This window comes from Nocardia sp. bgisy118, assembly GCF_057708605.1.
In genome coordinates this window covers 1-57,006 of sequence record NZ_JBYISM010000040.1, presented here as the reverse complement: position 1 = coordinate 57,006, position 57,006 = coordinate 1, and the positions used below count along the sequence as shown (strand labels likewise).

54 protein-coding genes and 3 pseudogenes (1 of these 57 only partly in view) are annotated in these 57,006 nt (G+C 66.1%); 30 read left to right on the top strand and 27 right to left on the bottom strand.

The features are described from left to right. Both AC3EO7_RS34585 and AC3EO7_RS34580 read right to left on the bottom strand, forming a co-directional pair. Positions 1 to 315, bottom strand: partial view of a nuclear transport factor 2 family protein gene (locus AC3EO7_RS34585; RefSeq protein WP_435593498.1) — the 5' portion only. Its footprint begins 108 nt before the window's first position; 315 of the gene's 423 nt are visible here — the first part of the coding sequence; the start codon lies at positions 313 to 315; the stop codon falls past the left edge of the window. 20 nt (positions 316 to 335) lie between these two features. After that, entirely contained in the window at positions 336 to 566 is a 231-nt protein-coding gene (locus tag AC3EO7_RS34580) for a DUF6400 family protein (RefSeq protein WP_431971480.1), read from the bottom strand. Positions 567 to 924: 358 nt separating this feature from the next. Between AC3EO7_RS34580 and AC3EO7_RS34575 the strand changes: the two genes are divergently transcribed. Next, positions 925 to 2,112 carry a L,D-transpeptidase gene (locus AC3EO7_RS34575; RefSeq protein ID WP_431971481.1) on the top strand — a complete coding sequence of 396 codons (1,188 nt, stop codon included), beginning with the start codon at positions 925 to 927 and terminating at the stop codon, positions 2,110 to 2,112. A gap of 333 nt (positions 2,113 to 2,445) precedes the next feature. Here AC3EO7_RS34575 and AC3EO7_RS34570 read toward each other — a convergent pair whose 3' ends face one another. Continuing rightward, complete coding sequence (locus AC3EO7_RS34570; RefSeq protein WP_435593485.1) at positions 2,446 to 2,940, bottom strand: hypothetical protein; 495 nt, start codon at positions 2,938 to 2,940, stop codon at positions 2,446 to 2,448. Positions 2,941 to 3,113: 173 nt separating this feature from the next. Next, positions 3,114 to 3,404, bottom strand: a complete 291-nt coding sequence (locus AC3EO7_RS34565; RefSeq protein ID WP_435593484.1) for a recombinase family protein — start codon at positions 3,402 to 3,404, stop codon at positions 3,114 to 3,116. Positions 3,405 to 3,433: 29 nt separating this feature from the next. On the opposite strand from AC3EO7_RS34565, the gene AC3EO7_RS34560 reads away from it, so the two are divergent. Both AC3EO7_RS34560 and AC3EO7_RS34555 read left to right on the top strand, forming a co-directional pair. Continuing rightward, entirely contained in the window at positions 3,434 to 3,802 is a 369-nt protein-coding gene (locus tag AC3EO7_RS34560; protein WP_435593483.1) for an acyl-CoA dehydrogenase family protein, read from the top strand. A 658-nt stretch (positions 3,803 to 4,460) separates the two neighbouring features. Further along, positions 4,461 to 5,800, top strand: a pseudogene (locus tag AC3EO7_RS34555) (MMPL family transporter); the annotation flags it as partial. Between the two features lie 270 nt (positions 5,801 to 6,070). Here AC3EO7_RS34555 and AC3EO7_RS34550 read toward each other — a convergent pair. Next, complete coding sequence (locus AC3EO7_RS34550; protein ID WP_435593482.1) at positions 6,071 to 7,024, bottom strand: alpha/beta hydrolase; 954 nt, start codon at positions 7,022 to 7,024, stop codon at positions 6,071 to 6,073. 50 nt (positions 7,025 to 7,074) lie between these two features. Here AC3EO7_RS34550 and AC3EO7_RS34545 point away from each other — a divergent pair, with 50 nt between their 5' ends. Continuing rightward, the gene (locus AC3EO7_RS34545; RefSeq protein ID WP_431971483.1) at positions 7,075 to 7,485 is read left to right on the top strand and encodes a MerR family transcriptional regulator; all 411 of its coding nucleotides are present in this window, start codon (positions 7,075 to 7,077) and stop codon (positions 7,483 to 7,485) included. A gap of 82 nt (positions 7,486 to 7,567) precedes the next feature. Here AC3EO7_RS34545 and AC3EO7_RS34540 read toward each other — a convergent pair whose 3' ends face one another. Further along, on the bottom strand, positions 7,568 to 7,864 hold the full coding sequence (locus tag AC3EO7_RS34540) for a chorismate mutase (protein ID WP_431971484.1): 297 nt from the start codon (positions 7,862 to 7,864) through the stop codon (positions 7,568 to 7,570). 125 nt (positions 7,865 to 7,989) lie between these two features. Here AC3EO7_RS34540 and AC3EO7_RS34535 point away from each other — a divergent pair, with 125 nt between their 5' ends. Next, the gene (locus AC3EO7_RS34535) at positions 7,990 to 8,583 is read left to right on the top strand and encodes a hypothetical protein (protein WP_435593481.1); all 594 of its coding nucleotides are present in this window, start codon (positions 7,990 to 7,992) and stop codon (positions 8,581 to 8,583) included. 153 nt (positions 8,584 to 8,736) lie between these two features. On the opposite strand, the gene AC3EO7_RS34530 is transcribed toward AC3EO7_RS34535, so the two are convergent. Continuing rightward, positions 8,737 to 9,705 (bottom strand): extracellular catalytic domain type 1 short-chain-length polyhydroxyalkanoate depolymerase, encoded by a 969-nt coding sequence (locus AC3EO7_RS34530; RefSeq protein WP_435593480.1) that lies wholly within the window; start codon positions 9,703 to 9,705, stop codon positions 8,737 to 8,739. 241 nt (positions 9,706 to 9,946) lie between these two features. Between AC3EO7_RS34530 and AC3EO7_RS34525 the strand changes: the two genes are divergently transcribed. Both AC3EO7_RS34525 and AC3EO7_RS34520 read left to right on the top strand, forming a co-directional pair. Beyond that, complete coding sequence (locus AC3EO7_RS34525) at positions 9,947 to 10,096, top strand: hypothetical protein (protein WP_435593479.1); 150 nt, start codon at positions 9,947 to 9,949, stop codon at positions 10,094 to 10,096. 13 nt (positions 10,097 to 10,109) lie between these two features. Continuing rightward, a complete protein-coding gene (locus tag AC3EO7_RS34520; RefSeq protein ID WP_435593478.1) occupies positions 10,110 to 10,781 on the top strand; it encodes a DUF2267 domain-containing protein in 672 nt (223 codons plus the stop codon). A gap of 179 nt (positions 10,782 to 10,960) precedes the next feature. On the opposite strand, the gene AC3EO7_RS34515 is transcribed toward AC3EO7_RS34520, so the two are convergent. Continuing rightward, positions 10,961 to 11,713, bottom strand: coding sequence for an SDR family NAD(P)-dependent oxidoreductase (locus tag AC3EO7_RS34515; RefSeq protein ID WP_435593477.1), 753 nt, complete (start codon positions 11,711 to 11,713; stop codon positions 10,961 to 10,963). A 143-nt stretch (positions 11,714 to 11,856) separates the two neighbouring features. Here AC3EO7_RS34515 and AC3EO7_RS34510 point away from each other — a divergent pair, with 143 nt between their 5' ends. Beyond that, positions 11,857 to 12,453 (top strand): hypothetical protein, encoded by a 597-nt coding sequence (locus AC3EO7_RS34510; protein WP_435593476.1) that lies wholly within the window; start codon positions 11,857 to 11,859, stop codon positions 12,451 to 12,453. Positions 12,454 to 12,630: 177 nt separating this feature from the next. Here AC3EO7_RS34510 and AC3EO7_RS34505 read toward each other — a convergent pair whose 3' ends face one another. After that, positions 12,631 to 13,011: a hypothetical protein gene (locus tag AC3EO7_RS34505; RefSeq protein WP_431971491.1), complete on the bottom strand. Its 381-nt coding sequence runs from the start codon at positions 13,009 to 13,011 to the stop codon at positions 12,631 to 12,633. Positions 13,012 to 13,337: 326 nt separating this feature from the next. On the opposite strand from AC3EO7_RS34505, the gene AC3EO7_RS34500 reads away from it, so the two are divergent. After that, entirely contained in the window at positions 13,338 to 14,210 is an 873-nt protein-coding gene (locus tag AC3EO7_RS34500) for a universal stress protein (RefSeq protein ID WP_435593475.1), read from the top strand. A 280-nt stretch (positions 14,211 to 14,490) separates the two neighbouring features. Beyond that, complete coding sequence (locus AC3EO7_RS34495; RefSeq protein ID WP_435593474.1) at positions 14,491 to 15,372, top strand: hypothetical protein; 882 nt, start codon at positions 14,491 to 14,493, stop codon at positions 15,370 to 15,372. A 290-nt stretch (positions 15,373 to 15,662) separates the two neighbouring features. Here AC3EO7_RS34495 and AC3EO7_RS34490 read toward each other — a convergent pair. After that, positions 15,663 to 15,992: pseudogene (locus AC3EO7_RS34490) on the bottom strand (MFS transporter); the annotation flags it as partial. A 134-nt stretch (positions 15,993 to 16,126) separates the two neighbouring features. On the opposite strand from AC3EO7_RS34490, the pseudogene AC3EO7_RS34485 reads away from it, so the two are divergent. From AC3EO7_RS34485 to AC3EO7_RS34465, 5 genes and pseudogenes are all read left to right on the top strand, one after another. Further along, positions 16,127 to 16,336, top strand: a pseudogene (locus AC3EO7_RS34485) (helix-turn-helix domain-containing protein); the annotation flags it as partial. 102 nt (positions 16,337 to 16,438) lie between these two features. Beyond that, positions 16,439 to 17,080: a TetR/AcrR family transcriptional regulator gene (locus tag AC3EO7_RS34480; protein WP_435593497.1), complete on the top strand. Its 642-nt coding sequence runs from the start codon at positions 16,439 to 16,441 to the stop codon at positions 17,078 to 17,080. 111 nt (positions 17,081 to 17,191) lie between these two features. Continuing rightward, positions 17,192 to 18,400, top strand: a complete 1,209-nt coding sequence (locus AC3EO7_RS34475; RefSeq protein WP_435593473.1) for an acyl-CoA dehydrogenase family protein — start codon at positions 17,192 to 17,194, stop codon at positions 18,398 to 18,400. Continuing rightward, positions 18,397 to 19,419, top strand: coding sequence for a phosphotransferase family protein (locus tag AC3EO7_RS34470; protein WP_435593472.1), 1,023 nt, complete (start codon positions 18,397 to 18,399; stop codon positions 19,417 to 19,419). Before AC3EO7_RS34475 ends, AC3EO7_RS34470 begins: the two co-directional genes overlap by 4 nt. Before the next feature lie 5 nt (positions 19,420 to 19,424). Then, positions 19,425 to 20,162: an SDR family NAD(P)-dependent oxidoreductase gene (locus tag AC3EO7_RS34465; protein ID WP_435593496.1), complete on the top strand. Its 738-nt coding sequence runs from the start codon at positions 19,425 to 19,427 to the stop codon at positions 20,160 to 20,162. Positions 20,163 to 20,291: 129 nt separating this feature from the next. Here AC3EO7_RS34465 and AC3EO7_RS34460 read toward each other — a convergent pair whose 3' ends face one another. After that, positions 20,292 to 22,127, bottom strand: a complete 1,836-nt coding sequence (locus AC3EO7_RS34460; protein ID WP_435593471.1) for an acyl-CoA dehydrogenase — start codon at positions 22,125 to 22,127, stop codon at positions 20,292 to 20,294. A gap of 248 nt (positions 22,128 to 22,375) precedes the next feature. Between AC3EO7_RS34460 and AC3EO7_RS34455 the strand changes: the two genes are divergently transcribed. Continuing rightward, positions 22,376 to 23,269, top strand: coding sequence for an IS5 family transposase (locus AC3EO7_RS34455; RefSeq protein ID WP_435593470.1), 894 nt, complete (start codon positions 22,376 to 22,378; stop codon positions 23,267 to 23,269). A 100-nt stretch (positions 23,270 to 23,369) separates the two neighbouring features. Here AC3EO7_RS34455 and AC3EO7_RS34450 read toward each other — a convergent pair whose 3' ends face one another. After that, positions 23,370 to 24,632, bottom strand: coding sequence for a TetR/AcrR family transcriptional regulator (locus AC3EO7_RS34450; RefSeq protein ID WP_435593469.1), 1,263 nt, complete (start codon positions 24,630 to 24,632; stop codon positions 23,370 to 23,372). A gap of 122 nt (positions 24,633 to 24,754) precedes the next feature. Next, positions 24,755 to 24,955: a hypothetical protein gene (locus AC3EO7_RS34445; RefSeq protein WP_435593468.1), complete on the bottom strand. Its 201-nt coding sequence runs from the start codon at positions 24,953 to 24,955 to the stop codon at positions 24,755 to 24,757. Between the two features lie 48 nt (positions 24,956 to 25,003). Between AC3EO7_RS34445 and AC3EO7_RS34440 the strand changes: the two genes are divergently transcribed. Further along, on the top strand, positions 25,004 to 25,381 hold the full coding sequence (locus AC3EO7_RS34440; RefSeq protein WP_488186314.1) for a helix-turn-helix domain-containing protein: 378 nt from the start codon (positions 25,004 to 25,006) through the stop codon (positions 25,379 to 25,381). A gap of 81 nt (positions 25,382 to 25,462) precedes the next feature. Next, positions 25,463 to 26,455 (top strand): NAD(P)H-quinone oxidoreductase, encoded by a 993-nt coding sequence (locus AC3EO7_RS34435; protein WP_435593466.1) that lies wholly within the window; start codon positions 25,463 to 25,465, stop codon positions 26,453 to 26,455. A gap of 21 nt (positions 26,456 to 26,476) precedes the next feature. Here AC3EO7_RS34435 and AC3EO7_RS34430 read toward each other — a convergent pair whose 3' ends face one another. Next, positions 26,477 to 27,082: a TetR/AcrR family transcriptional regulator gene (locus AC3EO7_RS34430; protein WP_431971502.1), complete on the bottom strand. Its 606-nt coding sequence runs from the start codon at positions 27,080 to 27,082 to the stop codon at positions 26,477 to 26,479. 314 nt (positions 27,083 to 27,396) lie between these two features. Next, positions 27,397 to 28,338, bottom strand: a complete 942-nt coding sequence (locus tag AC3EO7_RS34425) for an alpha/beta fold hydrolase (protein ID WP_435593465.1) — start codon at positions 28,336 to 28,338, stop codon at positions 27,397 to 27,399. A gap of 272 nt (positions 28,339 to 28,610) precedes the next feature. Here AC3EO7_RS34425 and AC3EO7_RS34420 point away from each other — a divergent pair, with 272 nt between their 5' ends. Further along, a complete protein-coding gene (locus AC3EO7_RS34420) occupies positions 28,611 to 29,303 on the top strand; it encodes a class I SAM-dependent methyltransferase (protein ID WP_431971504.1) in 693 nt (230 codons plus the stop codon). A 162-nt stretch (positions 29,304 to 29,465) separates the two neighbouring features. Here the strand turns inward: AC3EO7_RS34420 and AC3EO7_RS34415 are convergent, their stop codons facing one another. The 3 genes from AC3EO7_RS34415 to AC3EO7_RS34405 form a co-directional block, all read right to left on the bottom strand. Next, positions 29,466 to 30,767 (bottom strand): NAD(P)/FAD-dependent oxidoreductase, encoded by a 1,302-nt coding sequence (locus AC3EO7_RS34415; RefSeq protein ID WP_435593495.1) that lies wholly within the window; start codon positions 30,765 to 30,767, stop codon positions 29,466 to 29,468. 171 nt (positions 30,768 to 30,938) lie between these two features. Then, a complete protein-coding gene (locus tag AC3EO7_RS34410) occupies positions 30,939 to 31,613 on the bottom strand; it encodes a transporter (protein WP_431971505.1) in 675 nt (224 codons plus the stop codon). A gap of 68 nt (positions 31,614 to 31,681) precedes the next feature. Continuing rightward, positions 31,682 to 32,995 (bottom strand): saccharopine dehydrogenase family protein, encoded by a 1,314-nt coding sequence (locus tag AC3EO7_RS34405; protein ID WP_431971506.1) that lies wholly within the window; start codon positions 32,993 to 32,995, stop codon positions 31,682 to 31,684. 134 nt (positions 32,996 to 33,129) lie between these two features. Here AC3EO7_RS34405 and AC3EO7_RS34400 point away from each other — a divergent pair, with 134 nt between their 5' ends. After that, a complete protein-coding gene (locus AC3EO7_RS34400; protein ID WP_431971507.1) occupies positions 33,130 to 33,777 on the top strand; it encodes a TetR/AcrR family transcriptional regulator in 648 nt (215 codons plus the stop codon). A gap of 8 nt (positions 33,778 to 33,785) precedes the next feature. On the opposite strand, the gene AC3EO7_RS34395 is transcribed toward AC3EO7_RS34400, so the two are convergent. Both AC3EO7_RS34395 and AC3EO7_RS34390 read right to left on the bottom strand, forming a co-directional pair. Then, entirely contained in the window at positions 33,786 to 33,929 is a 144-nt protein-coding gene (locus AC3EO7_RS34395) for a hypothetical protein (RefSeq protein WP_488186313.1), read from the bottom strand. A 176-nt stretch (positions 33,930 to 34,105) separates the two neighbouring features. Continuing rightward, complete coding sequence (locus AC3EO7_RS34390; RefSeq protein ID WP_431971508.1) at positions 34,106 to 39,568, bottom strand: ATP-binding protein; 5,463 nt, start codon at positions 39,566 to 39,568, stop codon at positions 34,106 to 34,108. A gap of 423 nt (positions 39,569 to 39,991) precedes the next feature. Between AC3EO7_RS34390 and AC3EO7_RS34385 the strand changes: the two genes are divergently transcribed. Then, positions 39,992 to 40,360: a hypothetical protein gene (locus tag AC3EO7_RS34385; protein WP_435593464.1), complete on the top strand. Its 369-nt coding sequence runs from the start codon at positions 39,992 to 39,994 to the stop codon at positions 40,358 to 40,360. Positions 40,361 to 40,748: 388 nt separating this feature from the next. After that, complete coding sequence (locus tag AC3EO7_RS34380) at positions 40,749 to 41,054, top strand: hypothetical protein (RefSeq protein WP_431971510.1); 306 nt, start codon at positions 40,749 to 40,751, stop codon at positions 41,052 to 41,054. Positions 41,055 to 41,067: 13 nt separating this feature from the next. On the opposite strand, the gene AC3EO7_RS34375 is transcribed toward AC3EO7_RS34380, so the two are convergent. Further along, positions 41,068 to 41,874 (bottom strand): alpha/beta fold hydrolase, encoded by an 807-nt coding sequence (locus tag AC3EO7_RS34375; RefSeq protein WP_431971511.1) that lies wholly within the window; start codon positions 41,872 to 41,874, stop codon positions 41,068 to 41,070. 278 nt (positions 41,875 to 42,152) lie between these two features. Next, positions 42,153 to 42,704, bottom strand: a complete 552-nt coding sequence (locus AC3EO7_RS34370; RefSeq protein ID WP_431971512.1) for a hypothetical protein — start codon at positions 42,702 to 42,704, stop codon at positions 42,153 to 42,155. On the opposite strand from AC3EO7_RS34370, the gene AC3EO7_RS34365 reads away from it, so the two are divergent. From AC3EO7_RS34365 to AC3EO7_RS34355, 3 genes are all read left to right on the top strand, one after another. Then, positions 42,703 to 43,119, top strand: coding sequence for a hypothetical protein (locus AC3EO7_RS34365; protein ID WP_431971513.1), 417 nt, complete (start codon positions 42,703 to 42,705; stop codon positions 43,117 to 43,119). The two genes, AC3EO7_RS34370 and AC3EO7_RS34365, sit on opposite strands and share 2 nt — an antisense overlap. 287 nt (positions 43,120 to 43,406) lie before the next feature. Next, entirely contained in the window at positions 43,407 to 44,318 is a 912-nt protein-coding gene (locus AC3EO7_RS34360) for a class I SAM-dependent methyltransferase (RefSeq protein ID WP_431971514.1), read from the top strand. 246 nt (positions 44,319 to 44,564) lie between these two features. Beyond that, the gene (locus AC3EO7_RS34355; protein ID WP_431971515.1) at positions 44,565 to 45,125 is read left to right on the top strand and encodes a hypothetical protein; all 561 of its coding nucleotides are present in this window, start codon (positions 44,565 to 44,567) and stop codon (positions 45,123 to 45,125) included. On the opposite strand, the gene AC3EO7_RS34350 is transcribed toward AC3EO7_RS34355, so the two are convergent. After that, positions 45,116 to 45,352: a hypothetical protein gene (locus AC3EO7_RS34350; protein WP_431971516.1), complete on the bottom strand. Its 237-nt coding sequence runs from the start codon at positions 45,350 to 45,352 to the stop codon at positions 45,116 to 45,118. The two genes, AC3EO7_RS34355 and AC3EO7_RS34350, sit on opposite strands and share 10 nt — an antisense overlap. A gap of 18 nt (positions 45,353 to 45,370) precedes the next feature. On the opposite strand from AC3EO7_RS34350, the gene AC3EO7_RS34345 reads away from it, so the two are divergent. The 4 genes from AC3EO7_RS34345 to AC3EO7_RS34330 all read left to right on the top strand — a co-directional run bounded on the left by AC3EO7_RS34345 (position 45,371) and on the right by AC3EO7_RS34330 (position 51,227). Next, a complete protein-coding gene (locus AC3EO7_RS34345; RefSeq protein WP_431971517.1) occupies positions 45,371 to 46,027 on the top strand; it encodes a hypothetical protein in 657 nt (218 codons plus the stop codon). Between the two features lie 26 nt (positions 46,028 to 46,053). After that, entirely contained in the window at positions 46,054 to 46,209 is a 156-nt protein-coding gene (locus AC3EO7_RS34340; protein WP_431971518.1) for a hypothetical protein, read from the top strand. Between the two features lie 21 nt (positions 46,210 to 46,230). Next, the gene (locus AC3EO7_RS34335) at positions 46,231 to 48,012 is read left to right on the top strand and encodes an ABC transporter ATP-binding protein (RefSeq protein WP_431971519.1); all 1,782 of its coding nucleotides are present in this window, start codon (positions 46,231 to 46,233) and stop codon (positions 48,010 to 48,012) included. 863 nt (positions 48,013 to 48,875) lie between these two features. Beyond that, complete coding sequence (locus AC3EO7_RS34330) at positions 48,876 to 51,227, top strand: hypothetical protein (RefSeq protein WP_435593463.1); 2,352 nt, start codon at positions 48,876 to 48,878, stop codon at positions 51,225 to 51,227. Between the two features lie 80 nt (positions 51,228 to 51,307). Here the strand turns inward: AC3EO7_RS34330 and AC3EO7_RS34325 are convergent, their stop codons facing one another. Beyond that, the gene (locus tag AC3EO7_RS34325; RefSeq protein ID WP_431971521.1) at positions 51,308 to 52,714 is read right to left on the bottom strand and encodes an MFS transporter; all 1,407 of its coding nucleotides are present in this window, start codon (positions 52,712 to 52,714) and stop codon (positions 51,308 to 51,310) included. 171 nt (positions 52,715 to 52,885) lie between these two features. Next, complete coding sequence (locus AC3EO7_RS34320) at positions 52,886 to 53,590, bottom strand: DUF8020 domain-containing protein (RefSeq protein WP_431971522.1); 705 nt, start codon at positions 53,588 to 53,590, stop codon at positions 52,886 to 52,888. Between the two features lie 728 nt (positions 53,591 to 54,318). Here AC3EO7_RS34320 and AC3EO7_RS34315 point away from each other — a divergent pair. Beyond that, positions 54,319 to 55,668, top strand: coding sequence for an MFS transporter (locus AC3EO7_RS34315; protein ID WP_431971523.1), 1,350 nt, complete (start codon positions 54,319 to 54,321; stop codon positions 55,666 to 55,668). Positions 55,669 to 56,120: 452 nt separating this feature from the next. Here the strand turns inward: AC3EO7_RS34315 and AC3EO7_RS34310 are convergent, their stop codons facing one another. Both AC3EO7_RS34310 and AC3EO7_RS34305 read right to left on the bottom strand, forming a co-directional pair. Then, entirely contained in the window at positions 56,121 to 56,276 is a 156-nt protein-coding gene (locus AC3EO7_RS34310; protein WP_431971524.1) for a hypothetical protein, read from the bottom strand. Positions 56,277 to 56,391: 115 nt separating this feature from the next. Next, positions 56,392 to 56,514 (bottom strand): hypothetical protein, encoded by a 123-nt coding sequence (locus tag AC3EO7_RS34305; RefSeq protein ID WP_431971525.1) that lies wholly within the window; start codon positions 56,512 to 56,514, stop codon positions 56,392 to 56,394. Between the last annotated feature and the right edge of the window lie 492 nt (positions 56,515 to 57,006).

Genomic DNA, 57,006 nt, shown 5'->3' with positions numbered 1-57,006 from the left:
GCCGTAGTGGAAGCCGAGGTGGCCGATGTCGTCGAGCTCCGACGCGGGGCCTGCGGGCCGGAAGACCCAGTCCGGATTTTCGGCACGCAACTCTTCGGCGCGGCATTCGAAATCCTCGCGCCTGCGCACCGGGCGGTCCGATTCATGCCACACCACATCGTCGGTATAGGTCTCGGCGATGGCTGCGGCCCGGCGAGCCGGGTCGGGTTCATCGAAGACGTCGAGAAGGAAGGTACTGCTCGTGCGGACGTGATGATCGTGCTGAGCTGTGTCGGTGACGACGGCGCCGGAGGCGACACGCCGAACACCAGTCAGGTTCGTGCTCGGCGGTGAGATCAGTCGGTGATAAGGCGCGGCGCCCGTTCCGGCAGGATCCCGGCCTGGACGAGTTCCTCGTAGATCCGCTGCTGCTCATCGTCGAGATTGGAGTACAGCATGTCGTACGCCAGCTCTTCCTCGGCGAGCACCGCCACCGGATCCCAGTCGTCACCGAGCGCCGCGACGACGGCGCTGCGCCGTCGGGCCTCGTCCAGCGTGAGGTCGTAAGCAAAATTGTGGTCGGCCATTCGGCATCTCCAACCAGGTTCTTTCCGATAACGAATTGATGACGATGCCCAACCCCACCTCCTCGGTCAATGACCTGCATCACATTCGACGGTCGGACTTCGTCACATTTGATGCCCGCGCACGGGCTGGACCAGGGAGTAAATGCGTCCACATAATCGCCACGACACGTTCCCCCTGAAGTCGGGCACAGCGACGCTTTGACCGTCTTGTCCGAAAATTCCGATCAATCGCGGAACGGTGTCGGTTGTGCGACGGATCGGTGGAGATACCGCTCGTTGCCATCTCCGCCCGCGCGTAGCTGTCACATGCTTGCGGACAGAGGTCGGCCCTGCTGCACCCAGCGAAGGGAGATACGCGGTGGCATTGGGACGTCGTCGGCTGTTGATCGGCTTCGCCGGTGCGGGTGGCCTCACCCTGGCCGGATGCGGGCGGCTCGACCCCGCGCCCCCCAAACCCGCCACGATCCGATTCGATCCTCCACCTGGTACCCACGACGTCGATGCGCGCAGCCCCGGCACGGTCACGGTCACCGACGGGACACTGCGGTCGGTCGAATGGATCGACGAAACGGGCAGATCACTGCCCGGCGCCCCGGCACCCGATCATCGAACCTGGACCAGCGCCGAACCACTCGGCTACGGACACACCTACACCGCCAGAGCCGTGGCGCAAGGCGAAGCCGGCGACGTCACCGCGACGACGACCTGCACCACGGTGCGACCGCAACAACTCCTCGACGTCTCCCTGCGCTCCGCCAATCTCGTCGAGCTGGCCGAAAACGACACCTACGGAGTGGGTTTCGTGCTCGTCGCCCATTTCGACGAACCCGTCGACCGGGCCGCCGCGGAACGCCATCTGAAGGTCACCACCCAGCCCGCCGTCACCGGTGCCTGGTACTGGCTCGACGATCACAACGCACACTGGAGGCCCGAGCGCTATCACGCGCCGGGAACCAGAATCACGATCGAGGCCGAACTCTTCGGACGCGCGCTCGGTGACGGCCGCTACGGTCTGCGCGACCAACGGGTGTCGGTGATCATCGGCCCCGCGCACGTCGCGATCGCCGACGACGACACCAAACAGATCGAGGTCTTCGACAACGGAAACCTGGTGCGCACCATGCCCACATCGATGGGCAAGGGCGGCTCCACCGTCGTCGGTGGCAGATACCTGTCGTTCTGGACCCGCCCCGGCATCTACACCGTGCTCGACCGGAACAACCCGGTGATCATGGACTCGTCCAGCTACGGCCTGCCGACCAACTCCGGCGGCTACCGCACGAGCATCAACAACGCGGTCCGCATCAGCCACGACGGAATCTTCGTGCACGAACTGGCCGCAACCATGTGGGCCCAAGGCAACACCAACGTCTCACACGGCTGCCTGAACCTCTCCCCCAACGACGCCGCATGGTTCTACGACTTCGTCGTCCCCGGCGACGTCGTCGAGGTCCGCAACACCGGCGGCGACCCCCTCGACATCTGGCAGAACGGCGATTGGGGCATCCCCTGGGCCGACTGGCTTCGCGGCGGCACCCCCGCATGACGCGAATGCGAGAGGCCGGAGGATGACCTCCACACGAGTGGCCAACAACACCAGCGACTCGATCGTCAGGGGCGAAGAGTTCGTCCCTGGCTTGCGCAGCTGATGTATTGACCGCCAGCAGGGCCTCCGCGATCCAGAACGCAGGAGCTCACAACCCGCGCAGCCGCACGGCCGCAACAAGATTCGACAGCCGCGCCCAATCCGCGGGCGCGACCAACGCCAACAGCGGCGGATCCGGCAAGAAATAACAACAGCCGCAACCGCTTTCGTGATGCCCGTCGACTCCGCCCAGAGCATCACTGCAGGCGCACTATGCGGCAAGAGAGGGTGCTGCTAGCCGTGGCAACAGACCCGAACAAGCACTGTGTCGTCGGGCAGTGTCTCCAGGTAGTTTTCGATGCCGCCCGGTGGTATGGGGCAGTCGGGTTGGTCCTCACGGGACATGGTCTCGCCCCAATCCTTATGTCGGCAAATGCCGCTCGATTCGACCCACCAACCGTCCAGGGTGAGTACATCGGGCCATGACAGGTTGTGCACCGCGACATTCAGCAAGGACTTCGGGCCGCCCGCGCACTCGCCTCGCTTGGGGGGCAGCACGATGCCGAATTGGTTGGGGCCGTCGTGAATCAGCCGAGGATCGTCCTCATGGCCCGGCCGGACGTAGAACCCGGCTCCTTCCCCGCCATCCCGAATCCGCCACGTGTCCCACATATCTCGCTCCGGGAGCCCTTGCCGCATCTCGAATGGAGCAAGAGATCGCGTAATCGCGGCTTCCACGTCATCGATCGCATCCGGCGGCAGACAGATCGTCACCCAGCGTTGCGTCAAACCACACCCCTCCCGCTGTACCGTGCGCCTCAGGTTACCTCTCGGAATCGACGAACGCAGATTCCTGACCGCTGTGACCGATCCGCCAGAAGAGTGCCCTGTCATCGGCGTTGTGGTTCGTTTGCGTCGTGCTATGAATCGGACACTGCCGGAATGACTTTCGGTTATCAGTGTCAAGCGGGCAGGGACGTCGCGGGCCCGTAGCGGGGCCGGGCGCCGACACCGGCGGGGTCGAGGTGCCCGTAGCGGGTGCCGCGTTCGACTCCGAGGATGTCGGCGATCTGGGCGACGGTGTGTTGGCTCTCGTCGTAGAGGCGCTGGGCGAGTTCGGCTTGTTCAGCGGTCGGTTTCGGCCGGCGCCCGCCGACGCGGCCGCGGGCGCGTGCGGCGGCGAGTCCGTCGGTGGTGTTGGCCAGGATCAGCTCGCGTTGGTACTCGGCGAGCACGGCCAGCATCGCGAACATCGCGCGCCCTAGCGGTCGACGGGTCCCGTGTGAGTCAGCACTCGCATCAACTGTCGGCGCTCGGGGCGGCCACCGCAGACATCAACGCCAGCCGCGCGGTCCTGCTCACGAACGCCGATCGCATGTTCGACATCACTTCTTCCGGAGAGAAACTCACGGCGAGCGAGCGCATCGCCTTCCGTAACGATCAGGTCCGGGCGGTGCGCCGAGCCGTCGACGCCGTCGACAGCCTCTTCACCCATGCCGGCGGCGGCGCGCTTCGGCTCGACCGGCCCTTCCAACGCTATTGGCGAGACGCCCACGCAGCCATGAACCATCTGCGCAACGTCGCCGACCCGATCTACCAGAGCTACAGTTCCGACCTCTTCGGCGGCAGGATAACCACGCCTTTCTACTGACACCGACCGAACCTCCGGTCGTGCCGCGGCCGGTCGGTCGACGCCGCAGCAGGCCCCTGCTTCGATGACGAAAGTCCCTCGACCCGCACATCGATGTGCTCGAGCAGTCGCCCATTGGCAGGTGTGCTCGATCTCGGACTCAGGCGGATGTCGCCGCGCCGTTGCCCCGGCATCCGCACCGACTTCGTTGTCGCTCAGGCCCGATAGACCGAAGTTCACGTTTGTCTTGCACTTCTAAGGATGACGATCTCCGCAGGGGTTGACACGGGTAGTCGACTACGCCAATTTCACGCGAGACGCCGACGAGAACGACGGTTTCGGAGGCGCGCAGCCGCAAGACTGGCACCGACGAGCCGGCCACCGATTGGTATGCCGTTCAACCCGTTCAGGCGGCGATGGAATTGGAGTAGTGCGCTACTACAGCTCGGCCGGTGCCTGCGGGCAACGGTGGGTCAAGCGATGACGAGCGGTGTCAGCGGACGCGCGTGGATTGGTTGCCGCTTTCGTCGAATGCCATCTGTTCCGCGCCTCCCAGGAGACCCGCTCTCGACGCAGGTCGCGATTGGCCCTACCGACGGAGGAACACCACAAACCACATAGGCAACTTTCGTCACTATGATGGCACACCGAACTTGCGCTGGATCAGCGCAGGCGACTCGTCATGTTCGGTTCGCTGGTCGCCGCGAGCCTGCCGCTGCTCACAGCCATCGTGGGAGTAGTGACGACCAGCTTGATGATCACCATAGACACCGGATTCCTGGACCTGAGCGAGTTCACACCCGCACTCGCCGTGATGATCGGCTTGGCGGTGGCGATCGACTATTCGCTGTTCATCCTCGCGCGGGTCCGGGACGAACTCGAACGCACCGATGACAGGGCCGAGACCGCGGGGCGCGCCATAGGTACGATGTCCCGACTCGAGCTCGCGCTGCCGAGCGCCGCGACCGATGATCCGTCGAGTCACGCACGCAAAGCCTATGAGCTGATCGCGGATGGTTTCGGCCGGGACGCAACGGGCCGCTGCTCGTGGTCGCCGATGCCCGGAACGTCCCCGCCCAGGATCGCACGGACGCATTCACACGGGTTGTCGCCACCGCGTCCAGCACGCGCGGAGTGCAGAGCGCTCAGATTGCCGCTCTCAGCCCCACGGGTGACACCGCGCAGATCCTGGTCACCCTGGCATCGGGACCGTCCAGCGCGGAAACCCGGAACCTCGTGTCGGAACTGCGCACGAAAGAGTCTCTCCTGCATGACGCAGGTATCTCCTACGGCGTAACCGGGCAAACCGCGATAGAGCTCGATATCTCGTCTCGACTCGGTGACGCGTTGATCCCGTACCTCTTGGCCGTGGTCGGCCTGGCGTTCCTGCTCCTGATAGTCGTGTCCCGCTCTCTGCTCGTCCCGTTGACCGCCACGCTGGGATTCCTCATGAGCGTGCTCGCCACTCTGGGCGCGACGGTCTTCGTCTTCCAAGAAGGCGGACTGGGCATCATGCCGAATCCGCAACCGTTGGTGAGCTTCATACCGATCTTCCTCATCGGCATAGTCTTCGGCATGGCGATGGACTACCAGGTGTTCCTGGCGTCTCGGATACGGGAGGCCTACACCCGAGGCGAGTCCGCAACCACCGCGATCGCCAGCGGATTCACCTCCAGCGCAAGGGTTGTCACCGCGGCGGCGGTCATCATGATCGCGGTGTTCGCCGCCTTCGTCATGGAGGACAACGCACTGATCCAGTCGATCGGCTTCGCACTGGCCATCACAGTCGCGTTCGACGCCTACATCGTTCGGATGACGATCATTCCCGCGGTCATGACCCTGCTCGGAGACCGAGCCTGGTGGCTGCCGGGATGGCTCGCACGGCTGACGCCACAGGTGGATATCGAAGGCGAGCACTTGACGGCAGAGCTGACGGGACCGATCCCCGGTCCGGGGAGCGACAGTACGTCCGCAGAACGCGGACGTGTTGCGGCTGCCCTGGTGTCGGAGACGATCTAGCTCGGCCGTTCCCGCAGGCCCCGGCGTGGCTGCCGCGTTGCTTCAACGCTTCAGCGGTCACCCCGGGGCCTGCACGGACGAAACGAGCGGCCCGCGAAGGGCTCGGCACGTCACCGGCTCGAGGTGACCGGTATCGGCGTCCGGCCACCAGTCGGACGCCGATACCGCTGTGGCTGATCCAGGACCTCGATCGGTCCAGCGGTTGGTTCCTGCGGTGCGGGGCCGCATTCGAGGAGAAGATCCTGGATGTTTGCCCGCGTGCGGTGACGGTCAGCGGATGAACGCCTTCCGGAGTGCTGTCGCTGCTTCGGTTCGCGCTTTCTCGCTGTCGTCGAAAGTGTGCCGGACGAATTCGTGGATCATTCCGGGATAGCGGCTGACGGTGACCGGGACGCCGGCTGCCTCCAACCGCTGGCCGTACTGTTCACCCTCGTCTCGCAGCGCGTCGTACTGAGCGGTGATGACGAGTGTCGGTGGGAGCCCAGCCAAGTCGGGGGCGAGCAGGGGCGAGACTCTGGGATCGAGCTTCTCCTCTTCAGCGGTCAGGTAGTTGTCCATGAACCAGTGCTGGGTGGCCCTGCCGATATTGCCGTACTTGCCCGCGTACTCGCGGATGGAGTAATTCGTTCTCCGGAAATCGAGGTCGGGATAGATCAGCAGCTGGAAAACCAGGTCAGGCCCGCCGTGATCCCGCGCCGTCTGCGCGACAACGGCCGCCAGGTTGCCTCCGGCACTGTCGCCGCCGACAGCAATCCGAGCGGGGTCCCCGCCTATGCCGGCCGCGTTGTCGGCAACCCACTGCGTCGCGGCGTAGCAGGCATCGGGTGCTGCCGGAAATCTGTACTCCGGCGCCCTCGGGTAGTCGACGGAGACCACGATCGACTCGGCCCCATTCGCGAGACTTCGGCACAGACCATCGTGGGTGTCCAGATCGCCGAGCATGAACCCGCCACCGTGGAAGAACACCAACAGCGGGAAGGGGCCCTCACCCGCCGGAGTGTAGATCCGGACCCGAAGATCCCCATCCGTTACGGGGATCATGCGGTCCTCGACGTCGGCAACAGCTTCGGGCTCGCCCAGCAGAACAATCCCCCTACGCACCCCTTCGCGCGCCTGCTCGACGGGGAACGTATGCAGCTCACCGAAATTGAATCGGGCGAGTCGCTCCAAATACGCCTCGACCTGCGGGTGCAACGAGATCCGGTCTTCTCTTTCTTCGGTCATGCGCCTATCGTGCAACTTGAAGCGCGGTTCAAGTCAAGGAGTAATCAGGCATGACGTCGTTGGATATCGCCGAAGTCGCCGAGCGGGCCGGGCTGACCCCATCCGCGTTGCGGTTCTACGAGAAGCGGGGCCTCATCGAGCCCGACGGCCGCAACGGTTTACGCCGTACCTACCACCCGGATGTGCTCGCACGGCTGGCCCTGGTGACCTGCGCCCGCTCGGCCGGGTTCACCATCGCGCAGATCGCCAGGTTCCTGACAGCCACCCCCCAGGACGCCGAACTCCGAACCCACTTGGCCGACAGAGCCAAGCAACTGGACGAGGACATCGCCCGCCTGACCAGGATGCGAGACGGCCTGCGCCACACCGCGACCTGCACCCATCAACCGCTGGCCGACTGCCCTGAATTCAAAAGCATTCTCGCCCCTCCGGAAGCTGAGGCAGTGCACACCGCCGCGTAACTTCGCGAACGACCCGGCGGAGGTGACTCACCTGCCTTCGACCGAAGGATCACCGGGTGAAGAAGGCCGTGCGCTGGGGCGGCTACTCGCTCGCCTGGAGCGACTCGTGTTCGGCCAGCTCCAGTTCGATGAACGCGCCGACCATCGCGCGCCAAATCGTCTCCGCGACATCGGCCGACAAGCCCGCCGCGTCCGCCCGCTCCCGCACCGATGCGATCAGCTGCGCGAAGCGGTCGGGGGCGCGGACGGCGTGCTCGTCACGTTTGAACGTCGCCGCCGCGCGCACGAGTTCCTGCCTGGTCGCGAGGAGTTCGATCATCGTGCTGTCGATCGCATCGATCTCGGCGCGGACCTCGGCAAGAGAGGACGGAGTATTCACGGAGGGCGACACTAGCAGTCGAATCATGTTGCCGTGGAATGTGTTTGTTCACCGATCGGATGGAGGCCACTCGGCGCCCGCCGGCTCCGGTACGGGCTGTCGGTCCTCGGTGGCAGGATGCGGGTGTGGGTGACTATTTCGAACGAATCGTCGACCTCGATGTAGCCTCGGCCGACGCGAGCACGCTGGCCCAGCACATGGTGGACTGGATGGTGTCGCGGCGATGGCTGCTTCGGGAGACTTCGCGCGACGCGATGTACAGCCTCCAGGTCGACGAAGGCTTTGTGCCAGGCCCCGACTGGCCGCAGATCACCCAGGAATGGGGCGCCGACTGGATCCCCGGCCCCGTCGCCGTCATCGTCGGCCGCCACGACCACTATTCCGGCCGAGGCTGCATCGAACCGGCCTCCGCGGTATGCCCACGCTGCCAGGCCACCACCGTGATCATCGACTACCCGCAACAATGGGAAGCCGATCCCGCCGTATGGCAGCCGTTCTCGGACGCGATCGACGCCTGGAAGCGAACAGGTACCGGCGCGGCAACCTGCCCCTCCTGCACCACACCGAGCCCCATCCCCACCTGGCAATGGGCGGACGACTTCGCCCTGGGCGCCCTCGCCTTCGACTTCTGGGGTTGGCCGCCCCTCACCGAGGACTTCATCACCGAATTCGCCGCCCGACTCGGGCACCGAATCGAACACCACCTCGGCAAGTTCTGAACCGAGGCTTCCAACAATCAGCTCAGCGCCGCGCGGCGACTGTCGAGCTCGGCGCGGAGCTCTCCTTCGCGGTACAGGCCGCCGCAGCCCTCGGCATCCGGGTATCGCCACGGCGTCCAGCCAGTTCGCCGAGCACCAACTTCGCCCCGCCCCTCAGCAGACCTGCCGCGGACCGGTGAGTCGATGCGCCAGAAGGAAGTCCATCATCCGGCGCTGCAACGTGAGTCCCGACGGTGACTGCATGAGCAGCCCGCCGCCGATGTGGTCCGGTCCGATGGGTGTGACGAATTGTGCCAGCTCACAGCCGCTTCCGGTGTAGTGCTCGATGGTCGCGGGGACCGGATCCGCGGTGGTGGTGACCGCCGTCGGCGCGTCGGCGAGGGTGAGGTTGCCCGCCCGCCGATCGGCGCCGAGCCACTGCAGGATGTTGGCACGGCCGATCGGGTAGAGGCTGGTCTGATCGGCGAGGTCCTGGAGGAAGAAGGCCGGGACAGGGCGGGCCCGCGGGCCCATCGACGCGACAATGGTGGCGCCGGTGAGATCCGCTTCGAGCGGCTGCAGGCTCATGCCGTACGGTCCACCCGCCATCGGGGCTATGGCGGCGTACAGATCCGGATACGTGGCCGCCATGACAGTGCTCATACCACCGCCCGCGGAGTAGCCGCCGACATAGACGCGGGCGCGGTCGATCCCGAACTCCTCGATCAGGGTTTCGGTGATGCCCGCGACGATCGAGGGCTCACCGGTGTCGCGCTCCTGGTTGGCGGGGTCGAACCAGTTCCAGCACCAGCGCTCGTTGGCGTCCCTGGTCTGGATCGGGTACGCGAGGACGAAACCCCGCTCGTCGGCGATCCTCGTCAGCGAGAAGCCGTTGTCGGCCAGTTGCGCTTCGGGGTCGGTGCAGCCGTGCAGGTAGATCATCAGGGGTTTGCCCGCCGTGTCACCCGGCGGCACGTGCAGGTAGTAGTTGCGGGTGCCCGCCGCATTGGCGTAGCTGCGCCCGGTGATATCGGCCGCGTACGCGCGCGGACTACCGAGCGCGGCCAGACCCGAGGCCAGCAGCAGCACGGCGGCCATGACCGCCAGCCGATTCCGAGAGATGACGCGGTCGATCAACTGCACTCCCCACACGAAAGCACCAACGAATACTCGCGACTCGCACCTCGGGGGCGATCCTTCGATGCGGGATCGGGCTCTGCCGAGCACCGGCTCCCTCTGAAGGGTAATTGGACACAACTCAACCCTGCCGCCGATCCCCACGCCTCGACGAATGTCCCCGCCGGCGTCGGCGGTGACCATGGTCCCGTCGGCCCGGGCACGAATCCTCTCACCGAGCTGGACTCATGCTAGGAGGCTCTTGGACATGGACAAGGACAAACAGCGCATCGCGCTCGTGTACGCGACCGATCAGTACGGGGATCTGCGTAACTGGGCAGAGATCCGCTCGAGGGCCGAAACGATGGCCCTAAGTCTGCGGCTGCCACCAGCGCGCTCCACCACGATTCATCCGTGAAAGGCCGCACTCCATGAGCTATCACCGCGATCCTCTCGCGCCCGCGATCCACACAGCCCACGAGTGGCTGCGCGCCATCGCCGACGGCCTCGCCACCGATGACCGGGCGTTCGCCCACCGCGTTCTGCGCGCCTGGCTGCACTCCGTGCGTGACCGCATCAGTATCAATGCGAGCGCACATCTGAGCGCGCAGTTGCCCGAAATGCTGCGGGGAATCTTCTTCGAGGACTGGGTACCCGCTCATGTCCCCGTTTCCCACGACGTCCCCTCCTTCCTCGACCAATTCGCCCACGAAGCAGGCGTCACGCACGACGAGGCGGTCGCACTGGCTGGTTCGGTGACCGAAACGCTCACCGGCTTGTTCTCCCCCGGCCAGCTCGACCACGTCTTCGTGCTGCTGCCCGAGGACCTGCGGCGAATCCTGGTCGGCGCCGAACTCGCCGGTCCGTTGGCCGCGAGTTTCGCCGGGCGAAGGGAGCCGTCCCGTTTCGACGAGCTCGACACCCGGCTGCGTGCCCTGTCGGAGGCCGTGGCCGTCCTCGTTCGCGGACTGGAGAATCCGCTCGAAGGTGTATCCGATGGCACCGCACGAGTGTCGGCCGCACAGGAGGCCCATCGAATTCTGCTCGTCGAAGGACTGATCGAACCCGTGGCCCCGACTACCGACCGGTCACACACTCGATGATCGCGTCCCGGGTCGTACTTCGTCCCAATCCGGACGCGGTCGCCGTCGTCGGCGCCGACGGCGGGCTCACCGGTCTGATCACCTCGACCGACCTGGTCCTCGCCTGTGATCGCTCCGCACGGGGCCTGCCGCCGCGCGGCAGGCCCCGGACCGGGCTCCCGTCCGCCATCGCCTGCCTCTCATCGGGATTCGTCCGGCAGATCGAGTACCTGACCCGCGGTGGCGCCGCCGTCGAGCACGAACTCCGAGCCGGTCGAGTAGGTGGCCTCGGTGACCAGGAAGCGCACCATCGCCGCGACCTCCTCCGGTTGGCCGAAGCGTGCCAGCGGCTGGTTCGCGACGACGGATTCGTCCATCGCCGCGGTCATCGGCGTGCGGACCGGGCCGGGATGTACCGAACACACGCGAATGTTCGCGCGTCCCAGCTCCAGGGCGGCGGCTTTGGTCAGGCCTCGCAAACCCCATTTGCTCGCGACGTAGGCGCCGACGCCCGCGTAGCCGATCAGCCCGGCGGCGGACGAGATGTTGACGATGACCCCACCGCCCGCGGCACGCAACCGCGGCGCAGCCAGGTGCATGCCCAGCCAGGCGCCGTAGAGGTTGACATCGATGACGTGACGAAACATCGAGGAAGGCTCGGACTCGATATCGCTGAAGTCGACGATTCCGGCATTGTTGATCAGTACCGCCAGCGGACCGAACTCCGCCTCGGCGTCGTCCAGGACCGCACACCAGCCCGCCTCGTCGGTCACATCCAGGCGGCGGAAGATCACATTCGGGCCCAGTGATTCGGCCAGCGCGCCGCCCTGGGAGTCGAGCAGATCGCCGGCGACGACCGAGAGGCGCTCCTTCGCCAGGGCGGCTACGACGGCGGCGCCGATTCCGCGCGCGCCGCCGGTGACGACGGCGCTTCTGCCCGTGAGTTCGGCCATGACGATCCATACCTTTCGGCTGGCTGCGCACGATTCCCTCGTGATTCAGCATCGTGCGAACCAACGGCAGATGTGACGGCCGAAGGTCACCGATCGCCGGGTCCTCCGACCACGATCGACCCGCGGCGACGGATGGCGGCTCTGTGGGCGGCGGACTCCGCCACCTCGATCGGCAGGTCGCCGATGGCGGCCGCAGGCCCGATCTGGCAGGCGAGCGGCCGGCCGAGGCGCTGGTCGAGTTGCTCGTCCGATTCCATCGCTTGGCGCGCCGTAGCCCCGATGTGGAACGGGCGGGCACCGCGCGAGCATTGCGCGAGCGGTGGCGGACGCTGCCGCAACCTCTTCGAGAAGAACCAGCGTGCCCGGCCGCCCCAAACCTGCCGGAGCAGATCGACCACCTCGCGATGCGGTACCTGGACGGCCGAATCCCACTGTTCGACAACAGGATCGCCGAAGGGCGCATTCTCGAAGGGCACGGGGATCTGCTGGCCGAGGAGATCTTCGCCCTCCCCGACGGCTTTCGGGTCCTGGATTGCCTGGACTTCGACGACCGGCTGCGTCACCTCGACTGCCTCGACGACATCGCCTTTCTGGCCACGGATTTCGAGTTTCTCGGGAACCCGGAATTCGGCGTGCGCCTACTCGGCGACTACGTGCGGGCGACCGGCGACCCCGCACCGATGTCGTTGCGCTCCCACTGCATGCCTATCGCGCCACCGTCCGGGCGAAGGTGGACCTGATCTGTCTGCTGCAAGGTGACGGCGCCGCCGGTGAGCATGTCATCCGCCATCTGCGCATCGCCCTGAGTCACCTGGAGCACACTGCTGCTCGCCTCGCGCTCGTCGGCGGCCTGCCTGGGACCCCATGCCGACCGGAGCTCGTGACGGCAAGCGATTCTGCTGTCTGGTCGAAGACGATCAGGGCAACTGGATCACGCGCTCGAATTCTGCGATCGCCTTCGCCAAACGAGCCCGCGACAGGGTGTGCGGCCCGCATTCGCAGGAGGCGGGTAGTGCGTCGTCGGTGAAGTCGTCGGCCGCCAGCAGGTCGGCGTATCGGGTGCCGTTCCGGTGGGAGCCATGTCCGGTGTCGACATAGTCGCGACCACCGTGGGCGTGCAAGCCGGTCACCGATCGGAACACCGGACCCACGGCGGTGTCGAGCACTGCCGCCACATGATGACCACGTCCGCACTGGACCCGGACGAACATGTCCTCCGTACGCTGCTCTGGCGAATCCAGAGCCTGTTCTGCGATGCGCCGCCGGTCGGGCGCCGAGAGATTCGAAGTCTTGGCCATGACATCACTATTGCTCGGGTCCACCAGCCTCGACAGGGGCCGAAATCACCCAGTCCCGGGACGAACGGCCCCTCCCCGCGCGACAGTCATGGCCGCCCGGTCGGCGGCTCCGGCTCACGCCCGCAGGCCGCCATCGACGACGCATCTCGGCCCCTCGGATACAGGGACTTCGGGCGCACTCCTCGACGACGACGTGGACAGCGGGCGCCCCCACGGTCGTCTTTGGACCCGGTCATCGGTGACCAAAGACCGGCGCGGCGTCCCCATATCGCGGCCTAACGTTCGGCTATCCCGTTGCGGAAACTCTTCGGACGAAAGGCACGCATATGTCCGCCAAGACGAACCCACCGGTCGCGGTCGGAGTAGACGGCTCCGAACAGGCGCGCACCGCCGTTCGCTGGGCGGCGGTCTACGCGGCGCGTCACCATGCGCCGCTGGACCTGGTAAACGCGATCGGAGTACCGGTGGACTACGGCCCCGGTCTCGCCGGGCCGGTGGTCGACTACGAATCGCTTCGTCAGGCAGGCGCAGAGATAGTCGCCGCCGCGGCCCAGGTCGCGAGCGCGGCGGCCGCCTCGTTCGGAGCCATCGAGGTGTCCACCGCCGTGGTGAACGCCGCGCCGATACCGGCCTTGCGAGACCGCTCCGAGAGCGCGCGGCTGATCGTGGTCGGCAGCAGAGGGCTCGGCGCCTTCCGCCGCACTCTGCTCGGTTCGGTCAGCACGGCGCTGGTCAGGCATGCCGACAGCCCGGTCGCAGTGATTCCCGAAGAAGCAGAGCCGATCTCGCCAGGACCGATCGTGGTGGGCGTCGACGACTCACCATGCAGCGTCGCGGCGATCGACATGGCGTTCGAGGAAGCCTCGCTACGCGGCGTCGGTGTGGTAGCAGTGCACGCCTGGTCCGAATTCGAGCGGTACCAGTCGCGCGCCGAGATGCAAGTCGAAGCCGAAGCGCTACTGTCGGAGAACCTCGCGGGCTACATCGAGAAATACCCCGCCGTTCACGTCGAGCGCGTCGCGGGGGAAGACCGACCTGCTCGCCTCCTGCTGCACACCGCGCAAACCGCCCAGCTGCTGATCGTCGGCAGCCACGGCCGCGGCGGTTTCGCCGGTATGACGCTGGGTTCGGTCAGCCAAGCGGTGCTGCACGGGGCGGAATGCCCGCTTATCGTCGTGCGGCCCGACACCGGCCGTTGACCGTGCCACCGTGACTGTGCTGGTCAGCCCGACCGGCTCCGCGCCGATCCGACACTGATGGTCAGTATTCGGTGTCGCGGCGGCGAACCCGCCGCCGACCCGGCTGGGGCCATCGCGGTGAGGAACGAGGATGGTGCGGCGGGTGACGGTTTGCAGCGAATGCCTCCAGCCTTCGACGGTCCGCTGCTCCAGGGCAGGGTGAGTCCGGCGGTGACCGCGTCCTGATCGCGGCGCGGGCCGCCATATCGGCGGCGGCCTCGACAGGTGCGACAATGCAAAAATGTCGAGTGCCGCCGACTTCGCCGAGCAGCAAGTCGCTCGAGTGCGAGACGATCCGTCGGGGCGGCTGGATTTACTGCGTGAGCTCTACGAGGGCGACGCGGGCGGCGCGCAGGTGCACCTCCCGTTCCGCCGCGCTGCCAGCGCGTTCATGCGGTGGCAGTTGCGGCGCGGTCTGCTCCGGCCGGAGACAGGACCCTCCCCGGGCAGCCCGTGGTGGCGGGCCGTGAACGAGCGACTCCTGCGCGACGGCTGGGAAGCACGCGTATTGCTGGGCGGTGGTGGCGGACCGGCTTCGTCGATCAGCGTCGAATTGGCGGTGCGATTCATCGCCGAGCCCACGGCTCGGAATTGGTACCGAGCGCACAACGCCAGCGTCGTATCCGCCTACTTGGACAATCTCGATCTGGCTAGGACCGAGACCCGCACCGAGCGGTTCTTCATGAATCTCGTCCTGATGCGGGTTCTCTACGCCCACGCGCTGGTATCCGCGCCACGCCTCGCATTGGGTCGACTCGCGCCGGTCGCGCCGCTACTCGGTGATCCTCGGCTCGGCATGACCGGGGTGTTCCTCTCGTTGTCCCGCATCCTTCCCGATCGCTACCCGCTCGGCGACGATGTCGAGACCTACGTCGCCGTCGAGCACAGCTTCGGCCGCATGCTCGATGTCGGCGTCATCTCTCCCCGCCTGAAGGATCTCTACGAGTGGTCGGCCCACGAGCTGGGCCAACCGAGGTTGGCCGAGCTCCTGCTCGACCGAACACCCTGCTACGCATGGCCACCACACGACTCGAGCCCGTGGCGACCGCCGCTTTCCCTGTCCGCTCGCATTGCTCTGCGCGCTGCGCCGCCGCTTCGTGACGACCCACCATCCATGAGCTGACGATCGAGATCATCCACCGCACCCACAGGCGGTTCGGCAATTGGTGTGCCTGTGGAATCGACTGTCGACGAATGTGTGAGGCCGACCGAGGCGGAACTCGTCCGGCCTGTCACGAAGAGCTCGTAGGTGACTCAGGGCTTGCCGATGGTGAGCAACACCTTGCCGACGCTGGCGGAGGAGTCCAGCAATGCGTGCGCCTCGGCGACTTCGGCGATGGGCACCTCGGCGGAAACAACCGGCACAACAGGCGTGCTCCGACGATCGTGGGCAGCCGCGAGAGTCGAGCCGATCGCCATGCCGACCGCGAGCACGGTGACCGACGGAAGTCCGAGGTGCCCGGTGCCGTAGCTGGTCAGGTAGGTCACGCCGATGTAGTAGAACCCGAAGCACATGCTCACCGCGCCCGCGCCGAGCAGGATCTCGCGCGGCTGCCGGGTGGTCAGGAAAGTCGCGCTGGCCAAAACGAATCCGAGCGAGGGACCCAATTGAGGGAACAGCGCGTAGGTACCGCGCTTGTCCTCGGGTGCGTTCTCCGCGGTGAGCAGGGTAGCGCCCGCCCACTCACCGCCCACCGCCAGGCCCTGGCAGACACGCAGGACCACCAGCAGGATCGGCGCCGCCCAGGCGCTCCTGTTCAGCGCCGAACGGACTGGGTCACGAATGTTCAGCCTGGTGCGGCACCGACCGACCGATCGGGAAGGATCGTGACCCGGAACACACTGACATCCACCAAACATGAAGGTCAATCCTGAACATGAGACGTGGGTATCTGAAACTTGTTCAGATGTTCAGCTATTCTGAACCTATGTCAGAGATTTCCACGACGCCTTCGGCGCACGAGGTCGGTTCCGCCATCAGGAAGGCGCGATCTGCGCGAGGGGTCTCGTTGCGCGAACTCGCCTCCCGCATCGACGTCAGCCCGGCCACGGTCAGCGCGATCGAGAACGGCAAGACCCGCGTCGAGGTCGGCCGGTTGCACGCGATCGCCGCCGCTTTGGACACCGGAGTATGGGAGCTGCTCGATCGCCTCGGCGATTCGGACTCGGATTCGGACCACAGCGCGAATGTGCCCGCAGCCGCACCGCTCGTCGAGGACAAGCGGACCGGCCGCAGCTGGCGCGCGTTCGAATCATTGAGCATCGACCCCGTGCTGAGGGCCGCGATCGACGACTTCGTCGAGAAGGGCTACCACGGCTCGACGATGCGATCGATCGCCACGCGGGCACGGATGAGCGTTCCGGGTGTCTACCACCACTATCGGAGCAAGCAGCATCTTTTGGTCGCGTGCCTGGACATCACGATGGCCGAGCTGTTCGCGCGGGTGCCTGCTGCGCGTGACGAAGGCACGACTCCTGTCGAACGGCTGAGCCTGATGGTCGAGGCGCTGGCCTTGTTCCACATGCACCGGCGCAAGCTGGCGCTCATCGGAGCCAGCGAGATGCGCAGCTTCGAGCCGGCGAACCGGCGCCGAATCAGCGCGTTGCGCAACGATTTACAGCACCTGCTGGACGCCGAGATCGCCGAAGGAGTCGATCAGGGCCTTTTCGCGACGGACAGCCCTCGCCACGCCGGGCGTGCGATCTCGACCATGTGCACGTCGTTGCCGCAATGGTTCCGGGACAACGGCCAGTCGAGCCCCGAGCGTATCGCTGCCGACTACGCCAGGTTCGCCTTGGGCATGCTCGGTGTGCATGTTCAGAATAGCTGAACATAGCGCCACCGGAGCGTGAAGGGCCGTATTGACAGGTATGCCATGATCATGTCACCGTACCCCGGGATATATGCCGAGCGTACGCTCGGCCAATTGCGAGGAGTGTCAGTGGCGATCGACTTGTCCTATTCGGCTGAGGTGCGTGCTCTGACCGAACGCACGCGCGACTTCATCCACGACTCGGTGCTGCCGATCGAGGACGCTCACAACGGCGACATCACCGCGGCGGGAGGGGATGACGTGCGAGTGAAACTGCAACAGGCCGCGCGTGATGCAGCAGTGTTCGCGCCGCACGCGCCGGTGGAATACGGTGGACACGGTCTCGGAATGTCGGATCGTGCACCGATCTTCGAGGCCGCCGGGTACTCGCTGTTCGGCCCGACGGCCCTGAACATCGCGGCGCCGGACGAGGGCAACATGCACCTTCTCGCCGAGATCGCGAACCCGGCCCAGAAGCAGCAGTACCTGGAACCACTGGCCCGGGGTGAAATACGCTCGGCCTTCGCCATGACCGAGCCGGCGCCGGGCGCGGGCTCGGACCCGTCCGCGCTGTCCACACGGGCGGTGCGATGCGACGGTGGCTGGCGGATCGACGGGCACAAGTGGTTCATCACCGGGGCCGACGGCGCGGGCCTTTTCATCATCATGGCCCGCACTTCCGGCGAGCCGGGACAGCGCGGTGGCGCGACCATGTTCCTCGCCCCGGGCGACACCCCGGGCATCCGGCTGCAGCGTCACATCGACACCCTCGACCGGTCGATGATCGGCGGGCATTGCGAGCTGTTGTTCGACGATGTGTTCGTCCCGGATTCGGCGGTGCTGGGTGCTGTCGACCGCGGTTTCGAACACGCACAGGTGCGACTGGGTCCGGCCCGTATGACACATGTGATGCGATGGCTCGGCGCCGCTCGCCGCGGTCACGACGTGGCAGTGGCACACGTGGCCGGACGGCAGGGATTCGGGTCACGCCTGGGTGATCTGGGCATGGTCCAGAAGATGATTGCCGACAACGAGATCGATATCGCCGCCACCCGGGCGTTGCTGCTCCGCGCCTGCTGGGAACTCGACAACGGCGACCTTGCGGCGAACTCAACCTCGATCGCGAAAACTTTTGCCGCCGAAGCGATCTGCCGGATCGTCGATCGGAGCGTACAGATGTGCGGAGGGCTGGGCGTCTCCGAAGATTTGCCCTTGGCCCGGCTCTTGCGCGAGGTACGGCCGTTCCGGATCTACGACGGTCCCTCGGAGGTCCACCGATGGGCCATCGCCAAACGCGCGATCGGCGCAGCCAAGCGAGCTCAGCCGAGTGGAGAATGACCTTGCCGGGCATGAACATCGCCGCGCTACAGCGTTTTCTGGAGCACCGCGGTGTTGTCGTGTGTGGTGATCTGCGGGTCGAGTTGCTCGATGGCGGTCGCTCCAATCTGACTTTCGTCGCTTCGGACGATGTATCGAAGTGGGTCATCCGGCGGCCGCCCGTTGCAGGGCTCACGCCGTCCGCACACGATATGGCGCGCGAGTTCACCGTCATGCAGGCGCTGCAGGATTCATCAGTGCCGGTAGCGAAGACCATCGCCTTCGATGAACACGGTAGTGCGCTGGGTGCTCAGATGAGCGTCGTCGAATTCGTCGACGGCGCTGTGATTCGGGAGCAGGACGATCTCACGACGTTCACCGACGAACAGGTCACGGACGCCGTGGGCGCGTTGGTGCGGATCCTGGCCGAATTGCATGCTGTGGATACCGAAGCGGTGGGCCTGGCCGATTTCGGCCGCCCGAACGGGTTCGTGTCCCGTCAAGTGAATCTGTGGGCAGCGCAGTGGGATAGGGTGAAAACGCGTGAGCTCACCGATGTCGCGACCCTTGGGGCGGCGTTGGCCGAGACATTACCGCCGGAATCCGCAGCCTCGATCGTGCACGGTGATTTCCGCATCGACAACACTATCGTCGATCCGGGGGATCCGGCTCGGATTCGAGCCGTGGTGGACTGGGAACTGTCGACACTCGGCGACCCGCTCACCGACGTCGCACTGATGTGTGTCTATCGGTCTCCGGCATTCGACCTGGTACTGGGCACCCGGGCCGCGTGGACGAGTGACCGGCTACCGAGTCCCGATGCTCTGGCGGACTCGTACGCCGTCGCATCCGGTCGCGATCTGCGCAGCTGGGGATTCTATCTCGCGTTGGCCAACTTCAAGCTCGGTGTGATCGCCGAAGGAATTACTCATCGGGCCCTGCGCGGTGCGGACTCCGGTTCGCCCGCGGTGCGGGCCGCCGATGCGACACCGGAATTCATGGCAGCTGGACTGCGCGCACTGAAGAGAGACTGGAATTGACCGATATCACAAGAACCGCGTTGATCACGGGTGCATCCCGCGGAATCGGTGTGGCGATCGCGAAAAGCCTTGCTCGACAGGGCTACGCGATGACGATAACCGCTCGTGATGCCGATCGCCTGAGCGTCGTCGCCGCGCAGCTGCGCGAGGCCGGCGCTCGCGATGTCATCAGCGTGGCCACGGACATGGCCGATACCGACGGCGTCGAAGCGGTACTCGCCGGGCACTCGCAACGGTTCGGATCGCTGTCGGCGTTGGTCCTCAATGCCGGAGTCGGTACTGCCGAGCCTCTCGCGGATGCGTCGATGCGCAGGTTCGACAAGACCCTGGCCGTCAACCTGCGCGCCCCGATGCAACTCATCCAGGGCGCCCTGCCGATGCTGCGCGCCGCGGCCGCCCTCGCGCCCGAACGTGGCGCGAAAGTGATTGCGCTGTCGTCGATCACCGGGGTGTACGCCGAGGCCGGGCTGGCGGCGTACGGTGCCGCGAAAGCGGCGCTCATCTCCTTGTTCGCAACCCTCAACGCCGAAGAGTCCGGCAAAGGCATCGCCGCCACGACTATCGCCCCCGCTTACGTCGACACCGATATGAGTGCCTGGATCCATGACAGAGTCCCACCGGAAGAGATGCTCGCAGTGAGCGATGTCGTCGAGATCGTCGACTCCCTACTGAGACTGTCTGCCCGCGCCGTGGTCTCCAATATCGTCATGTCTCGCGCCGGCACCGATGGGTACCGCGCATAGCGCAGGGTAGGTGGCAACCGACGGTGCTCGCTGAACCCGCAGAAGTCCTGGACGCGGTAGCGATCGAACGCCGCGTCCAGGACATCTGTCGTCAGGCCGGTTGTCGGGTCTGCGTCGACCGGCAGCCGGTCAGAACGAGGATTCGTCGAGATCCATGGCGTCGCCATCGATATCGGTGATGACGGCGCGATCGGAGCTCAGTCGGGGCAGCACTTCACGGGCGAAGAATGCGGCCACGACAACCTTGCCTTCGTAGAAGGCGCGTTCGGCAGCGGACTGTTCGGCGTCGAACGCGTCGAGGGCGGTCTGCGCGTTCGCCAGCAGGCGCCAGCCGATGAGCAGGTCACCGACGGCGAGCAGGAAGCGCACCGAACCCAGGCCGACCTTGTACAGCTCGGACGGCTGCTCCTGAGCGCCCATCAGGTGGCCGGTCAGGGTGGCCGCCATGGTCTGGACGTCCTCGAGCGCGGTGGCCAGCAGCTTGCGCTCGCCCTTCAGGCGGCCGTTGCCCGCCTCCGAGTCGATGAACTTCTGCACCTGGCCCGCCACGTGCGCCAGCGCCACACCGCGGTCACGGGCGATCTTGCGGAAGAAGAAGTCCTGCGCCTGGATCGCTGTGGTGCCCTCGTAGAGCGAGTCGATCTTCGCGTCGCGGATGTACTGCTCGACCGGGTAGTCCTGCAGGAAGCCCGAACCACCGAAGGTCTGCAGCGACTCGGTCAGGTACTGGTAGGCCCGCTCGGAACCGACACCCTTGACGATCGGCAGCAGCAGATCGTTGACCCGCGCGGCGAGTTCGGCATTTACGCCCGAGACATGGTGGGCGACAACGGGATCCTGGTGGGCAGCGGTGTACAGGTAGATCGAGCGCAGGCCCTCGGCGTAGGCCTTCTGCATGAGCAGCGAGCGGCGCACATCGGGGTGGCGGATGATCGTGACCCGAGGTGCCGCCTTGTCCGTGAAGCGGCTGAGGTCTGCCCCCTGGACGCGGGTCTTGGCGTACTCCAGCGCGTTCAGGTAGCCGGTCGACAGGGTGGCGATGGCCTTGGTGCCGACCATCATTCGCGCGTTCTCGATCACCTTGAACATCTGGGCGATGCCGTTGTGCACGTCACCGACCAGCCAGCCCTTCGCCGGGATGCCGTGACCGCCGAAAGTGAGTTCACAGGTCGCCGAAGCCTTCAGTCCCATCTTGTGCTCGACGTTGGTGACGAACACGCCGTTGCGGTCACCGAGTTCGCCAGTGGCGTGGTCGAAATGGAACTTCGGGACGACGAACAGCGACAGGCCCTTGGTGCCCGGGTCGGCGCCCTCGGGCCTGGCCAGCACCAGGTGCACGATGTTGGCGAACAGGTCGTCGGAGTCGGCCGAGGTGATGAAACGCTTGACACCCTCGATGTGCCAGGAGCCGTCCTCCTGCTCGATCGCCTTGGTGCGGCCCGCGCCGACGTCGGAACCGGCATCCGGCTCGGTCAGCACCATCGTCGAGCCCCAGTCCTGTTCCACCATGAAACGGGCCCAGCCGCGCTGCTGTGGTGTTCCGATCTCGTTGATGATGTCGGCCATGACCGGACCCATGCTGTACATGTGGGCGGCCGGTTGCGCGCCGAGAACGAACTCGGTGACTGCCCACTCGAGCATCGCAGGTGCCCGAACTCCGCCGATGTCCTCGGATTTGCCGAGCCGCCACCATTCCGCGTCGTACCAGGCGCGCACCGCCCGCTTGAACGGCTCCGGCAGCGCCACCGTATGGGTCCGCGGATCGAATGCCGGCGGGTTCCGGTCGGTGTCGGCGTAGGGCGCCGCGACGGGACCCTCGGCGAGTTTGGCGGCCTCGGCGAGTACCGAGCGTGTCGTGTCGGCGTCGAGATCTCCGAAAGCGCCTGTCGCCAAGATTGTTTCGAGTCCGTACACCTCGAAGAGGTTGAACTCGAGGTCTCGCACGTTGCTCTTGTAATGACTCACGGAACGTAGCCTTCTGGGTTGCCGGACGTTCGAGGCGTCCGAGGGTGAATGACGGGCTGTTCGACGCGCCCGCGGCACACTGTGCGTGATGCCGGCCCGGCTGGGCAAAGAAAAGTCAATGGCGACTAGAGCGTGTCTCGAAGTAGTGCCGGGGGTGTGAGACTGGTTGGTGGGCTGGGGTTTTGAAAGTGGTGAGGTCTCCGGTAGTTGGTTGATCGACCAAGATTCAACTGAACACCGGAGACCTCGTGACCACCCTAGCGGTGACCGCGCGAGCGGACCTGACCGACGCCCAATGGGCACGGCTGGAACCGCTGCTGCCCAGCCCGAAAAGACCGGGCCGACCCTCGAGATGGACCAGACGCCGACTCGTCGACGGGATCCGTTGGCGTGTCCGCGTCGGCTGCCCGTGGCGAGACATCCCACCGCACTACGGGTCCTGGCAGGCGATCTATGCGCTGTTTCGCCGCTGGGCCCATGCCGGGGTGTGGGCGAGGCTACTGCAACAGCTACAGACGCTGGCCGATGCCGCCGGTGAGATCGGCTGGCTGGTCAGCGTGGACTCCACGATCACCCGTGCCCACCAGCACGCCGCCGGAGCCCGCCGTGACGGTGCCCGCCAGGCCGAACCACCCGGCGGGCACCACACCGAGCCGGCCGATCACGCGCTCGGGCGTTCCCGGGGTGGATGGGGTACCAAACTGCATCTGGCCTGCGAACACGGCCTGCGCCCGCTGTCGTTGCTGCTCACCGCCGGTCAAGCCGGCGACAGTCCACAGTTCGCCGCGGTGCTCGACGGTATCCGGGTCCCTCGCCTCGGTCGCGGACGGGCTCGGGTGCGGCCGGATCGGGTGCTGGCGGACAAGGCATATTCCTCGGCCGCCAACCGCGCCCACCTGCGCGAGCGCGGGATCGCCGCCACGATACCGATCCCGGCCGATCAAACCCGCAACCGCCGCAACCGCGGCCGCCGGGGCGGTCGACCACCGGCGTTCGACCGTGAGATCTACCGCCACCGCAACACCATCGAACGCGGCATCAACCGACTCAAACAACACCGCGCCGTCGCCACCCGCTACGAGAAACTCGCCACCCGCTACCTCGCCGTCATCCACATCGCCGCCATCGACCAATGGCTCTGACCTCGACACCTACTTCGAGACACTGCCTAAGTGGGTCGGACAGCACGCCCACCGGATCTGCGCTCGATGTTGCGGTCGAGGCGCGTCGCGCGAACAGCGGTCAAGTGCTGTGAATCACTCGCGGTGGGCGTTTGCGACCGGCGGGTGCCGACTGGATGCTGTGCCCGATGGCGACCAGAAGTTCGACGAGGTCGGTCCGTCTGTTGAGTCGTGGATTGCGCACCGCCTCGATGACGACGGTGGTGAATGCACGGATCAGCATGCGTGTCACCGGCGGTGCGAGTTCCGGGCGTGCTGCGCCCAACATGCGGGCCCAGCTTGCGATGCCGTCCTGGCGGACCCTGCGGTAGCGGTGCTCGGCTGCTGTCGGGAGGTGCCGGGTTTCGCTGACGGTGATGGCGAGCAGATCGGGCTCGTCTGCACCGAATCGGACGAAGTTGTGGGTGAGGGTGGCTATTGCGTCGTGCGAGCTTCGGCTTCGGGTCATCGCGTGGGCGACCAGCAGTTCGATCCACTCGTCGTGGCGGCGCACGATCATGTCCAGCAGTTCGGCCTTGTTGTCGAAGTAGTGGTAGACCCCGGGGCCGGTGATACCCGCGGTGACGCCGATGTCGTGAATGCTCACGTTCGGGAAGCCATGCTGGGTGAACAGGCGGGCTGCCCCGGCGATGATGCGCTCCCGCCGCAGCGCGCGGTCCAGATCCGTGCCGTCGGCGAAGCGGCTGTGTCCGTGCGCGCGAAGTGGATGGGTCGGTTGTGTGGGGAGATCGGTCGCGATGACGGCGTGCATGGCCGCTCCGAGGACCTGGGCCGCCACTGGAATGGGTAGCTCGAGGCGATGGTAGGCCGGGCTGACTGCCACCGATAATGCACACCAGCTCAAGCACTCCACGTCCGCTGCCGACAACTCGGGCCGCCGTGACCGGACGGTCCCGTGAAGGTGCCGGGTAAGCCTGGCTGCCCGGATGAGAACTGCCGACCTGTCGCGTTCATGGAGGTGGCGGAATTCGAGCTGCCACAGTCGCGGGAGCCCGCGCCGCTCGAGCGCGACTTGCACGAGTGCAGCGAGTATCGCGTCTCGGGAGTTGCGGGACCGGCTGGCGGCGTCGAGGCGGGCGAGAGCATCGTCGAGTCCGGTGAGCACACATTGCCCCAACAGATGCTGTTTGTTGCTGAAATGCCGATACAGCGCGGCAGGGGTGATCCCGACGGCTTCGGCGATGTCGGCCATCGACGTGTCGTGGTAGCCGTTGTGCGCGAACGCCTCGAACGCTGCGGCGAGAATTACTGCGCGCCGATTACGTGGACGCGCGCGACGGTCGGGGTGGTCGATGCTCATGCCCTTCGGTGTGACCTGCATCATCGGTCCGGATTAGGGAGTTCCGGTGCTCGGCCGCCCGGATCCGATGACGGTGGTGCTGCTTGGAGGAGGGGTGTGGGTGTCGTGCCGGAACACGCGCGTTCGGCCTGAACGGCGAGAGCCGTTCAGGCCGAACGCGATGACCGCGCCGAGCGGCATGGTAAGGGTTGTACGGTCTCGACCTGGGTGCGAGAGGTGCGCGTCAACCCCTTCTGATCGTAGAAGGTGGTCACCAGTACGCCGGAGAGGACGCCGATGGCCAGTCCGATCGCGGTCATCCAGAATCCTCCTTCCAGGCCCGCTGCCGCACCGCCGTCGAAGTACATCAGCGAGCGCAATCCATCAGTACCTTCGTCGATGACATCGCCGAAGCCGTGGGCGAGGCGATGGACTCCGAGCGCCGCGCGCTCACGCGCGGTACCCACGCCGAGCGGCTGGCCGCGGTGACGCTGGTCCTGGAAGGTGCCGCAATCACGCCCGCCCGGGCGGGTGGGCTGGTGTCCGCCGACCCCGAAACCCTGCTGGTCCTGCGGGTCTACATCCAGGAGCTGTGCAACACCTCGCGCACCGCGCAGCGGTTGTTCATTCACCGCAACACGATCATTCGGCGCCTGGTCCGCACCGACGAACTGCTACCGAAACCCCTGGCGGACAATATCGTTGCGGTGGCGGCCGCGCTGGAGGTCCTGCACTGGACAGGCGAGCACGCGCTGCGACGAACGGTTCCCGGAGATCGCGGCAACGAGCTGTGATCGTCGCCTCGAATGTTGACGGTGCTAATTTCCAGGGTAATGTTAGCGACGTATACATCCTGCCGACCGAAAGGAGACGACATGTTTGCGGTGACGCTCGACGGCTATGGAGGCCCGGAGGTCATGAAATGGGGCGAGGTCGACGACCTGCCCGCGCCCGGCCCCGGGGAGGTGGCGGTGGATGTGGTCGCCGCGGGGGTCAATCGCGCCGACATCATGCAGCGATACGGCTTCTATCCGCCGCCGCCGGGTGCCAGTGAGATCCTGGGTCTCGAGGTTTCCGGAATCATCGCCGAGGTCGGCGCCGGTGTACAGGACTGGAAGCCCGGCGACGCGGTGTGCGCGCTGTTGCCCGGCGGTGGCTACGCCGAACGGGTGAACGTGCCTGCCACCCAGGTGCTTCCGGTTCCCGGCGGGGTGAGCCTGACCGATGCGGCGGCGCTGCCCGAAGCCGCCGCCACGGTCTGGTCGAACATCGTGATGACCGCGGGGCTGTGCGAAGGGCAGACGCTACTGATCCACGGCGGTGGCAGCGGCATCGGGACCCATGCGATTCAGGTGGGTCGCGCGCTGGGTGCTCGTGTCGCGGTGACCGCGGGATCGCAGTTCAAGCTCGATCGCTGCCGGGAATTCGGAGCGAACACGCTGATCAACTACCGAGAACAAGACTTCGCGACCGTCGTGTCCGAGGAATACGGCGGCGCCGATGTGATCTTGGACATCATGGGCGCCGGCTATCTGCAGCACAACGTGGACACTCTGGCCGAAGACGGTCACCTGACGATCATCGGGTTGCAGGACGGGGCGGTGGCGGAGCTGAATCTCGGCGTGCTACTGGCCAAGCGAGGCTCGGTCCACGCGACGAATCTGCGCCGCCGCCCGGAGCGCGGGTCCGGCTCCAAGGCCGAGATCGTCGCCGAGTTGCGCCGCAACCTGTGGCCGCTGATTGCCGAGGGCGCGGTCGCGCCGGTCCTGTCCGCGAAGATCCCGATCACCGATGTCGCCGAAGCGCACCCGTTGCTGGATTCCGCCGAGACCGTCGGCAAGGTGCTTCTCACCGTTCGCGAGCCCTGACCTGGCGCGCACCGGCGTGAGCTACACGTTCTGCTCGGTGCTGGGTGCGCGGTCCGACAGCTCGAGAATCGAGTGGACAATCGCGCGGACCCGCTCGGCGAGGGCGTCCGGCGAGGCGGCGTCGAACTTTCCGTGCAGGTACAGGAAGGCCAGGCCATGCACCATCGACCACAACGCTGTTGCCAGGGCCTCCTCGTCTGCTGCGGGAAACGCTTGCCGCACAATCGATCTGACGTACTCGTGAATCGCAGTGGTAGCTGCCACCCGTTCGGGACTGGTGGGGTCGCACGGCTCGGCGAACATCGCGCGGAACAACCCGGGCCGCGTCAGGGCGAACTGGACGTAAGCGATGGCGATCGCGGCGAAGTCCTCGGCGGTGGTCGGTGCGGCACTCGCCGCGGCCAGGTTGGCCGCCAACTCCCGGTACCCGACCGCGGCAACGGCTGACAACAGGGCGTCGCGGTCGGCGAAATGCCGGTACGGCGCGGCGGTGGACACACCGGCGCGCCGCGCGGCGGCCCGTAGTGACAGCTCGGCGGCGCCGTTTTCCTCGAGGAGCTCCACGGCCGCACGCACCAAGGCGGCGGGTAGGTCGCCGTGATGATACGGCGTGTTCGACGTTGCCATGTCATCAACATAACAAGTGTTGACATCGCTTAGATCTCGCTTACGGTTCCGTCAGGCAGCATGGCCGAGGTGTGGGGCGACAGGGCTGCGCACGGATTCCTGTTCCAGTACAGCGAATTCGCCACGATGTCACGGAATTCCTCGACGGCACCGCTCCCGGATCGTCCTGAGCGGTCGCCGACGGGGAGTGCAGGGAGCCGACCACGGCCCATGATGCCGCGATGAGATCACTGCGGCACCATGGGTCCGCTCGTCGAACCGGTTGCAGGCCCCAGTCGGTCCGAGCTGCGGTCCGTCCGGGTTGTTCGTGCGTCTCAGTGCAGGAAGGCGGTCAGCAGGGCGTTCGTTTGTGCCGGGCAGTCCTCGTGGACTGTGTGCCCGCAGCCGGGAAGAACGGTTGTTGTGGCATTCGGAATCCTCCGGGCCAGCTGATGAGCTTGGGAGGTCGGGAGCCAGGTGTCCTGGGCGCCCCACAGCACGAGGGTGGGTGCGGTGATCCGAGTAAGCCCGACGTCGGTGAGCCGATAGTCCAGGTTCCGCCACAGTGACAGGAAGCCGTCACGGTTCGCCGGCTGGGAGAACGGTGCGTAGAGCTCGTCGATCACTTCCTCGGTCACCAGGTGCTGGTTGTGGAAGGTGCCACGGATGCTGTCGGCGTAGAAGGAGCGGGTGGTCAGGCCGGTGGCCAGCTCGCCGAGTAGCGGCGTGGTGAACAGTGGTGTGACAGGCGCCTTTTCGGCGTCGAGGCCCGGTGAGTCGAGAAGGACGAGCTGCTCGACTCGTTCAGGGTGCTGTTCGGCGAAGTACAGGCTCCAGGCCCCACCCCACGAGTGACCGGCGATCGCCGCCCGGTCCAGCCCGACGGCATCGAGGAAGGTGGCGATGGCCTCCGACATCGCGGGCAAGTCGTAGGCGAAGTCTTCGCGATGTAGTTCGGTGAATCCTTGGCTGGGCAGATCGACGGCATAGACCGTGTGCTCGGCGGCCAGCGCCGGGGCGACGTCTCGCCAGGAGTATCCCCACAGTCCTCCTCCGGCGATCAGGACGACGGGTGAGCCGGTCCCGATCCGGGTGTAGTGAAACCTGGCCAGATCGGTCTCGGCATATCGGGATTCGACACGGGTCAGGTACTGCGACTGATAGGACGAACCCAAGCCCTCCCAGGCGTACGCGATGGGCACCGTGACGGCCGTGAGGACGGCGAGTAGCGCGGTCGCGATCAACGCGAGTCGCTTGGACAGCATTCCGGATTTCATGGCAGCGCTTTCCGATCGTCGGGGTATCCGTTCATAGGACCGGCGACCGTCCGCTCGTGTGACAGGGAGTGACGCGGTTCATACGCCTGGCGTGTCAGCGGCGGTCGAGGCCGGGCAGTCGCCAGGCAAGCGGTATCGCACCGCCGATGTCATGCCTGCCGGACGCGAGGCGCCGGTGCCGATTTGCCGCCACCGCACCGGCTCCTGACGAGTCCGAGCGCGTCGCGGGCCACGTCCCGAACATGTACCAGGTTCTCTGATATTCGTGGGCTATGACTTCCCCTCACGATTTCGAATTCGAAGAAATCTACCGAGGTACAGGGGGCCCGTTCGGGCCGGGCGTCAAACCACCGTGGAGTATCGGGGAACCCCAGCCGGAACTCGCCGCGCTGATCGAGCAGGGCAGATTCCATGGCGATGTGCTCGATGTCGGATGCGGGGAGGCGGCGATCTCGCTGTATCTGGCCGAGCGGGGTTTCACCACCGTCGGCCTGGACCTGTCGCCGACCGCGGTCGAACTGGCCCGCGCCGAAGCCGCCAAGCGCGGCTTGGTCAACGCCTCCTTCGAGGTCGCCGACATCGCCTCCTTCACCGGCTACGACGGCCGCTTCGGCACCATCGTCGACAGCACGTTGTTCCATTCGATCCCGGTCGAGTCGCGGGAGGGCTATCAGCAGTCGATTGCGCGCGCCGCCGCGCCGGGCGCGTCGTATTTCGTGCTGGTTTTCGACCGGGCCGCCCTGCCCGAAGCACCTGAACCGGGCCCATCGCCGGTCACCGCCGACGAGCTTCGCGAGGTGGTGTCGCAGTACTGGGTGATCGATGAGATCAGGCAGGCGCGAATCCATGGCAATCTGCCTGCGGAGTTGCCAGCGGACGCGGGTTTCCAATTCGAGGGCATGCGCGACGAGCCCCATGGCCGCAAGTCGGTTCCAGCCTGGCTGCTGTCGGCCCACCTGGACTGATCCCGCCACACCGGATCGCGGGCCGCGTTGCCCGGGCCGGATGCGTCAGGCATCGAAGTGCCCGGGCTCCCCCGGCCCGTCGCTCATCTGACGGCCGGGGTTACCGCTGGGCGACGCGCGAAACGCGGCTGCCAGCCGCATCGCCGGACTACGACGTCGGCGTCAATGATTCGGCCTTGTGACGCGATCGGCCAGGCGATCAGCGGCCCACGTGGCACGCAGCAGCGGTTCCTTGAACAAGCCCGGCCCGAACCACGGCCGCTTACTCCACACGGCGTCGAGATTGTCATGGAACTCGTTGCCCGCGATCAGGTCAGCGATCAGCGTGCCCAGATAGGGAGCCTGCGCGAGGCCGTGGCCGTTGCACGCGATGGAGTAGTAGACGTTCTCCTGCTTGGTTTGCCCGGCGACCGGCAGCCACGATGGGGTCATCGCGATCCAGCCACCCCACGTCCGCTCGATCGGAACATCCTGTAGCGAGGGGAACACCGCGCGGAACCCGTCGATGAGATCGGCGACGACCGCCGGATCGGACGTGCGGGCGGGAAGGCTGCCGCGCCCCATACGCAGCTGGCGTACCCCGAAAGCGATGGAGTTGCGAGGGGTGATGCGGTAGCTGGTGAGCAGATTGTGCTCGGTCACGATGCCAGAACGGCTCGTCCACCCGGTTGCCGTGATCCGAGCCGGATCGATCGGAGCCGTCTCGACCATGCTGACCCAGATGGGCGTTTCCGTCCGCTTCGGCGCGATTCCGAGCTCATTGGTGTAGGCGTTCGTCGCCACGACAACGTTCTTCGCGCGCACTCGTCCGCTCGGAGTGCTGATCACCGCCCCGGAGCCGTTGTTGTCCATCGACTGCAACGGCGTGCGCTCGTACACCCGCGCACCGGACTCGATCACCGCCTTGCGCAGGCCGAGACAGAACTTTCCAGGATTGAGCTGTCCGCCGACAGGCTCGAGAACGCCGCCGTAGAAGGTATCCGGCAGACCGAGTTCGACGTTGTCACCGAACTTGGCGTGCGCCCCGGCCTTGGTGAGGATCTTCGCGATCCGGCGAGCCTTACGCAGCTGGCCTTTGGAGAACGCGGCCCCGACATTGCCTGTCTGTTCGTAATCACAGGCGATATCGAACCGTTGCAGCAAGTCCTTCTCGACAAAGTCGACGGCGTCTTCGGCGAACCGTACGACCTTGGGAAAGCGACGTGGGTAAAGCGGGCTCAGAATCTGCGGATCGCCGGCCGGGGCGCCGGTCAGCTGGCCCGCGTTGCGCGAACTGGCACCGTAGCCACAGAATTCGGCCTCGAGGAGAATGACGTCGATGCCGCGGTCGGCCAGCCGCAAGGCCGTCGCCATACCGCCGACACCGCCGCCGATAACCGCGACCTCGCACGCGGTGTCGCCGTCCAGCGGCGGCCGCAAATCCGTCGGCGGTTCGATCCAGCCCGTGAAGGTCGAGTAAGTGATGTCATCGTTGGTCATGTATTGGCCTTTTCCATTGAACGATTTTCCCGGCCTGATCTAGCGCGAACACGGCGCGCGCGGTGCCGGTGATACCACCCATGTTGTCGAAGGGACCGTCGAGGAGTGGCCTCGTGCGACCGTGCACGCGGATGAGGAGGCCGCCTCCGAAAGCCGCTAAGCCGAGGCGACTTTCGCTCGATCGGCGTCGACATGCTCACTGTGGTTGTGCAGCGCGCTATAGGCGTAGTAGAACACGGTCATCTCGAGCGCCCAGACGGTGATCGCGATGATGTAGAAGATCGTGTGGTTCTCGTCGTCTCCTGGGATATGAATGAAGTCGTAGGTCCCGGCGACCACGGCCGCGCCGGCCGTGGCGATGACGACCCAGACCGCGTGTCGGCGCTCACCGACAGCCCAGAGGCGATACGCGACATAGAGCATGAACAGGGAAGCCAGGGCGTTCATCACGATGTAGAAGATTGCCCAGGGTGCAGTGATCGGTTGGGCGAACACCGACAGGTACACGCCGGCCAGAATGGCGAGCGCGAACGCGCCGATGTCGACAGCCAGTGAAGGCTTGAACCGGTGTGTGACTTTCAGCATCCCCAGCACCAGAATCAAGGTGATGCCGAACGATCTGGAGAACGCGTCGAAGAAAAGCATCAGTTGATACGACGGGCTGCTGTGGTCGCCGCCGGTAATTCCGAGCAGCACGACATTACTGCCGGAGGTCGCGACGACGATCCACTCGATGCCGAGGAGGTAGTTCGAGTATTTTCGGATGAACCTTGCGCCGTAGACGAAGCCTGCGTAGACCATCCAGAGATCGGCGATCAAGAGCAGAACCATTGTGAAATCCATTGTTACCTTCTGTGACTACGCGGGGAGGCATCGCGGAACGCGCGAAGGATGCGCTTCTAGGACAGCGCGGCGCTCGACTTGCGGGAAGTCAACACCGTGCTTGGGCGAACCACCGCCTCGATGACGTCGGTGAGCGGTGAACCGCCGGTGTTTGCCAGCGCCTCGTAGAAGTCCTCGGGGTTGGCCCAGTCCTCGGGCGCGAGGACACCGGCCTTGCCGCTCAGCTCCGACACGGCCAGCACCATGAACGCCGCGGTCGCTGATCCGGTCCCCGCCGCCATGTCCGACCACGCGGTGCCCGGCCCGCTGACCGGAAGCCGACGGATCGACACGACCTCGACTCCGTCGCGTTCGCCGGTCACCCGCACATAGTTGATGCCGCGAAAGTCTGGGTGCTTGCGTCTGGCTGCGGACCAGAAGTACTTCAGCACCTCTGTCGCCTTGATCTCGCGGCGGCGAACCGTGCCCCATACGCCTGACAACGCATGCGGCCAGACTTTGAGCGAGCCGGTCTTGTCGCAGACGACGTCGTTGATGAAGTCGATGGCGTCGTCCATCGGCAGCTTGCCGCTCTCCACAGCCACGGCGATGCCCCGCATGATGCCATTGATCGGCGCCGGATCGAGCGCGCCGAGAACGCGAATTCGGTCGGCGCCCGGCCAGCGCCGCGGCATCGTCACCGACTCAGGATGGGCGCACTCGTAGAGCCGGTAGGAGTCGCCGAAGGAGTTGCCCAGGTCGACGACGTCCGATTCCAGGAATGTCTGATGGACAACCGAGCGTCCGTTCTCCCAGGTGTGGCATGGTCCGGCGAAACCTCGGATCGCGTGATCGAGCACCGCGCGCCCGAACGGAACAGGACCCTCGTCACCGGTTGCCCAGCACACGTCGATGCGTTCGACGGTGTCCATATCGCGGGCGGCGTCGGCCGCCATCACATTGGTGAGTCCGGGCGACGCGCCGCAACAGACGAAGATCGGCACGCCTGCCGCCTTCGCTTGGGCGTCGAGTTTCAGTGCCGCGCGAGTACTCGCTTCGTCATCGTCGAGATCCAGGTAGGGAACCTTCTTCTCGATGCACGCCTCCATCACCGGCTCCGCGGTGCGGATGTATGGCCCCGCGCCCAGCACGACAAGGGCGGCACCGTCGATCGCGGCGCGCAGCGCGGCTCCGTCGAAGAGGTCGAACGATCCAGCGGTCGCCGACCCCGCAGGCAGCTTCTTCACCAGGTCGTCGAGCGCATCGGGCCGGATGTCGTACAACTCCAGCTTCCAGTTTCCGTTCGGGACCGCTCTGGCGAAGCGCTCGATCGCGACACGACACATCTCACCGGCGGCGCCGATGAAGACAATCCTTTTTCTTGTGGTCATGGTCGCAAGCTACAACGTCCAATGACATCGCGTCAATGACTCTGTGTAAGTTTTCCGGGACGCGACACAGTGATCAATGACAACATGTCACTGACGGCATGTAACTGCAGCCTTTTCTCCCGTACCATTGGGCCGTGGCCCGACGACCGAAGCACGATCCCCGAGAGTCCGAACGCGAGATTCTCGACGCCGCCGAGCAGTTGCTGCGCGAGCGGCCGTTTCGTGAGATCAGCGTCGACTCGGTGATGAGCCGCACCGGGCTCAAGCGCCCCGCGTTCTACGTGCACTTCCGCGACCGGCACGATCTGGCCTTGCGCGTCGTCGAATACACCGGACGCAAGCTGTTCGAGATGACCGACCGCTGGCTGCAGGGCGACGATCCGGCCGCCGACGCCCGGCGCGCCTTCGAGGGCCTGGTCGACGTCTACGTCGAGCACGGCACCGTCCTGCGCGCGCTGTCCGACGCCGCCGCGAGCGACGAGAAAGTCGAGGGCGCCTATCGAGCACTCGTCCAGCGCTTCATCGACGCGACCGCCTGCCACATCCGAGATGAGCAGGCCCGCGGCCGGATCGGCGAACTGGCCGACGTCGACCAGACGGCCCGCGCCCTGATATGGATGGACGAGCGATATCTCTCCGAAGCGTTCGGCCGCGAACCATACGCCGATCCTCAGGTGGTCGTCGACGTCCTCTACACCATTTGGATGTCGGCGCTCTACAACGCTGTCCCGGCGGCGGCCACGCATCGAAGCACCGCGTCCTTGCACGCCGCCGGGCAGTAGCCGGGGCGTTAGAGGGCTCGATAGATCCGTTGCAGGGTCTCGGTAGACGCCGACGGCGGGATATCGGCTGACCCAGGCGCCAGCTCGATCCAGCACTTGGTCTGGGCGGCGGCGGATTTCAAGGCGGCGCCGAGTTCGGCCACGGTCAGCATTGGCCTGGTGCTGACACCGTCGGGTCGACTGGCCGCGAAGCTACTGCTGGAAGCAGCCGTCGGGGCGTCAGAATCACCGAGTCCGTTCTGTGTGTGCTGACGTCCCGCTGCATGCGCATTTCGCCCTCGATTGCTCGCTGCCGACCGGCAGCGAGCAATCGAGAGGTCAGGTGGGATCACCCAGGCAGGCCTGCCTCGATGGCGGCGATGATGCGTGGGCGCATGTCGGAGGCGCTGATGATGGCGTCGACCGAACCGACCTCGACAGCGCGCTGGATATTGTGCACGCGATCGAATTCCGCCGCGACATCGCCGAGCTTCTCGGCCCGCACCGACGATCGGATCTCGTCGAGCTCTGCGATCAGGGCCATGCGGTCGGCGCCGGTCGCGTTCGCCGCGCGCGCCTCCAGGTCCCGCACTCGCGGATCCGCCGCGGTTCGAGTGTCGACCTCACCGGAGAACACCACCGCCGCGGCCGGCGCGCCGCCGAGCACCGAGGCGAACGAACCTTCCAGGGCGAGCACGGTCATGTTCGGGTTCAGCGCCTTCGAGAACACCACGAACGCGCCGCCGTGGTAGCGCGAGATCACGCAGAACACGATGGGCCCCTGGAAGTTCACGATCGCGCGACCGATTTCGGCGCCGTACTCGAGCTGCAGCTTCCGCATCGATTCCGGTGAGCCGTCGAAGCCCGACAGGTTCGCCAAGACCACCAGTGGGCGGTTTCCACTGGCCGTGTTGATGGCTCGCGCGGCCTTCTTCGACGACCGCGGGAACAGCGTGCCCGCCGTGTAGGTGTCCGGGCCGTCGGTCGACGGGAAGCCGCGCCGCGGCACGCCTCGCGATTCGATGCCGAGCAGGCACACCGGGATGCCGCCGAGCCGTGCGTCCTGCACCACCGCGGTCTCGGCGTCGGCCATGCCCGCCCAGCGTTCCAGCACCGGGTGGTCCTGGTCGGACAGCGCCCGCATCACGGTCCGGATGTCGAAGGGCTTCTTGCGGTCCGGGTTGGCGGTGGCGGAGAAGATCTCGCCGACGGTCGTGAAGTCGCTGTCCGCCATGGCATGCGGGAAGTCGGAGACGTCGCGATCGAGGGGGTCGTCGGTCCGCGACCGCCGCGGCGCCTGCTCACCGGGCGCCACATAGGTGTGGTCGTAGTGCGACATCAGCACGTCTCGTGCGGCGAGCAGGTTCGGCGCCCAGTACTGGGCCTGCCCGTTGGGGCCCATCACCCGGTCGTAACCGCCGATGCCGAAGTTGTCCTCGGCCGACACACCGCCGGAGAAGTCCAGCGACTGCTTGCCGGTGAGCACCATCGCGGAGTCAGGTGTCATCACCAGAATGCCCTTGGTGTGCATGAGCATCGTCGCCTCGGCGTTCCAGTACGGCTGGGCGCCGACATTGATGCCCGCGACCACGATGTTGATCTCTCCGCCGTCCTGGGTGAACTCGACGATCCGCTTGAGCGCCGCCGCCACCCAGTCCATGTTCTCGGTGCCCGACTCCATCGAGATCCGGGCGCCCGAGGACAGCGCGTACCACTCCAGCGGCACCTGCATCCGTTCGGCGAGGTCCAGTGCGGCGATCACTCGGCGGCATTCCGGTTCAGACAGTGCGCCAAGCGATTTCGTGGGATCACCGAGCAACACCACCCTGGTGACGCCGTCCGCGTACCGCTCGGTCGGCGTGGTGACCACGCCGGCGACGATCGCGGCTGTGTTGCGTCCCTTGGGCCGGTCGACCGGCACGAGCGTGTGGTCGTCGTCGAGATCGTACTCGGCGAACTCACCGAGCAGCCCGGTCAGTTCGTAGGGGTACACGGTGTTGCGGCTGCTGGCTCGCAGCACCTTTTGCCGGTAAGCGTCGAGCGGCTCGATCACCTCGTCGATCCGGTCCCCGATGGTCACCGTGGTGCCGCCGGTGACGTCGAAGGCGACCCGCACGATGATCTTGACCAACTCGCCGGTCTCCGGATCGGGCTGGCGGGCGATGAGGAGGAGTTCCTCCAGGCCGGCGCCCACGGTCGTGGCTTCCACGCGCTCGATGATCGAATCCAACTCGGCCCGGGTGAGGTCGAGCGGCGGCCAGACGTACATCACGATCCGATTGGTGTGCAGGCGTTTACCCGACGGCCGCCGGGACTGTGCTCGCCGAATCGCGTCGACGCAGGCGGTGAGGGTGCTCTCGGCCGTCGGCAGCGCGAGCAGCCTGCCATCCTGCTCCCGCAGTGCGGCCAGGTCACGGACCTGCGTGAAAGCGACGAGTCGCTCGTCCGACGGATTCTCTTTCGCGAGGCACCGGAACAGGTAGACCTCTTCGTCCGAGGACGGCAGGCGGGTGAGGTCGAACTTGCGCAGCCGCTTCAGCTGCATCCGCTCCGCGATGTATGGGTGCAGGCCACGGATCAACCGCTCCTCGGCCAATCCGGTGGCCGACGGACGGAAGGTGAAGTGGTGGTGCATCACCGCACCGCCGCTACCCGCGACCGTCGCAGTGATTCGGGACACCTGATTCGGCAGCGGTTGTGCGCTGAGCGCCTGCTGCAAAGCCTCGGCCATCGCATCGAAGTCTTCCGGCTGCTTCTCCCAGCCGAGGTAGATGTCGGCCTCGATGGACGCGGCGCCGCTCGCCAGTTCGGCGAGCCCGCGCAGGACGGTGGCGAGGGCGTCGAAGCTCACGGCGGCGGAGACCAGGGACAGACCTCGACGCTCGGCGATCACGAACGCGCAGCCGCCGACCTCACGGGTCCGAACGTCGGCAAGGCCCTTGTTGCCGTAGTACCGCCGGGTCAGCACCTCCAGCATGACCGTGTTGTCGGCGCTTCCGCGCGCCAGCCGCTGGCCGAGCAGCCGCACCAGCGGCTCGGTGCTCCGCACCATCTCGGCGAGGCGCTCGCCGCGATCAAGGGTCTCCGGGTGCGCGTCCAAGTGGCTCAGGTGTTTGCGGACATCGGCGTACACGCGGGCGCGATTACGCCGCAGCAACGGCTGGCCGAACCAGGCGTACACCACCCCGCGAGTGAGGTCCGCGATGACGGGGAAGCGCACCTGTGTCGCGGCCACCAGCCGCTCCAGCGTCAGACCGACGGGCTCGCGCAGCGCCCTGTCCGGCACCGGCTCCCGCAGCCACTCGCGCAGCAATGTCGTGATGATCGTGACGGTGTCGGCCGGACGTTGCTGGGCGAGGAAGATACGGAAGACCGCGGCTTCGAGGTCGGGGGTGCGCTCCAGCTCGGTAACGCCGTAGTGCTCGAGCGCCTTGCCGAGTTTGGCCTGGTATGACGCGGGCAGCCCGGCCCGCTCGACATCGAGGCTCTGCAGATAGGTGTGGAAGTACTCGCGGGCACTGTGGACGTGGCTTTGGTCGCCGTCCTCGTCCCAGGACCGGTTGTGGCTCAGTTCGGCGAGGTCGGCGAACACCTGCACGAGCTCGAGTTCCTCGGCGAGGGGCCTGCGGTTGTCGGCGATGGCGGCCCGGCGCGCGACGAGATAGTCGTCGACCACTCGGCGATCGTCGTGCGGGTCGACGTCGAAGCCAAGGAGCAGGCTGCGCAGATCCTGCTGGCCGCGGGTCAGACGCACATGCGGTTGAACCGGTGCGGACTCGCGGGGCAGATCCAGCTCGACCGAGCCGACCGCCGTGGTGTCCGAGTCCTCGTCGTCTTCGGCGAGCGGTTCCAGCCGCAGCAGCGGCGCGCCGGTCTCGACCTGAGTGCCGACGGATACACCGCACTCCTTCAGCCGGGCCCGGAACGGCGCACGCAACACGGTTTCCATCTTCATGCTTTCCAGCACCAGGACCGGCGCACCTGCCTCGACCTCGTCGCCGATCTGCAGCGGCGTGGCGACGACCAGCGCGGGGGCCGGGGAGCGGACGACGCCGCCCTCGTCGCGGCTGATCCGATGTGCCACACCGTCGACGTCGACCATGTGGATCGGGCCGTGCGTGCCGGTGATCACGCGGTACCGGGCACCGTTGACGACGATCTGCCCGGAGTGCCGATCGAAGCGTTCGAGATCCACGTCGGCGGTCCGAATATCGCCACCCGCCTCGACACCGACACGGAACCGATGAGCACCGATGCGTGCGACGCGCACGCGGTAGCCGACTCCGCGCAACTTGAGGTCGCGCGGCCTACCGCTCTCGTGCTGCACCTGAGGCCGGCCGCCGGACGCCGTGGACAGCAGGCGGTGCCGCTCCACCCGCTCTTCCTCCTCGTAGGCGTCGATGGCGGCAGCGGCCAGCGCGATGGTGGAGTGGCGGTGCGACACGAGACGGCCTTCGCCGCGAACACGGTCGATCCAGCCGGTGTCCGCGCTGGCATCGAGTACCTCGGGCTGGATCAGCAGATCGAGCACGAAGCTCTTGTTGGTCACGCCACCCTCGATGACGACCCTGGTCTCCGTCAGTGCCCGGCGCAGCCTGCCCAGCGCTTCGTCACGATCGCGGCCGTAGGCGATGATCTTCGCGATCATCGAGTCGAAGTCGGCGGGAATCGTGTCGCCCTCGCTGACTCCGGTGTCGACGCGGATGCCCGGCCCGGCAGGCAGATCCAGCCGCGCGATGCGGCCAGGGGCGGGCGCGAAATCGCGGTCGGGGTCTTCGGCGTTGAGCCGGGCCTCGATGGCGTGCCCGCGTTCCGCCGGAGGTTCGCCCTCGAGCCGGCCTCCGGACGCGACCAGCAGCTGGGCCCGGACCAGGTCGAAACCGGTGGTGGACTCGGTGATCGGATGCTCGACCTGCAGGCGGGTGTTGACCTCGAGGAAGGCGAACTGCTTGTCACCGGGGTGGTAGAGGAACTCCACGGTCGCGGCGCCGCGGTAGCCGACGGCGATCGCCAGCCGCTCGGCCGACGCCTTGAGCTCGGCGGTCTGCTCGGGGAGCAGCACCGGCGACGCCGACTCCTCGATGATCTTCTGGTTGCGCCGCTGCACCGAGCAGTCGCGGACGCCGAGTGCCCAGGCGGTACCCTGGCCGTCCGCGATGACTTGAACCTCGACGTGCCGGGCGCCGGTCACCAGCCGCTCCAGGAAGACCACGCCGCTGCCGAAGGCGCGGGCAGCTTCCTGACGGGTGCGCTCGTAGGCGTCGACGAGTTCGGCTTCGTTCGTGATCACACGGATACCGCGGCCACCGCCGCCCGCGGTCGCCTTCAGCATCAGCGGGTAGCCGATCTCGGCCGCGGCCGCCAAGGCGTCTTCCACGCTCTCGACCGCACCGCGGCTCCATGGCGCGACCGGCACGCCGACATCCTCGGCGATCAGCTTCGCGCCGATCTTGTCGCCGAGTTTGCGCATCGCCTCCGGGCTCGGGCCGATGAAGGTGACTCCGATCTGCTCGCACAACTCCGCGAACGCCGGGTCCTCCGCGACGAAACCCCAGCCGACCCATGCGGAGTCGGCCTTGGTGGCCACCAGCGCGCGCTCGAGTGCCTTGAGATCCAGGTACGGGCGCGCGGACGCCGGACCGAGGTCGTAAGCGATGTCGGCTTCGCGCACGAACGTCGCGTTCCGGTCGACGTCGGTGTACAGGGCGACGGTTTCGATCGGTAGCCCGGTTTCCGCGGCCAGATCTCGGGCGGCATGGATGAGGCGCATGGCGGCCTCTCCCCTGTTCACGATGGCGATGCGGTTGAACACTCGCCGGCTCCTTTCCCAGCACTGGCCCGGTCGGGCGGGTTGCGACTACCGGTCCCGCGTAGTGTGCACCTCCATTTCCGCAGGTGCACAGCGTGCGGCTGTTACCCACGCGTATCGTGGGCAACGTCTCCCCTGAGGTTATGACAGCAGTCGAGGAATTCCTCGGCGCGCGGCCGACGGAACTGTTCGAATGCGTCGGTATACGTCATAGGTATCGCCTCTCGATGTCGTAGCGTTCCAGGTCTTCGAGACCCACCGAGCAGACTCGAGTCCACCACTTGCCAGATGTGTTGACCTACAATGCTTCTCTCGCGAAGGTTTCTCTGGTTTTCCGGGGCCACGCGACAGCGGGCCGTCTACGATCGTCGGAAGTGCGCCCGAGAAGCTCTGGAACGCTCCACCGCAGTGTGGGAGGTGATCTGTGTGCCCGACATCCTCGATGTACTGCACGCTCGCTGTGCCGAGATCGCGGGTGAGGCGATCCTCTCGGGCGAGGAACATCCCCACCTCACCCTCACCACACGCGAGGTAGAGGACCTGCTCGACCACATCGCTGACCTGCACCGTCGCTACCGTGACATCGACCTCGCTTACCGCGAGCTCGACCACCGGTACACCGTGCTACGCCGAGCGGCCCGCGAAGCCATCGCATCGTTGGAGAGGATCCGTGCCGCGCTGGAACAGCGCACCGCGCACCCAGAGGCCCATGCGCGCCAGGCATGCACCATCGCCGGTTTCGCCGCCCGGAATCTCGCCGCGGCGAGCCTGAACACGGACAGAACAGCGAGCTGACGCTCCGCGGATAGATGGTCGAGGCCCTGGTCGCGCCTGCCAGGACATCCGGACGAGCGGCATACCCATCCGCCGTGCGAGTGCCCATTTCGCTGCTTCGGGAACGAAGGGGTTCAGGACTCGACACTGCGCCGACTCCGTGAGCGTCGCTGGTATCGGTAGTCAGTCGTCGACGACAGCGTCTTCCAGGCTGAGCTCGTAGTCGTCGAGTTCAGGGTCGTAGGAGTCGGGTGCAGAGAGGTCGCTGGCGATCGCGCCGGACTGTCGGGCAGCTGCGGCGTATGCGATCCGGTCGTCCTCCGACCCGACCAGCGAGCGCCACGGCGCGATCAGCTGGTCCAGGTGCGCGCTGATTGATGTGTCCGGGGTGGTCGGCGAGGATAGCGGAATGTCTGGTGTGAAGTTCGTGCGACGCGTCGATGGGTTGACCTATGAGTTCGACCGTGACGGGGAAGCGCATGGCTTCCCGTCGTATAAGCGGGTCGACCTCGATATTTGGTGTCGCCGACTGCCCGGCTTCGGTTGGGTGGTGTGCGACGCGGCCGATGAGGTGTCGAGCCGCCCGTTCGACGAGGCCGGGCAAGGCGAGCTTCCGCCAGAGGGCGTGTGGGTGAGTCGCAAGGGTGAACGATCCTATGTCTATGACCTCGTGCGCACCGATGCTCGAGCGGCGACCGATCTTGGATCGCGGTAGGGCTGTTCGGTTTTCAGCAGGGCGTAGAGAACGTCGCAGCTCGGGTCACGGCGGCGGCGAACGTTCGCGGGCTCTCCAGTGGAATGAAGTGCCCCGCATCGTCGACGTGGCAGACCCGTAGGTTGGCGAAGTAATCGGTCAGCCGATCGGCCCAACTCCTGGGGAACAACACGTCGTTCTCCGGCCAGAGCACAGTGGTGGGTACGGCGAGGCGCTGGGTCGGCTCGGGCGCGCGTTCGGCGGCGATGCGGGCGACTCCTCCTGCGCCGACTCGGTACCAGGCCAGGGATGCTGTGAAGGCACCCGGCCGGGAGTACACGGCGACAAGGTGATCGAGATGATCTTCGGCAAGGACGAAGTCGGGTCCGGACCAGTGCGACCAGAAGTGGAGCAGAAAGGCGCGTACGGCGTCGGCCTTGCCGTCGATGAGTTCGTCGGCAAGCCGGAGCTGGTTGAACGACACGTACCAGAACTCTTGTTGCGCTTCGACGGAGAGGATCCGTTCACCGATGCCCGGCAGCGGCGGCGTGAGCACCAGTTCCCGTATCAGATCTGGACGCTGGCGCGCCACGGCGAGCGCGATCCTGCTGCCGATGTCGTGCCCGCCGAGGACTGGCCTGTCCAGCTGCAGTTCCTCGATGAGTCCGATGACGCTGCGTGCTTGCGCGTCGGCGCTGTACTGAGTCGAAGGGTCCTCGAGGTGCTTGTCGGATGCGCCGAAGCCGCGCAGGTCCGGCACGACGACGTCGTGCATCGGCAAGAGCGGGACCACGTCGCGGTATTCGGTCCTGTCGCTGGGCCACCCGTGCAGCAAAACCACCGGGGTTCCAGCCCCCATTCGGTCGTAAGCCAGCCGGAACCCGTCGATCGCAGACGTCCGCTCGACGTGCTGACTACCTGGGCGAGACGACACCCGAATCCGCCATTTCCGCGAGCAGGGCAAGACCTGCGCCGCTGGTTGTCATTCGTGTAAGACAACGGCTGAGGCCCTGATGAGTACGAGCGTCAGTGTCGCACAAGGTTATCGGGAGCAGATGGCCTCGAGCTTCAGTGGGCAGCGGAAGCCGACTATGGCGGCTGTGAACATGCCGATGGTTGTCATCCTGGCGTCCCGATTCCGGGCGAGCAGACGACTCGGTCGGGGTTCGCTCGCAAGTATTTGAGGCCCTGTTTCATGTAGACGCGGGGGTTGGTGTCGAGGTGCTTGGCCCACAGCGGTCTGGGATCGCCGCGCATCACGCTCCAGCAGGCGAGCGCGTAGCCGAACATCGGCTGCGACAGATAGCCCAGCCGCTGGGATCGCCAGCCGTGGCGGCTCTGGGAGAACTGGAACGCCGCATTGGCGTTGAAGACGCCGAGCCCCAGGTACACGGTGACCAGATCGGTGAGCTGCTCGCCATCATGCCGCTCGGGCACGATGCGGTCCTCGCCGAGCAGCCGTTCGTGCGCCAGCTCATGGGCGACGGTCGCTATCAACGCGACCGGCGAGCGCATCTGGGACATCGAGAGCGACACCACCGCGCGGCCGCGCTCCAGGCGGTAGTGTCCCGCCTCCCCGTGCGAGGAACCCTCCAGAAACGCGACATCGTCGGGCAGCACATCGCCGTCCGCGTCGACCTCTACGACGATGCGATCCCGACGGACACCCATGTACCCGCTCACGCGCTCGACCAAGGAACGGACCTCCGGCTCGGTGCCGGAGTACGCGTCCGGAAAGAAGTCCGAAGTCGGCAGGATCACCGGTGTTCGCAGCGTCCTTGGTCCGAATTGCGCTGCGCACCAGCTCAACATCTCCTCGACCCACAGCCGCTCGATCTCCCCCACCGGGCATGTCGGCTTGAAAAATCCCATGCGGCATTATCTCTGGCGACTCGAAGCACCGCGCCGCTGCGCTATCCGTTCCGGATCCGTGACGGGCCGTCGGTGGTGCACCGCTGGGCCATCACCGATGACCGTCGTCGAATACGTCGACGGCAGCGTGATCCGACATCAGACCGAACTGACCGCCTTCAGCACGACATCTGAGCACTCCACCGGGGAATATCCGGCAACCATGAACCCCTGACGACGGAGAATCGGTCGGCCAGAGCTCCGGCAATGTCGTGAAGCGAGCGTGTGACCTGGGGTTATGGCGTTCTGTTCGAAGCGGGCACAGCGACAGCGCGCAATGATCGTGGAACGCCCGACAGTGCCATCTACTCGAGATACCCCCGCTACCCGCGGTGTCATCGTGGGGCGCAGAGTCGGGCGTTGCCCGGAGGTTCTCCATGAGAGGAAGATCGATGGGGTGGATGCGGGGCGTTGGCTCCGCTGTAGCAGGGCTCTGATGATCGCTGACACCATGGGGTGATATTGATGCGAACGGACGGAGACAGCTGGGACATCGTGACGAGCGTGGGTCTCACCGCCCTGGGCGTCGCCACGTTTCGCGCACTCGAGACGATCGATCGCGAGCCGATGATCCACGACGACTATGCGGCGTGGTTTGTCGAGGCCGCGGGTGAACCGCACTTCCTGGAGATGCTGAAGGACCCTGCGTCGGTGGGCGCAATCGGTCTGTTCGGGCGGTTCATGGGGGTCCGGACAAAGTTCTTCGACGAGTTCTTCGCCGCGGCGTGGCAGCGGGGTGTGCGGCAGGCAGTGATCCTGGCATCCGGTCTGGACGCACGAGCGTATCGGCTGGATTGGCCCGCGGGCACGGTCGTCTTCGAGATCGATCAGCCACGTGTGTTGGAGTTCAAGGACCGGGTGCTCGCCGATCACGGTGCGGTTGCCACGGCCGATCGGCGTGCGCTGGCGGTCGATCTGCGCGACGACTGGCCCGCCGCGCTCACTACCGCGGATTTCGATCCGGGACAGCCGGCAGCGTGGTCGGCCGAGGGGCTGTTGCCGTTCCTGCCGGGTCCGGCACACGACGCATTGTTCGAACGCATCGACGCTCTGTCCGCGCCCGGCAGCTGCGTGGCCATCGACGACTTCGGCCGCGGCGTGGACCAGCGCCACTTCGACATGGAGGAAAAGTTCTTCGGCAGCAACAGCAACCCGTTCGGCAATCTGAACGTGCGTGACCTGTGGTACGACGACGCCCGCGCCGAACCCGGGGATTGGCTGTCGCGGCACGGTTGGTCGGTCGACCGCGCCACCCCCTTCGACCTGGCCGCCGCCTACGGCCGCCCGATCACCGATTTGCCCGACGACCTGCCCGCCGAGTTGCTCGACCGGATGCGGGAGGCGCGCTACGTATCCGCCGAGAAGCACCGGTGAACCCACAGGACAGGCACCTCGAAACGCCCTGAGATCGGTGACGGTGACGGCTGAATGGCCCGTGCGGGATGTCGAGTACGGTTCGCAATACCTCCATCGCGGATCGCCGAACCTAGATCGGGAACCGATCTGACGCCAACCACCCGGAAATGCCGCACAGTGGTTCGAAACGGCCACCGCAGCCAGCCGATCACTTATGAGCCGGAGGTCAACGGTGAGCGATTCCCGGCCGTAGGCTGACCCATCGTGAACTACCTTGGATCTATCCGAAATCCCGTGCACAACGGGCTTTTCCTGGTGCTGTGTGATGCGGGGGCCCGGTTCGGCGGCTGGGACGTCCACGGCGACGAGCTCGCCACCGAGGGCAGCACGCAACTGGTGCTCGACGGGTTACGCGTCTACGTCGAGGAAGCCCACGGTGACGGCCACCACGAGGTGCGTCGCAGCGATGACGGAACCCTCTGGATCTCACCACCGGTCGAGCCGGGCGTCCGCCCGATTCCAGACGACGACCTCGAACACGAGCCACGTACCGAAACCCAACCAATGGGGCTCGTCGATGTGCCGAGTGGCACGCTGGTTCTCGCCCTCGCCTATCCGCCGCTCAATATGACGACCGCCGGTGACCACGCAGGCGTTACCCATGGGGAAGGCGAACGCCTCGACGTCGTGGTCGGCCCCGGTGTTCTGGCGATCACACGCGAGCGCACCTCCGTGGGCCAGACGGTGGCCCTGCGGTTCGCGCCGACGCAGGATGCCTGGCGCGACATTTGTATTTCTTTATCCCCCGGCTGTAGTCACCGCTGAAACAAACGGCGGATGCGCCCGCGGATGCCGACGACGTCCCGAGTCACTGGCGCGGCGATTTCGGCGGCCGCTTCGGACGAGGCCACCTGGGCGAATCGCCTGTGCAGTTGTTCTCGGACCTGGTCCGGAGTGTAGGCACGGCGACGGCGCTCGGCGCGCACGACCACCACACCGGTCGCGACCACACCGGCCGCACCCGCCAATCCCACTGCCTTCCACCACCTCATACCGCATAGGCTACGTCCATGACGGGTACGAGCATCAGTCTCGATCGAGCGCTCGAGATCACCAGAACTGGCGACATCTGGCTGTTCCGTGGCCACTCGGCAGCCGACCGTGCGATTCGGATGACGACGAACAGTCCGGTGAACCATGTCGGCATGTCGGTCGTGCTCGACGATCTGCCCGCGCTGATCTGGCACGCGGAACTCGGCCGATCACTGCCCGACATGTGGACGGGAGTCGCGCACCGCGGCGTTCAGTTACACAACCTGCGCGACGCGGTACTGGTGTGGGCACACCGCTACGGTCAGCAGGCCTGGTTGCGCCAATTGAACCGTCCGGCAACCCAAGAGATGGAAGACAGCTTGCTGCGCACCATCGCCCGACTCGACGGAACCCCCTTCCCTTCCACTGCCGGTCTCGCCGGACGCTGGCTACGCGGCCGAGTACGGCTCCCGCGTCGCCGATCGAGCCGAGCGGCCGCCCAGGAGCTGGAAAGCGCGTACTGCGCGGAAATCGTGGCCGCGACCTACCAGTCGATGGGACTGCTGCCGCAACACCGAAGCCCCAACTGGTATGACCCCGGACGGTTCTGGAGCGGTGACGGACTACAACTGAGCGGCGGCTACGGACTGGGTGGCGAAATAGCCGTGCAAACACCCGCCGGGCCGAACTCCTGACGACCGCGGCCGATGGTGTGCACGCGGTGGCCGTGTTCTTCGCCGATGTCATCGACATCGGACTTGCAGGCTTCGACTGGCCCTGCGGGTTACGGGAGTGGCCCCGGCTCGCGATCGGCGGATATTCGCTGGCGGTAACCCGCCTGGACGCGGGATCATTGCTCACCTGTATCGCTCGTTGATTCGAGACGTGAGGGGGGAGCATGAGTTCACGCGCAACGGCGGTCAAGCTGGTGCTGCGCTTTTATGGCCGGGAGATGGCCTCTCGCAAGGCCCTGACGATTCCGGCGCTGCTGGCACCGGCACTCGGCAATATCTGCAACCTGTACATCGCACCGCTGATCGTCGCCATGGTGGTCGGCCGGGTCGCGGTGACCGGGGATACGAGTTTCGGGGCCCTGGCTTCGTACATCCTCGCCTTCGGTGGCGCCCTGCTGCTCGCGGAACTGCTGTGGCGCATCGGGATTCACTGCCTGAACCGAGTCGACGCCTACGGCATCGAGCACTTGTACATACTCGCCATGGACGAGCTGCTCGCCAAGGACGCGGCGTTCTTCCACAACAACTTCGCCGGTTCGCTGACGAAGCGCTCGCTCAGCTTCGCGGCTCGGTTCGAACAGTTCGTGGACACCCTCGCCTTCGAGGTTCTGGCGGCACTGGTGCCGCTGGTGTTCGCCTCGGTCGTGTTGTGGCGCTACAACCCCGTGCTGGTCGTCGTGCTGGTGGGGATGATCGTGGCGACCTCGCTGGTCATGATTCCTTTGATTCAGCGCCGTCAGAAGCTCGTGGACGACCGAGAGGCCGCCATTGCGCAGGTCTCCGGGCATGTGGCCGACAGCCTGGCCAATATGCAGGTGGTGCGCGCCTTCGCTGCCGAACCGCAGGAGGCCGCCGAGCATCGGCGGCGGGTCGCCTCGTCGCGGCGAAAGTCGTTGCGCTCCTGGGATTACGCGAACCTGCGGATAGACACGCTGGTGGCGCCGCTGGTGGTGCTCACCAACGTGATCGGCCTGCTGATCGCGCTGAGCCTCAGCGGCAGAAATGCCGGGGTGGAGGCCATTGTCGTGGCATTCACCTACTACTTCAACGCCACCGGGATCATGTTCCGGTTCAACCAGATCTACCGGCGGTTGGAAACCGTGCTCACCGAGGCGGCCCAGTTCACCGAACTACTGCTGGACGAACCGAAGGTGCTCGATACCGAACGCCCGGAAGCACTGCGGCCCAGGGACTTCGACGTGCGGTTCGAGAGAGTGAACTTCACGCACGGGGGTGCGCGGCAGCTGTTCCACGGATTGGATCTACACGTGCCCAGTGGCGCCAGGGTAGGCCTGGTCGGACGATCCGGCGGCGGCAAGACCACCATCACCCAACTGCTACTGCGATTGATGGATATCCAATCCGGAACCATACGCATAGGCGGGCAGGACATCACCCGGCTGCGGCAGGCGGATCTGCGCAGTCTGATCGCCTACGTGCCACAGGATCCGGCCATGTTTCACCGGACCCTGAGCGAGAACATCCGGTTCGCGCGCCCGGACGCCACGGACGAGGAGATCCTGCGGGCCGCCGAGGCCGCGCATGTCACCGAGTTCGCCGACGCGCTGCCACAGGGTATGGGAACACTCATCGGCGAGCGCGGCGTGAAACTGTCCGGCGGCCAGCGCCAGCGGGTCGCGCTGGCCAGGGCCATCCTGCGGGACGCGCCCATCCTGCTCCTGGACGAGGCCACCAGCGCCCTCGACTCGGAAAGCGAATTGCTTGTGCAGCAAGCGCTCTGGGAGTTGATGGAAGGGCGTACGGCGCTGGTCGTCGCGCACCGGCTGAGTACGGTGGCCGGGATGGACCGGCTGGTGGTGCTCGACCACGGGCGAGTCGTCGAGGAGGGGACACACGAGGAGCTGCTCTGTGCGCAAGGAACATACGCGCAGCTGTGGCGGCACCAGTCGGGTGGATTCCTCGGCGAGGACGTGGTCGCCCGTTGATCGGAGTTCGTTGGAGCTGGATCCCGCCGTAAGCACGTGGGAACTTCGAGACGGTTCGCCGGAGCTCGATAGCCTGTTCATCCACGCTGCGCGCGCCGCAGGGTTTCCGATGAGCGAATATTCAGCTAATAGATTTGATGTCGCTGATCCGAGTAAGAATGGATGCGTCCGTCAGGGCAGTGTGGTCGTGTCACGAGCATCAGCAATCGGCGGCCGGTCAGCGCGGGCCGCGACCACAGGGTCTCGCCGTGGTTGGTATTGATCTCGCTCGTCTGCGCATCTGACGGCCGGCTCGGTACGTGATGCCCCGCGGACGGGTGCGGTCCATGATCCGTCGAACGTGCCGTCGTCGACCAGGCACCTACTACAACACCGATCACCGACTCGGATTGCACACGCCTTCAACGGTTTACATTGTACAGTCCACGCGATTCCGCGCCGCGCGCCGCGTCGGATCTCGGGCAGGTCACGACTGTCTGAAGCATTCGTGGTTTGTCTCGCCGACTTCGTGCACGACCGTTACAGTACCGACGTTCGGGCTGGTTGGAGACCTGGGATGTGGTGTGGCAGTGATGGCTTCGTTGGAGAGGCCCATGCTCGGCGGACGGTTCGGGTTGTGGAGTTTCGCGAGATGGGCCGCGCAACGCCTTCGTGGAGTGCCGCGACCGGGTGAAGCCGCTCGAGACATGCCGACGGTTGGTGATCAGGGCTCCCAGGCACCGAACAATGTCCATGCGCTTCCGCTGAATTCCACACCGGCACCGCAGGATTCGGACAGCGACAACCTCGGTTCGGTACGAAGGCATGGCCGCCGGGATGGCGAGCCGGGAATCGATCACAACTTTTCGAAAGGCCAGACAGATATGACAACTCCCGACGTCCGGGTGACGATCACGGACGACGCGGCCTCCGCCGAGGAGACGACGACAGCTACCGCGGGCGAGGGGGCGGTAGCCGAGCAGCGGACCGCTACCGCGGCCGAGGTCGAAGCGTCTGTCGCAGCGGGCGACGCGGTGTCGGCTGAGGGCGAACCGACGGCTGAGGAAGACGTGACGGTTGCTGAAGGTGAAGCGGCGAAGGAGGTTGCGGAAGCGGTGGCCGAGGACGACACCGTTGCCGAAGGTGGGGAGGAGACCGCAAACGTAGCACCCGAGGCAACTGCATCCTCGGTTGCCGAGAACGAGCCGGTTGCCGAGGCCGAAGCCACGGTAGTCGAGGGTGAGTCCGCCGCCGAGGAGCCGGCTGTCGAAGCAACTGCCGCTGAGGCCGAAGTTGCCGCCGAGGCCGAAGTAGAAGGGGACACAGCCGAACTGGAGGCGGCAGCCGCCGATTCCGAGCCTGCGGGCGAAGGTCACGTGCCGCAGGCCGATTCGGCTGCCGAAGCCGAAGCCGAAGCCGAAGCCGAGATCGTGGACGCGGCCGAGGAATCGGAGGTGGTGGCTGCGGAGGGCGGAGCTGCCACCGAGACCGAGGTTGCGGCAGAGGATGCCGGTGATGTTGCCGTCGACGCTGAAGCGGAAACAGCAGCCGAGGGTGAGGCGTCGGACGCCGGGTCGGCTGTTGAGACCGAAGAGATTGCCGAGGAATCGGAGGTAGCGGCTGCTGAAGGCGAGGGTGAAGCCGATCCCGAGGCCGCGGTCGAGACCGAAGCGGTCGCCGAGGTGGAGGCTGCCGAAAGCGAGGAAGCAGCTGAAGGCGAGGAGGTGGCCGTGGCGGCTGCGGCTGAGTCACCCGTTGCCGAGGGTGAGCAGGTCGTCGAAGCCGAGTCGGTGCTCGACGAGGAGCAGGTCGTGATCGAAGTCGAGCCGGCCGAGGCCGAGTCGGTGGTAGTGGTGGTGGAGGCGGTCGTCGCCGAGGAAGAAGCAGCTGAGGTCGAGGCAGCTGCGGCGACGGAGTCACCTATTGCCGAGGTGGCTGCCGAAAGCGAGGCGCCCGCTGTGGACGAGACCGAGGCCGAGGTGGATGCCGTTGAGGTAGCGGAAGAAGAGGGTGGGACCCAACCCCTCGAGTGGGAAGTGGCCGAAGTAGAGGCGACCGCCGTGGAAGCGCCTGCGGTCGAGGAGGCTTCGAATGCGGGGCCGGTGGCTGAGGCAGAGCTGACGGAGCCGCCTCTTGCCGAAGGTGAAGAGGTCGCCGAAGCCGAGTCCGTGGTTGACGAGGAACAGGTGGTGACCGAAGCCGAACCGGTCGAGACCGAAACCACTACCGAGTCTGCGGTGATGGGCGTCGAGGCTGTCACCGACCAAGAAGTAGCAGCTGAAGCCGAGGAAGGCGCCGAGACCGAAGCGGTCGCCGCGGTGGAGGCTGCCGAAAGCGAAGAAGCTGCCGAAAGCGAAGAAGCGGCTGAAGGCGAGGAGGTGGCCGAGGCCGTAGCGGCTGCGGCCGAGTCGTCCGTTGCCGAGGGTGAGCAGGTCATCGAAGCCGAGTCGCTGCTCGACGAGGAGCAGGTCGTGATCGAAGTCGAGCCGGCCGAAGCCGAGTCGGAGTCGGCGGTAGTGGTGGTGGTGGAGGCGGTCGTCGCCGAGGAAGAAGCGACAGCCGACGCCGCGGAGGATGCCGAGACCGAAGCGGTCGCCGCGGTGGAGGCGGTCGAAAGCGAGACGTTCGCTGCGGACGAGACCGTGGCCGCGGTGAGTGCGGTCGATGTAGCCGAAGAAGTGGATGAGGCCGAGCCCTTCGAGGCGGAAGTGGCCGAAGTGCCCGCGGCAGTTGAGGAAGTGCCCGCGGTTGAGGACACGGCGGAGCCGGAGGAAGAGCCGGTGGCCGTGGCAGAGGTAGCGATTGTGGAAAGTGAGAAGGTAATCGAGGGTGAAGCCGTCGGTGAGACCGAGCACATGGCCGACGACGAGGCCGATCCCTCCGAGAGTGAAGTAGCCGAAGTAGCAGCAGTCGCCGAAGACGTCTCGGCTCTCGAGTCCGAGAAGGAAGTGGGTTTGGTGCCGAACGGAACCGGGGACCTGGTGAGGTATTCGAGTCCAGTCGTACTGGCCGACGGGAACGCTCCCGCCGCCGGTGAGAGCGCGGCGGCGGTCATCCGCGACCAAGCGACGACGATCAGCGACCAGGCGCGGATGATCGCGAAACTTCGGCGGAAGGTGATGGTCCTCGAAACCATCATCAAGACGCAGGAATCCCAGTCCGCCTCGATGGTCGGCGTCATTTCGACCTACAAGAACGAATTGACCAGTCTTGCAATAGATCTCATAGATCTCTGATCCGCCGACCGCGGAACGCCGGGAAGTGCCTGCACGCTGATAAGCCTGGGCGCTTCCGGGCGGTTCCCGGCTCTACGAAGTCATGGTGTCGGTCGACCTGTCCGACTGCCACTTCTCATAGACGCCACTACGCCCAACGCAGCGAGGACCGCGAACGCCGCGAACAACCAGCGTGCGGGCGTCGCTCCCCCTGTGTCGGTCGCGTTGACGACCACCCCGGCCAAGCCCGCGCCGAAGGCGCCGCAGATCAGCTGAACGGTGTTGATCGCCGCGGCGGCGCGGCCACCTTCACTGGGGTCGTCGACACAGCCCATCGCCCACGCCGAAAGGTGCGGCCACGCCATACCGATGCCGACGCCGGTGATCAGCAGTGCCACCACCCAGAGGGCGATGATCCCCACCGACGCGTCGTCGACCTGGCCGAACGCCGCCAACACCAGGCCGCCCGCCATGACCAGCGGTGCGACGGCGACGGTCCGCACGATCGCGCGCGACCTCGTCAGCGATGCGCTCACGATCTCACTGATCGTCCAACCGATGGCCAGTGCCACCCCGAGGAAGCCCGCCGCCACCGGCACCAGATGCGCGAGCCGCTGACCGAAGTAGGGCACGTACATGTCGACCATCGTGGCGGCCATGAGCATGCCGAGCGTGAGGTAGATCCACTTCAGTGGGCCGGGCCGAAATGCCGTGGGCGGCAACACCGCCGCCGTCATCCGGCGATCGACGACGATGAACGTGCCAACAAGGCCTGCCCCGATTACGAGCAGGGCCGCGGTCCAGCCGACATTGCGCGGGATGGCTGCAACGCTGATCGCCAACGCCGCCGAACCGAGCAGGAGCAACGACCACACCGGGATTCGGTCCGGTGTCCGCGGTAGCTCACCCGTGCGCGCGGGCAGCGCGAACGGCACCAGCGCTGCGATGATTGCGGTCAGGACCACCAGCGCACCGAAAGCCCAACGCCACGAACCGAACTGCGCGAACAAACCTCCGGCGGCCGGGCCCAGCAGCGTACCGACTCCCCACATCGCCGAGACGAGCGCGGAGGCCTTCGTCCACAAGGACTGTGGAAGAGCCGAATTGATGACCGCATAACCGAGACCCGCGATCATGCCGCCAGCCGCGCCCTGCACTGTCCGTCCCGCCAACAGGAACTCCATCGTTGGCGCCACCGCACACATCAGGCTGCCGAGACCGAACACGGTCAGCCCCGCCAGATACGACCACCGCGGCCCGAGTCGGGCCAGAGTCGCACTCACCGTGGTGGCCGCAATGACGGACGCAACCAGATACACCGTGGTCACCCAGGCGTAGAGGCGCTGGCCACCGATCTCGGCAACGGTGCTCGGCAGCAGACTGATCGTCAAGAATTCGTTGGTGGCGTACAGCGCGACGCCACCGGCCAGCACCGTGGACGCCCCGAGGTTCTTCGGGCCCAGCAGCTCCCGCCAGGTGCTGCTGGTAGTCGTCGCTGTATCCGTCACGCCGCTCACGCTACGAGCTCAACCATCGTTGAGGTCAAGCATCGCGTTCACTGAACCACGCGAACACGCCGAGGCGATCTGGTTCCTCTGACACGGCAGCGCCCTGCCCAGTCGATGCGACAGACTGGACAGGGCCTCCCGGTACACCGGGCCGAGTATCCCGCTCGGGAACTACTTCGCCGGAGCGGCCGGCGGCGGTTGGTTGATCGTGGTGAAGTACTGCACGGCCGCCATGATGGCGACCGGGGCCGTTATCAGCAGCTGACCGGCGATCGTCCCGAGGGTGCCGAGGGCAGCAATGCCACCGAGACATCCGATCGCCGCGGCCGGAATGAACGCGCCGAACAATCCGATGATCGCCGCGGAGGCAACGGTGGCCCCGGCGATACCGCCCAGCACACAACCGACCGCGGCGCCACCGATGCCGCCGACGGTCGTGCCGATCGTCGCGCCCATCAGGATCGTCGATGACAGCCGCGCCCAGGCGGCCTGTTCACGGTCGTACTGCGTCTTCCACGGCGCCTGATCCTCGTACGGCAGAGCCACGGGCTTGTAGGCCGCGTGCTCGAGATCCAGTTGCGGGGTCAGCGTGGCCGTGCGGTCGCGGATTTCCGCGGCAATGGGGAACACGAAATCATCGACCCGGAACGACAATTCCGACCCGCCCAACACCGAACCATTGGGGGCTTTGACTTTCAGCGCCCCCTCCTCCACCACCAGCGAACCGGCGTCGGCACTGATCACCATGGACCGATCGACCACCGACGCGGTGTAGTTCACCGCACCGCTGCGATCGAGCGGCGCGGCCGAACCCGTGCCTGCCGTGACACCCAGTGCGGCGGCAAGCAGCGCGGAGGCCGCGATAGTTTTCCTCATAGGATTCCTTCTTCTCGATACCTCGAACCGACCGTTCGAGAGATCCATATGCGCACCAGCGCAACGCAGTCGACGCCGACAGCGGAATCGGCAACTGCGGTCTTTCCGGGCCTACAGGCCCATCACTAAGCGCTCATTAAGTGGTATGGGCACTAAAGATGCAGCAGGCCGCACGGCGGCGTCAACCCCATCGGGCAAATTTCTACACAGCGCGGTTTTCTTCCGGCAAACACTTGAACTTGACGCCTGATTCAGGTATCAATGGCTTGACCTGCGTCACGTCCGCCCTCGACCGAACCTTCGGCCGTTGGGGCGAAAACCCGACTGCCAGAAGCACTTCGGAATGCCAGATGGCACGTTGCCGATAGCCGCCTGCAATCAATCGGATCGGTGGAGCACTACCCGAACCCAGCCCCAGACCGGTCGCCTCCCGCTGCGTGCAGCACAGTCCAATGAATCTTCCCGGCACGGCCACAGGTGCTGGCATCAATGCCGGCAAACGAGCTCATCGAGGAGAACTCTGCATCCCGCCTCCCGCGATCGGCCGCGCGTCCACACGCCCGCCCACCGTCGCCCGCCCTGGACAGCTGACCCACTTCCACCCCTGATGGGAACGGTAAACAACAGCCGCGAAACCCATTGAATTTGACGCCATATTCAAGTACGGTTCGACCACCGACAGTGACGGCAGTCACATCGGTTCCTTCACCCCACCCTTGGAGATAGCGATGACGCCGACCCCGGTCTCCGCCGCCCCGGACCAGAAGAAATTGCGCAGACTCATGGCCGCCGGCCTGATCGGCAGTTCCATCGAGTGGTACGACTTCTTCATCTACGGCACCGCCGCGGCCTTGGTCTTCGGCAAGCTGTTCTTTCCCAACGCCTCACCGCTGATGGGAACGCTGCTGTCGTTCAGCACCTTCTGGGCCGGCTTCATCGCCCGGCCCCTGGGCGGACTCGTCTTCGGGCATGTGGGCGACAAGTTCGGCCGCAAACCCGCGCTCGTCGCATGCCTGATCCTGGTCGCGCTATCGACCTGCGCGATCGGCCTACTACCGACCGCTGCGTCGATCGGGGTGGCCGCACCGATCCTGTTGGTAGCCCTGCGATTCCTGCAGGGCATCGCGGTCGGCGGCCAGTGGGGCGGGGTCACCCTGCTGCTCACCGAAACCTCCCGTCCGAACCGCAAGGGCCGGGCGGGCACATTCGGCCAGATGGGTGTGCCATTCGGTCTGCTGCTCGGCACGGGCGCATTCCTGCTGGTGGCCCGCCTCGTCAAAGGCGCGGACTTCCTGTCGTGGGGTTGGCGCATCCCGTTCCTTGCGAGCGCCCTGCTGTTCCCGGTCGTGCTGTTCATCCAACTGCGCATCGAGGACTCCCCGGAGTTCCGCCGCCTCCAGGCTCGCGCAGGCGAGGCCTCGGCCGCGATCGCGCAAGCACCGATTCTCGAGGTGCTGCGCAAGCATTCGAAGAAGGTGCTGCTCGGCTCCGGTCTGCTCTTCGGTAGCAACTCCATCTTCTACATCAGCGTGGCCGGCGTGCTCGACTACGGTGTCCGCGAACTCGGACTGGACCGCAACGGCTTGCTGACGGTGTCTCTGCTGTCGTCCGCGGTGGGCATCCCGGTCATCTACATCGCCGGCTCGCTGTCCGACCGCTTCGGGCGCCGTCCGCTCATGCTCACCGGCGCGGCAATCTTGACGGTGTGGGCGTTCCCATTCTTCTGGCTGGTGAACACCGGCTCGCTCACCGCCATCCTGATCGCCACCGCGGTCGGCAGCGGCATCGGCTCCGGCTTGGTATACGGGCCGCTCGCGGCATATCTGGCCGAACTGTTCGAACCCCGGATCCGTTACTCGGGTATCACGCTGGCCTACCAGCTGGCCGCGATCCTGGTCAGCGGCGGCACGCCTTTCCTGATGACCGCATTGCTGGCCGCGACCGGATCGACGGCGGCCGTCTCGGCCTTCATGATGGTCATGGCCGTGTGCACGCTCGCCAGTGCGTGGGCTCTACCGGAAACCGTGCCGCACGCAGCATCGGCTACCGTCGGCGAACCCGCCACCGCCCACCCCTGACCCTCCGAACCGGGTAGGCAGCGCCAATCCCCTCATCAGGGCGCTCGAAAATTCGGAAGGGTTATCCATCGGCGTCGCCGCGGAATTCGCGAACCTACCCGCCGCGGCGACGCCTCCCGGGCGAACCGACACCGGCGAAGAGCCGACGATCGGATCCGCTGAGAGCGATGTGGCGAAAACCCCTCCCTCACAATGCTATTCGATCATCAAGACCGGAGTTGCTGTGCACCCGCTAGTTCCGCGCGTGCCACAGCCACCAGCGACGCGATCGCCGGAGCCAGTGCCTGCCCGGGCGTCGGGGCGAACGGCTTATGGACATCCGAGAAGGCAGCCTGCCTCACCGGGCAGCAGTTCCTGATAGGCCGGGGTGAACCCTGGCAGGGTCAGCACCACCGAGGCGCCAGAACACCGACGGACAATCCGCCGCCGTGCCGAGCAATCCGAAATCCTCACTACCGGTGACCGGATTCGACAGCGGGAGCACCGAGCACACCCATGGCGGCACGCAGCTCGCCCGTGCTCACCGCACCCGTGACCAAGGGCCGATCCGGATTGTGCACCCGGTCGTAGTCCAGGTCTGCAAGTCCGCCGGCGGCGAGCTCGGCCATGACCCGCTCTGTGTGGGCGACCGCGCGGCGAGCGCATCGGTCTGGGAGTCGTCCTTCTGACCATGCGTGGACGCCCGGGCGTGCGGGATCGGCCAGTTCCGGGCGCCGCCGCGTTTTACGGTGCGGCGGTGATGAGCTCGCCAGCCGCCCACCGCGCTGTTCCGATCGGATAGGGCGCAGGCAGGCCGAAGACGATATGTCCGAAGGGGGCGTTGATCGTCTCGTCGATCAACGCCACGCGATCAGCTCATCGGACTCGACGCCGGTCGACCCGAATTCCTGTGGCGCCTGCGCGCGGCATCGATCGCCAGAAGCTATATCCGCCCTGATTCGCTCGAGGTCGATCCGACGAGATCGAACCCGAAGGTCGATACCCGTGGCAGCCACGCGAAGGGCGTTGGGTGGCAGGCAGATCGAGAAAGTAGCCGAACGGGCAGACTGCCGTAGTCCAGAATTTCCGATGCGAAATGGATGTCATCAGAACGGCTTCCGTGCTTCCCCCCGACCGGAACCGTTTCCAGGTCCACACCGTTGTGAACCACCCGACGTCGTCGTCGGGACGGTGAGAGTGTCACACACTCTCACCTGGAGGCGAATCCGTCTGGGATCGGTCCGGCTACCACAGGCTCGGCGTCCACTGGGGCCGCGGGCCCACTCGCTTCCTCACTCTCGCCGCAGTCCCGAGGGGTGAGAAAATTGCCATGGCAATGTCAACGACATGAGACGCGAC

Excerpts from the sequence above, each read along its gene's own strand:
- AC3EO7_RS34425 (WP_435593465.1), bottom strand. The coding sequence starts at position 28,338 with ATGAAATCCGGAATGCTGTCCAAGCGACTCGCGTTGATCGCGACCGCG.
- AC3EO7_RS34395 (WP_488186313.1), bottom strand. The coding sequence starts at position 33,929 with ATGCTGACCGTGGCCGAACTCGGCGCCGCCTTGAAATCCGCCGCCGCC.
- AC3EO7_RS34580 (WP_431971480.1), bottom strand. The coding sequence starts at position 566 with ATGGCCGACCACAATTTTGCTTACGACCTCACGCTGGACGAGGCCCGA.
- AC3EO7_RS34370 (WP_431971512.1), bottom strand. The coding sequence starts at position 42,704 with ATGGGTGTCCGTCGGGATCGCATCGTCGTAGAGGTCGACGCGGACGGC.
- AC3EO7_RS34495 (WP_435593474.1), top strand. The coding sequence starts at position 14,491 with ATGTCGAGTGCCGCCGACTTCGCCGAGCAGCAAGTCGCTCGAGTGCGA.
- AC3EO7_RS34320 (WP_431971522.1), bottom strand. The coding sequence starts at position 53,590 with ATGAGGAAAACTATCGCGGCCTCCGCGCTGCTTGCCGCCGCACTGGGT.
- AC3EO7_RS34310 (WP_431971524.1), bottom strand. The coding sequence starts at position 56,276 with ATGGCCGAGCTCGCCGCCGGCGGACTTGCAGACCTGGACTACGACCGG.
- AC3EO7_RS34500 (WP_435593475.1), top strand. The coding sequence starts at position 13,338 with ATGTCCGCCAAGACGAACCCACCGGTCGCGGTCGGAGTAGACGGCTCC.
- AC3EO7_RS34470 (WP_435593472.1), top strand. The coding sequence starts at position 18,397 with ATGACCTTGCCGGGCATGAACATCGCCGCGCTACAGCGTTTTCTGGAG.
- AC3EO7_RS34410 (WP_431971505.1), bottom strand. The coding sequence starts at position 31,613 with ATGGTTCTGCTCTTGATCGCCGATCTCTGGATGGTCTACGCAGGCTTC.
- AC3EO7_RS34520 (WP_435593478.1), top strand. The coding sequence starts at position 10,110 with ATGAGCTATCACCGCGATCCTCTCGCGCCCGCGATCCACACAGCCCAC.
- AC3EO7_RS34445 (WP_435593468.1), bottom strand. The coding sequence starts at position 24,955 with ATGTACTTCGACGGCGGTGCGGCAGCGGGCCTGGAAGGAGGATTCTGG.
- AC3EO7_RS34420 (WP_431971504.1), top strand. The coding sequence starts at position 28,611 with ATGACTTCCCCTCACGATTTCGAATTCGAAGAAATCTACCGAGGTACA.
- AC3EO7_RS34315 (WP_431971523.1), top strand. The coding sequence starts at position 54,319 with ATGACGCCGACCCCGGTCTCCGCCGCCCCGGACCAGAAGAAATTGCGC.
- AC3EO7_RS34350 (WP_431971516.1), bottom strand. The coding sequence starts at position 45,352 with ATGAGGTGGTGGAAGGCAGTGGGATTGGCGGGTGCGGCCGGTGTGGTC.
- AC3EO7_RS34515 (WP_435593477.1), bottom strand. The coding sequence starts at position 11,713 with ATGGCCGAACTCACGGGCAGAAGCGCCGTCGTCACCGGCGGCGCGCGC.
- AC3EO7_RS34435 (WP_435593466.1), top strand. The coding sequence starts at position 25,463 with ATGTTTGCGGTGACGCTCGACGGCTATGGAGGCCCGGAGGTCATGAAA.
- AC3EO7_RS34345 (WP_431971517.1), top strand. The coding sequence starts at position 45,371 with ATGACGGGTACGAGCATCAGTCTCGATCGAGCGCTCGAGATCACCAGA.
- AC3EO7_RS34505 (WP_431971491.1), bottom strand. The coding sequence starts at position 13,011 with ATGGCCAAGACTTCGAATCTCTCGGCGCCCGACCGGCGGCGCATCGCA.
- AC3EO7_RS34335 (WP_431971519.1), top strand. The coding sequence starts at position 46,231 with ATGAGTTCACGCGCAACGGCGGTCAAGCTGGTGCTGCGCTTTTATGGC.
- AC3EO7_RS34550 (WP_435593482.1), bottom strand. The coding sequence starts at position 7,024 with ATGACCGAAGAAAGAGAAGACCGGATCTCGTTGCACCCGCAGGTCGAG.
- AC3EO7_RS34545 (WP_431971483.1), top strand. The coding sequence starts at position 7,075 with ATGACGTCGTTGGATATCGCCGAAGTCGCCGAGCGGGCCGGGCTGACC.
- AC3EO7_RS34365 (WP_431971513.1), top strand. The coding sequence starts at position 42,703 with ATGTACCCGCTCACGCGCTCGACCAAGGAACGGACCTCCGGCTCGGTG.
- AC3EO7_RS34405 (WP_431971506.1), bottom strand. The coding sequence starts at position 32,995 with ATGACCACAAGAAAAAGGATTGTCTTCATCGGCGCCGCCGGTGAGATG.
- AC3EO7_RS34330 (WP_435593463.1), top strand. The coding sequence starts at position 48,876 with ATGACAACTCCCGACGTCCGGGTGACGATCACGGACGACGCGGCCTCC.
- AC3EO7_RS34450 (WP_435593469.1), bottom strand. The coding sequence starts at position 24,632 with ATGATGCAGGTCACACCGAAGGGCATGAGCATCGACCACCCCGACCGT.
- AC3EO7_RS34565 (WP_435593484.1), bottom strand. The coding sequence starts at position 3,404 with ATGTTCGCGATGCTGGCCGTGCTCGCCGAGTACCAACGCGAGCTGATC.
- AC3EO7_RS34430 (WP_431971502.1), bottom strand. The coding sequence starts at position 27,082 with ATGGCAACGTCGAACACGCCGTATCATCACGGCGACCTACCCGCCGCC.
- AC3EO7_RS34525 (WP_435593479.1), top strand. The coding sequence starts at position 9,947 with ATGGACAAGGACAAACAGCGCATCGCGCTCGTGTACGCGACCGATCAG.
- AC3EO7_RS34380 (WP_431971510.1), top strand. The coding sequence starts at position 40,749 with ATGTCTGGTGTGAAGTTCGTGCGACGCGTCGATGGGTTGACCTATGAG.